49 protein-coding genes, 1 pseudogene and 1 riboswitch (1 of these 51 cut by a window edge) are annotated in these 57,139 nt (G+C 63.6%); of the genes and pseudogenes, 24 read left to right on the top strand and 26 right to left on the bottom strand.

From position 1 onward, the window contains the following. The 6 genes from ACIPW4_RS21345 to ACIPW4_RS21320 form a co-directional block, all read left to right on the top strand. Nucleotides 1-1,229, top strand: the 3' portion of a protein-coding gene (locus tag ACIPW4_RS21345; protein ID WP_400661258.1) for a DUF1329 domain-containing protein. 130 nt of this gene lie to the left of the window's left edge; only the last 1,229 of its 1,359 coding nucleotides appear in the window; the start codon falls outside the window, past its left edge; it ends in the stop codon at nt 1,227-1,229. 22 nt (nt 1,230-1,251) lie between these two features. Next, a complete protein-coding gene (locus tag ACIPW4_RS21340; RefSeq protein ID WP_400661256.1) occupies nt 1,252-2,229 on the top strand; it encodes a WD40/YVTN/BNR-like repeat-containing protein in 978 nt (325 codons plus the stop codon). Continuing rightward, nucleotides 2,229-4,694, top strand: coding sequence for an RND family transporter (locus ACIPW4_RS21335; protein WP_400661254.1), 2,466 nt, complete (start codon nt 2,229-2,231; stop codon nt 4,692-4,694). The genes ACIPW4_RS21340 and ACIPW4_RS21335 overlap by 1 nt, the downstream gene beginning before the upstream one ends. After that, a complete protein-coding gene (locus ACIPW4_RS21330) occupies nt 4,687-6,456 on the top strand; it encodes an acyl-CoA dehydrogenase C-terminal domain-containing protein (protein WP_400661252.1) in 1,770 nt (589 codons plus the stop codon). The genes ACIPW4_RS21335 and ACIPW4_RS21330 overlap by 8 nt, the downstream gene beginning before the upstream one ends. A gap of 11 nt (nt 6,457-6,467) precedes the next feature. Beyond that, entirely contained in the window at nt 6,468-8,114 is a 1,647-nt protein-coding gene (locus ACIPW4_RS21325) for a fatty acid--CoA ligase (RefSeq protein WP_400661250.1), read from the top strand. Between the two features lie 78 nt (nt 8,115-8,192). Beyond that, complete coding sequence (locus ACIPW4_RS21320) at nt 8,193-8,693, top strand: methylated-DNA--[protein]-cysteine S-methyltransferase (protein WP_400661248.1); 501 nt, start codon at nt 8,193-8,195, stop codon at nt 8,691-8,693. A gap of 29 nt (nt 8,694-8,722) precedes the next feature. Here ACIPW4_RS21320 and ACIPW4_RS21315 read toward each other — a convergent pair whose 3' ends face one another. The 3 genes from ACIPW4_RS21315 to ACIPW4_RS21305 all read right to left on the bottom strand — a co-directional run bounded on the left by ACIPW4_RS21315 (nt 8,723) and on the right by ACIPW4_RS21305 (nt 10,300). Beyond that, entirely contained in the window at nt 8,723-8,965 is a 243-nt protein-coding gene (locus ACIPW4_RS21315) for a hypothetical protein (RefSeq protein WP_400661246.1), read from the bottom strand. Further along, the gene (locus tag ACIPW4_RS21310) at nt 8,962-9,705 is read right to left on the bottom strand and encodes a carbon-nitrogen hydrolase family protein (RefSeq protein WP_400661244.1); all 744 of its coding nucleotides are present in this window, start codon (nt 9,703-9,705) and stop codon (nt 8,962-8,964) included. Before ACIPW4_RS21310 ends, ACIPW4_RS21315 begins: the two co-directional genes overlap by 4 nt. A gap of 79 nt (nt 9,706-9,784) precedes the next feature. Next, on the bottom strand, nt 9,785-10,300 hold the full coding sequence (locus tag ACIPW4_RS21305; RefSeq protein ID WP_400661242.1) for a DUF3016 domain-containing protein: 516 nt from the start codon (nt 10,298-10,300) through the stop codon (nt 9,785-9,787). Nucleotides 10,301-10,375: 75 nt separating this feature from the next. Between ACIPW4_RS21305 and ACIPW4_RS21300 the strand changes: the two genes are divergently transcribed. Beyond that, entirely contained in the window at nt 10,376-11,062 is a 687-nt protein-coding gene (locus ACIPW4_RS21300) for a metallophosphoesterase (protein WP_400661240.1), read from the top strand. A gap of 69 nt (nt 11,063-11,131) precedes the next feature. Here ACIPW4_RS21300 and ACIPW4_RS21295 read toward each other — a convergent pair whose 3' ends face one another. Beyond that, a complete protein-coding gene (locus ACIPW4_RS21295; protein WP_400661238.1) occupies nt 11,132-11,863 on the bottom strand; it encodes a hypothetical protein in 732 nt (243 codons plus the stop codon). Between the two features lie 294 nt (nt 11,864-12,157). Between ACIPW4_RS21295 and ACIPW4_RS21290 the strand changes: the two genes are divergently transcribed. After that, on the top strand, nt 12,158-12,781 hold the full coding sequence (locus tag ACIPW4_RS21290) for a LysE family translocator (RefSeq protein ID WP_400661236.1): 624 nt from the start codon (nt 12,158-12,160) through the stop codon (nt 12,779-12,781). Here ACIPW4_RS21290 and ACIPW4_RS21285 read toward each other — a convergent pair. From ACIPW4_RS21285 to ACIPW4_RS21250, 8 genes are all read right to left on the bottom strand, one after another. Further along, nucleotides 12,778-15,114: an autotransporter outer membrane beta-barrel domain-containing protein gene (locus ACIPW4_RS21285; RefSeq protein WP_400661234.1), complete on the bottom strand. Its 2,337-nt coding sequence runs from the start codon at nt 15,112-15,114 to the stop codon at nt 12,778-12,780. The two genes, ACIPW4_RS21290 and ACIPW4_RS21285, sit on opposite strands and share 4 nt — an antisense overlap. 133 nt (nt 15,115-15,247) lie before the next feature. Next, complete coding sequence (locus ACIPW4_RS21280; RefSeq protein WP_008095636.1) at nt 15,248-15,523, bottom strand: peptidylprolyl isomerase; 276 nt, start codon at nt 15,521-15,523, stop codon at nt 15,248-15,250. Between the two features lie 88 nt (nt 15,524-15,611). After that, nucleotides 15,612-16,382: a 3-hydroxybutyrate dehydrogenase gene (gene hbdH, locus ACIPW4_RS21275; protein ID WP_400661232.1), complete on the bottom strand. Its 771-nt coding sequence runs from the start codon at nt 16,380-16,382 to the stop codon at nt 15,612-15,614. Between the two features lie 35 nt (nt 16,383-16,417). Next, nucleotides 16,418-17,434, bottom strand: coding sequence for an ABC transporter permease (locus ACIPW4_RS21270; RefSeq protein ID WP_400661230.1), 1,017 nt, complete (start codon nt 17,432-17,434; stop codon nt 16,418-16,420). Beyond that, entirely contained in the window at nt 17,434-18,492 is a 1,059-nt protein-coding gene (locus ACIPW4_RS21265) for a microcin C ABC transporter permease YejB (RefSeq protein WP_400661228.1), read from the bottom strand. The genes ACIPW4_RS21270 and ACIPW4_RS21265 overlap by 1 nt, the downstream gene beginning before the upstream one ends. Beyond that, nucleotides 18,489-20,414, bottom strand: coding sequence for an extracellular solute-binding protein (locus ACIPW4_RS21260; RefSeq protein ID WP_400661226.1), 1,926 nt, complete (start codon nt 20,412-20,414; stop codon nt 18,489-18,491). The genes ACIPW4_RS21265 and ACIPW4_RS21260 overlap by 4 nt, the downstream gene beginning before the upstream one ends. A 13-nt stretch (nt 20,415-20,427) precedes the next feature. Further along, a complete protein-coding gene (locus ACIPW4_RS21255) occupies nt 20,428-20,709 on the bottom strand; it encodes a peptidylprolyl isomerase (RefSeq protein WP_009686645.1) in 282 nt (93 codons plus the stop codon). A 79-nt stretch (nt 20,710-20,788) separates the two neighbouring features. Next, nucleotides 20,789-21,850, bottom strand: a complete 1,062-nt coding sequence (locus ACIPW4_RS21250; protein WP_400661225.1) for a 3-deoxy-7-phosphoheptulonate synthase — start codon at nt 21,848-21,850, stop codon at nt 20,789-20,791. Between the two features lie 633 nt (nt 21,851-22,483). Here ACIPW4_RS21250 and benA point away from each other — a divergent pair. From benA to ACIPW4_RS21200, 10 genes are all read left to right on the top strand, one after another. Then, nucleotides 22,484-23,842 (top strand): benzoate 1,2-dioxygenase large subunit, encoded by a 1,359-nt coding sequence (benA, locus tag ACIPW4_RS21245; RefSeq protein ID WP_400661223.1) that lies wholly within the window; start codon nt 22,484-22,486, stop codon nt 23,840-23,842. After that, the gene (gene benB / locus ACIPW4_RS21240; RefSeq protein ID WP_400661221.1) at nt 23,839-24,324 is read left to right on the top strand and encodes a benzoate 1,2-dioxygenase small subunit; all 486 of its coding nucleotides are present in this window, start codon (nt 23,839-23,841) and stop codon (nt 24,322-24,324) included. The genes benA and benB overlap by 4 nt, the downstream gene beginning before the upstream one ends. 70 nt (nt 24,325-24,394) lie before the next feature. Next, complete coding sequence (gene benC, locus ACIPW4_RS21235) at nt 24,395-25,408, top strand: benzoate 1,2-dioxygenase electron transfer component BenC (protein WP_400661219.1); 1,014 nt, start codon at nt 24,395-24,397, stop codon at nt 25,406-25,408. Between the two features lie 196 nt (nt 25,409-25,604). Beyond that, nucleotides 25,605-26,366 carry a 1,6-dihydroxycyclohexa-2,4-diene-1-carboxylate dehydrogenase gene (locus tag ACIPW4_RS21230; RefSeq protein WP_400661217.1) on the top strand — a complete coding sequence of 254 codons (762 nt, stop codon included), beginning with the start codon at nt 25,605-25,607 and terminating at the stop codon, nt 26,364-26,366. Nucleotides 26,367-26,474: 108 nt separating this feature from the next. Continuing rightward, nucleotides 26,475-27,560: a metal-dependent hydrolase gene (locus tag ACIPW4_RS21225; RefSeq protein ID WP_400661215.1), complete on the top strand. Its 1,086-nt coding sequence runs from the start codon at nt 26,475-26,477 to the stop codon at nt 27,558-27,560. 3 nt (nt 27,561-27,563) lie between these two features. Continuing rightward, the gene (locus ACIPW4_RS21220; protein ID WP_400661213.1) at nt 27,564-28,238 is read left to right on the top strand and encodes a TraX family protein; all 675 of its coding nucleotides are present in this window, start codon (nt 27,564-27,566) and stop codon (nt 28,236-28,238) included. A gap of 63 nt (nt 28,239-28,301) precedes the next feature. Continuing rightward, nucleotides 28,302-29,213 (top strand): LysR substrate-binding domain-containing protein, encoded by a 912-nt coding sequence (locus ACIPW4_RS21215; protein WP_400661212.1) that lies wholly within the window; start codon nt 28,302-28,304, stop codon nt 29,211-29,213. A gap of 99 nt (nt 29,214-29,312) precedes the next feature. After that, nucleotides 29,313-30,293, top strand: coding sequence for an LLM class flavin-dependent oxidoreductase (locus ACIPW4_RS21210; protein WP_400661210.1), 981 nt, complete (start codon nt 29,313-29,315; stop codon nt 30,291-30,293). Nucleotides 30,294-30,447: 154 nt separating this feature from the next. After that, complete coding sequence (locus tag ACIPW4_RS21205) at nt 30,448-30,660, top strand: cold-shock protein (RefSeq protein WP_400661208.1); 213 nt, start codon at nt 30,448-30,450, stop codon at nt 30,658-30,660. Nucleotides 30,661-30,733: 73 nt separating this feature from the next. Beyond that, nucleotides 30,734-30,940 (top strand): hypothetical protein, encoded by a 207-nt coding sequence (locus tag ACIPW4_RS21200; RefSeq protein WP_400661206.1) that lies wholly within the window; start codon nt 30,734-30,736, stop codon nt 30,938-30,940. A gap of 51 nt (nt 30,941-30,991) precedes the next feature. Here ACIPW4_RS21200 and ACIPW4_RS21195 read toward each other — a convergent pair whose 3' ends face one another. The 3 genes from ACIPW4_RS21195 to ACIPW4_RS21185 all read right to left on the bottom strand — a co-directional run bounded on the left by ACIPW4_RS21195 (nt 30,992) and on the right by ACIPW4_RS21185 (nt 35,219). Next, nucleotides 30,992-32,089 (bottom strand): alkene reductase, encoded by a 1,098-nt coding sequence (locus ACIPW4_RS21195; RefSeq protein WP_400661204.1) that lies wholly within the window; start codon nt 32,087-32,089, stop codon nt 30,992-30,994. Nucleotides 32,090-32,185: 96 nt separating this feature from the next. Then, complete coding sequence (locus ACIPW4_RS21190) at nt 32,186-33,706, bottom strand: FAD-dependent oxidoreductase (protein WP_400661202.1); 1,521 nt, start codon at nt 33,704-33,706, stop codon at nt 32,186-32,188. 184 nt (nt 33,707-33,890) lie between these two features. Next, nucleotides 33,891-35,219 (bottom strand): MFS transporter, encoded by a 1,329-nt coding sequence (locus tag ACIPW4_RS21185; protein WP_400661200.1) that lies wholly within the window; start codon nt 35,217-35,219, stop codon nt 33,891-33,893. Between the two features lie 163 nt (nt 35,220-35,382). Between ACIPW4_RS21185 and ACIPW4_RS21180 the strand changes: the two genes are divergently transcribed. Next, a complete protein-coding gene (locus tag ACIPW4_RS21180; RefSeq protein WP_400661198.1) occupies nt 35,383-36,480 on the top strand; it encodes a sugar diacid recognition domain-containing protein in 1,098 nt (365 codons plus the stop codon). A gap of 112 nt (nt 36,481-36,592) precedes the next feature. Further along, nucleotides 36,593-37,735, top strand: coding sequence for a glycerate kinase (locus ACIPW4_RS21175; RefSeq protein WP_400661197.1), 1,143 nt, complete (start codon nt 36,593-36,595; stop codon nt 37,733-37,735). Here the strand turns inward: ACIPW4_RS21175 and ACIPW4_RS21170 are convergent. After that, nucleotides 37,673-38,689: a LysR family transcriptional regulator gene (locus ACIPW4_RS21170; protein ID WP_400661195.1), complete on the bottom strand. Its 1,017-nt coding sequence runs from the start codon at nt 38,687-38,689 to the stop codon at nt 37,673-37,675. The genes ACIPW4_RS21175 and ACIPW4_RS21170 overlap by 63 nt on opposite strands. Nucleotides 38,690-38,826: 137 nt before the next feature. On the opposite strand from ACIPW4_RS21170, the pseudogene ACIPW4_RS21165 reads away from it, so the two are divergent. Then, nucleotides 38,827-39,474: pseudogene (locus ACIPW4_RS21165) on the top strand (SDR family NAD(P)-dependent oxidoreductase); the annotation flags it as partial. 12 nt (nt 39,475-39,486) lie between these two features. After that, the gene (locus tag ACIPW4_RS21160; RefSeq protein ID WP_400661363.1) at nt 39,487-40,551 is read left to right on the top strand and encodes an SMP-30/gluconolactonase/LRE family protein; all 1,065 of its coding nucleotides are present in this window, start codon (nt 39,487-39,489) and stop codon (nt 40,549-40,551) included. Here the strand turns inward: ACIPW4_RS21160 and ACIPW4_RS21155 are convergent. From ACIPW4_RS21155 to ACIPW4_RS21135, 5 genes are all read right to left on the bottom strand, one after another. Next, a complete protein-coding gene (locus ACIPW4_RS21155) occupies nt 40,541-41,491 on the bottom strand; it encodes a site-specific integrase (protein WP_400661193.1) in 951 nt (316 codons plus the stop codon). The two genes, ACIPW4_RS21160 and ACIPW4_RS21155, sit on opposite strands and share 11 nt — an antisense overlap. Before the next feature lie 150 nt (nt 41,492-41,641). Next, nucleotides 41,642-42,514, bottom strand: coding sequence for a phosphate/phosphite/phosphonate ABC transporter substrate-binding protein (locus ACIPW4_RS21150; RefSeq protein ID WP_400661191.1), 873 nt, complete (start codon nt 42,512-42,514; stop codon nt 41,642-41,644). Further along, entirely contained in the window at nt 42,502-44,829 is a 2,328-nt protein-coding gene (locus tag ACIPW4_RS21145) for a putative bifunctional diguanylate cyclase/phosphodiesterase (protein ID WP_400661189.1), read from the bottom strand. Before ACIPW4_RS21145 ends, ACIPW4_RS21150 begins: the two co-directional genes overlap by 13 nt. A gap of 80 nt (nt 44,830-44,909) precedes the next feature. Then, entirely contained in the window at nt 44,910-45,905 is a 996-nt protein-coding gene (locus tag ACIPW4_RS21140; RefSeq protein WP_400661187.1) for an SCO family protein, read from the bottom strand. An 84-nt stretch (nt 45,906-45,989) separates the two neighbouring features. Then, on the bottom strand, nt 45,990-49,385 hold the full coding sequence (locus ACIPW4_RS21135) for an Ig-like domain-containing protein (RefSeq protein WP_400661185.1): 3,396 nt from the start codon (nt 49,383-49,385) through the stop codon (nt 45,990-45,992). 251 nt (nt 49,386-49,636) lie between these two features. Further along, nucleotides 49,637-49,751, top strand: a riboswitch (TPP riboswitch). Between the two features lie 75 nt (nt 49,752-49,826). Here ACIPW4_RS21135 and ACIPW4_RS21130 point away from each other — a divergent pair. Continuing rightward, the gene (locus tag ACIPW4_RS21130) at nt 49,827-50,474 is read left to right on the top strand and encodes a TenA family protein (RefSeq protein WP_400661184.1); all 648 of its coding nucleotides are present in this window, start codon (nt 49,827-49,829) and stop codon (nt 50,472-50,474) included. Between the two features lie 2 nt (nt 50,475-50,476). After that, nucleotides 50,477-51,136, top strand: coding sequence for a thiaminase II (gene tenA / locus ACIPW4_RS21125; protein ID WP_400661182.1), 660 nt, complete (start codon nt 50,477-50,479; stop codon nt 51,134-51,136). Between the two features lie 15 nt (nt 51,137-51,151). On the opposite strand, the gene ACIPW4_RS21120 is transcribed toward tenA, so the two are convergent. The 5 genes from ACIPW4_RS21120 to ACIPW4_RS21100 form a co-directional block, all read right to left on the bottom strand. Beyond that, nucleotides 51,152-51,346 (bottom strand): hypothetical protein, encoded by a 195-nt coding sequence (locus ACIPW4_RS21120; RefSeq protein WP_400661181.1) that lies wholly within the window; start codon nt 51,344-51,346, stop codon nt 51,152-51,154. A 142-nt stretch (nt 51,347-51,488) separates the two neighbouring features. Beyond that, on the bottom strand, nt 51,489-52,382 hold the full coding sequence (locus ACIPW4_RS21115; protein ID WP_400661179.1) for a DUF6708 domain-containing protein: 894 nt from the start codon (nt 52,380-52,382) through the stop codon (nt 51,489-51,491). Nucleotides 52,383-52,386: 4 nt separating this feature from the next. Continuing rightward, nucleotides 52,387-55,368, bottom strand: a complete 2,982-nt coding sequence (locus ACIPW4_RS21110) for a T6SS effector BTH_I2691 family protein (protein WP_400661178.1) — start codon at nt 55,366-55,368, stop codon at nt 52,387-52,389. Then, complete coding sequence (locus ACIPW4_RS21105; RefSeq protein ID WP_400661176.1) at nt 55,361-56,290, bottom strand: DUF4123 domain-containing protein; 930 nt, start codon at nt 56,288-56,290, stop codon at nt 55,361-55,363. The genes ACIPW4_RS21110 and ACIPW4_RS21105 overlap by 8 nt, the downstream gene beginning before the upstream one ends. Beyond that, nucleotides 56,287-57,139 (bottom strand): type VI secretion system Vgr family protein (locus ACIPW4_RS21100; protein ID WP_400661175.1); only part of this gene is annotated, 853 nt, incomplete at its 5' end. The genes ACIPW4_RS21100 and ACIPW4_RS21105, both read right to left, overlap by 4 nt.

The following is a 57,139-nucleotide window of genomic DNA, read 5'->3' as shown; positions in this document are numbered from 1 at the left end:
CCGCCAATGCCGATGGTTCGATCCCGGCCTACCAAGGTGGCCTGCTGACGCCTCCTGCGAGCTACCAGAGCGGCGCCAGCATGCGCCCCGACCCGTTCGCCAGCGAAAAACCGCTGCTGGTCATCGATGGCAAGACCGCCGAACAGTACAAAGGCCAGCTGACGGCCACCACTCTTGAACTGCTCAAGCGCTTCCCGACCATGCGTGTCGATGTCTACCCGACCCACCGCAGCGTGGCACTGCCCCAGGCGGTGCTGGACAACACCCTGAAGAACGCCACCAGCGCCAGGAGCCAGGAGGGCGGCACTGCCGTGGACAACGTGCTGCCCGGCATCCCGTTCCCGATCCCGCAAAACGGCGCAGAGGCCATGTGGAACTTCCTGCTGCGCTACCAGGGCGTGAGCATGACCGCCAAGTACGACTCGTGGAATGTCGACGCCGCTGGCAAGGCCTCGTTGTCGACCACCGGCCAGGCCAACATCAGCTATCCGATCTACGAAGACATGAGCAAGCCGATCGGCGCCAAGGACACTTACTACCAGATGAAGCTGGTGTACACCGGCCCCGCCCGCCGCGCCGGCGAAGCGATGATGTTGCGCGATGCCGCCAACCCGCTGGTGCAGCCGCGCAGCGCCTGGCAGTACCTGCCTGGACAGCGGCGGGTCAAGCTGGCGCCGAACCTGGCCTACGACACGCCCAACCCCGGTACTTCGGGCTCCGGCACCTACGATGACGTGTTCGTCTTCAACGGTGCCCTCGACCGCTACGAATGGACCCTGGTCGGCAAGCAGGAAATGTACGTGCCGTACAACACCTATCAGCTGACCTACAACACCGATGTCAAGCAGCTCACCACACCCAACCACCTCGCCCCGCAGTTCGTGCGCTGGGAGAAACACCGCGTGTGGGTGGTGGAAGGCAAGCTCAAGGACGGTGCGCGGCACATCTACCAGAAGCGCCGCTTCTACCTCGACGAGGACAGCTGGGTTGCCCTGGCGTCCGACCAGTATGACGCCCGTGGCCAGCTGTACCGCGGCTCGTTCGCCTTCCTGACTCAGAGCTACGACAAGCAGACCCCGGATGCCACGCCGTTCATGATCTACGACCTGGTCGGCGGCACCTACAACCTCAACGGCGTGGTCGGCGCCTATGGCGGCATCCGCTACATCGACCCGCTGTCCAAGGCCCAGTGGTCGCCTGAATCGTTGGCCGGCAATGGCATTCGCTGAACGCATGGCGCAGGGGTTCGCAATGTCTGTCTTCAAACGCTGCAGCGTGGCAATGCTGCTTTGGGCTGCACTGCACGGTGCAGCCCAGGCGGGGCCCTTCACCGATGTGCTGGATCTGCCGGCCATGCCCAGTGCACTGGCTGCCACCAGTGCACTGCGTGATGTGACCCGGGCCGGTGAGCGCCTGGTGGCGGTGGGCCCTCGTGGGCACATCGTGTATTCCGACGACCATGGCGCGCACTGGCTGCAGGCCCAGGTGCCGGTCAGCGCCGACCTCAATGCCGTCAGCTTCCCCACTGCAAGGCATGGCTGGGCGGTGGGCAATGACGGTGTGGTATTGCATAGCCACGATGGTGGCTTGCACTGGGAGAAGCAGGCCGATGGCCGAGCACTGGCTGAAGGCACCGACAGCACCTTGCTCGATGTGTGGTTCAGCGATGAACAGCACGGCTATGCCGTGGGCCTGTTCAACCTGTTGCTGCGCACCGAGGACGGTGGCCAGCACTGGCTGGCGTGGCAGGCGCACAGCGACAACCCGCAAGGCCTGCACCTGACCAGCCTGGCGCCGGTCGGTGATGCGCTGTACATCACCGGGGAGCAGGGGCTGCTGCTCAAGCTGGACGCCGCAAGTGAACGCTTCGAGCAGGTGCCGACGCCCTATGCCGGCACCTTGTTCGGTGCCGTCGGCAAACCCGGCCTGCTGCTGATCTACGGCCTGCGCGGCAATGCCTACCGCAGCACAGACAACGGCCAGCATTGGCAACCGGTCGACAGCGGCGTGAGGGTCAGCCTGACCGCCGCCGGCATTGGCGCCGATGGCGTTGTGTGGCTGGCCAGCCAGGCCGGCGACCTGCTGCTCAGCCGCGACAGCGGCGCCAGTTTCAGCCCGCAACCACAAGCCACACGCGGCCCGGTGACCGCGCTTGCCGACGACGCCGGTCGCGGCGTGGTGCTGGTGGGCGAGCGCGGCGTGCGCACCTTCGACGAGAGAAGACCCTGATGGCCGATATCCGCCAAGATCCACTGCCGGTGATCCAGTCGCTCGCCGACTTCGACCCGCGTTCGGGCAATCGCCTCGAGCGCCTGGTGTTCAACCACCGCCTGGCCTTCGTGCTGTGCATGCTGCTGACCACCGTGGTGCTCGGCTACATGGCGCTGACCCGCCTGGAGCTGCGTCCCAGCTTCGAAAAAATGCTGCCGCAGAGCCACCCCTACATTCAGAACTACCTCGCCAACCGCCAGTCGCTGCGCGGCCTGGGTAACTCGGTGCGGGTGGTGGTGGAGAACATCCACGGTGACATCTTCGACCCCGACTACCTGCAGACCCTGCGCCAGATCAACGACGAGCTGTTTCTCAGTGACGGTGTCGACCGCGCCTGGATGAAGTCGCTGTGGAGCCCGGCCGTGCGCTGGACCGAGGTGACTGAAGAAGGCTTCCAGGGTGGCCCGGTGATGCCCGACGGTTACCAGGGTGCGGCCGCCGAGATCGAGCAGCTGCGGCAGAACATCGAGCGCGCCAATATCGTCGGCAGCCTGGTAGCCCGCGACTTCAAGTCGAGCATGCTGATCGTGCCGCTGCTGGACCAGGATTCGGCCACCGGCAAAGGCATCGACTACCACGCCTTCTCGCAAAAGCTCGAACACCTGCGCAGCCACTACCAGGCCAGCGGCCATTACCAGATCCATGTGATCGGCTTCGCCAAGCTGATGGGCGACCTGATCGACGGGCTGATTCAGGTGATGGCGTTCTTCGCCCTGGCCGTGGTCACCAGCCTGGTGATCATCTACCTGTACACCCGCTGCGTGCGCAGCACCTTGCTGGTGGTGCTGTGTTCGCTGACCGCAGTGGTCTGGCAGCTGGGCATCGTCGCCTGGCTGGGCTATGCCATCGACCCATACTCGATCCTGGTGCCGTTCCTGATCTTCGCCATCGGCGTGTCCCACGCCGCGCAGAAGATGAACGGCATCCTTCAGGACATCGGCCGCGGCACCCACCGGCAGATCGCAGCACGCTACACCTTCCGCCGCCTGTTCGTGGCCGGGGTCACCGCGCTGCTGGCGGACGCGGTGGGCTTTGCCGTGCTGATGCTGATCGATATCCCGGTGATCCAGGACCTGGCCAGCACCGCCAGCATCGGCGTGGCGGTGCTGATCTTTACCTCGCTGCTGTTGATGCCGGTGGCGCTGTCGTATGTCGGCGTGGGCCGCAAGGCCGCCGAGCGCGCCTTGTACATCGATGCCCGTGCGGCGCAGCACCGTGGCTTTGGCCGCTTGTGGGACCTGCTCGACCGCTTCACCGAACGCAAGTGGGCCACGGGCGCCTTGCTGGTGGCCGTGGCCCTGACCGCCGTCGGTGTGTGGGGCAGCCTGCAGCTGAAGATCGGCGACCTCGACAGCGGTGCCCCGGAGCTGCGCGCCGACTCGCGCTACAACCGCGACAACGCCTTCATCACCAGGCACTACGCGCTGAGCAGCGATACCTTCGCGGTGATGGTCAAGACGCCCCCTGAAGGCTGCCTGCGCTACCAGACGCTGGTGCTGGCCGACCGCCTGGCCTGGGAGCTGCAACAGTTGCCCGGGGTGCAGACCACGCTGTCGCTGGCCAATGCGGTGCGCCAGATCACCGCCGGCACCTACGAGGGCAACCCGCGCCTGAACAGCCTGCAGCGCAACCAGGACGTGCTCAACTATGCGGCCCAGCAGGCCTCGGTCAACACGCCGGAGCTGTTCAACAACGACTGCTCGCTGATGCCGGTGATCGCCTACCTCAAGGACCACCGCGCCGACACCCTGGCGCAGGTTGCCGCTACCGCCGAGCGTTTCGCCCAGGCCAACAGTGGCGACGATCGCCAGTTCCTGCTGGCCGCCGGCAGCGCCGGTATCGAGGCCGCCACCAATATCGTCGTGCGCGAGGCCAACCACCGCATGCTGTTGCTGGTGTACCTGGCCGTTACCGTGTTCTGCCTGTTCACCTTCCGCAGCTGGCGCGCCACCCTGGTGGCGGTCCTGCCGTTGATGCTCACTTCGCTGCTGTGCGAAGCGCTGATGGTGGCCATGGGCATCGGCGTCAAGGTTGCCACCTTGCCGGTGATCGCCCTGGGCGTGGGCATTGGCGTCGACTACGCCTTGTACCTGCTCAGTGTGCAGCTGCATCACCAGCGTGCCGGCCTGCCGCTGGCCCAGGCCTACCAGAAGGCCGTGGCCTTCACCGGGCGCGTGGTCGGCCTGGTGGGCATCACCCTGGCCGCCGGCGTGGTCGGCTGGGCCTGGTCGCCGATCAAGTTCCAGGCCGACATGGGCCTGCTGCTGACCTTCATGTTCCTCTGGAACATGCTCGGCGCACTGGTGCTGATCCCGGCGCTGTCGCATTTCCTCCTGCGCGGCCATGGCGCCCCGGCGGCCAGCCGGGCCTGTGCCGCGTCACGTTCGTCAACCCAAGAAACAGAGTGTTCGCCTCATGTCTGATTACCTTCCGCCCCTGCGCGACATGGATTTCCTGTTCAACGAAGTGTTCGATATCCCGGCCTGGTGGGCGCAGACCCCGGCGCTGGCCGAGCAGGTCGACGCCGACACCGCGCGGGCCGTGCTCGAACAGGCCGGCAAGCTGATTGCCGACGTGGTGGCGCCGCTCAACCGCAGTGGTGACGAACAAGGCTGCCGCTGGGAGGATGGCCGGGTCATGACCCCTGACGGTTTTGCCGAAGCCTACCGGGCGTTCGCCGACGATGGCTGGGTGGGCGTGGCCGGCGCGCCGGAATATGGCGGCATGGGCATGCCGAAAGTGCTCGGCGCCCAGCTCGAAGAGATGCTCAACGCCGCCAACCTGTCGTTCGGCCTGTACCCGATGCTCACTGCGGGCGCTTGCCTGTCATTGCTCAACCACGCCAGCGAGCCGCTCAAGGCCCTCTACCTGCCACCGATGTATCAAGGGCGCTGGACCGGCTCGATGTGCCTGACAGAGCCGCACTGCGGCACCGACCTCGGCCTGCTGCGCACCCGCGCCGAACCTTCGGCCGATGGCCGCTACCGGGTCAGCGGCACGAAGATCTTCATCACCGGCGGCGAACAGGACCTGAGCGAGAACATCATCCACCTGGTGTTGGCCCGTCTGCCCGACGCCCCTGCCGGCGCCAAAGGCATTTCCCTGTTCCTGATACCGAAAGTGCTGGTCGACGACGATGGCGCGCTGGGCGAGGCCAATGCCGTCAGTTGCGGTTCCATCGAGCACAAGATGGGCATCAAGGCCTCGGCCACCTGCGTGATGAACTTCGACGGTGCCATCGGCTACCTGGTCGGCGAGCCGAACAAGGGCCTCAACGCCATGTTCACCATGATGAACTACGAGCGCCTGGGCGTCGGTATCCAGGGCCTGGCCCTGGGCGAGCGCTCCTACCAGAACGCCATCGCCTATGCCCGCGACCGCCAGCAGGGGCGGGCCCCGACCGGCACCGAGGCGCCGGCGCAGGCGGCCGACCCGATTGTCGTGCACCCGGATGTGCGGCGCATGCTGCTGACCATGAAGGCGCTGAACGAAGGCGGGCGGGCATTCTCCACCTATGTGGCGCTGCAACTGGACGTGGCCAAGTACAGCGAGGATGCCGGCGAGCGCCGCCTGGCCGAGGCCAAGGTGGCTTTGCTGACTCCGGTGGCCAAGGCGTTCCTTACCGATATGGGCCTGGAAACCACCGTGCATGGGCAGCAGGTGTTCGGCGGCCATGGCTATATCCGTGAATGGGGCCAGGAGCAGCTGATTCGTGATTGCCGCATCACCCAGATCTACGAAGGCGCCAACGGCATCCAGGCCCTCGACCTGGTCGGGCGCAAACTGCTGGGCGACGGTGGCCAGGCATACCGCACATTGTCAACCGAGATCAATGCAAGCGCCGAGGCATTGCCAGCCGAATTCGGCGCGCCATTGCTGGCGGCCATGCACAACCTCGACGCGCTCACAGCCTGGGTGCTCGACCGTGGCCAAGGCGCGCCGCGGGAGATAGGCGCCGCGGCGGTGGAGTACCTGCACGTGTTCGGTTACACGCTGTATGCCTACCTGTGGGCGCGCATGGCCGAAGTTGCCCTGAACACGGCGCAACCTGAGCCGTTCCACCAGCGCAAGCTGGCCACTGCGCGGTTCTATTTCGCGCGCCTGCTACCGCGCATCCACTCGCTGACTGCCAGCGTCAAGGCGGGTAGCCACAGCCTGTACCTGCTCGATGCCGACCAGCTGTGAAGGATGACGCGATGACCACCACCCGTATCATGCCGGCCGCCGAACAGGCCTATGGCTACCCGCTGCTGATCAAGCGCCTGTTGATGTCTGGCGTGCGCTACCAGCCGAACCAGGAAATCGTCTACGCCGACACGCTGCGCTACAGCTACACGACGCTGGTCGAACGCATCCAGCGCCTGGCCAATGTGCTGACCGAAGCCGGGGTCAGGCCTGGCGACACGGTCGCCTTGCTCGACTGGGACAGCCACCGCGCCCTGGAGTGCTTCTTCACCGTGCCGATGCTCGGTGCGGTGTTGCACACGGTGAACGTGCGGCTGTCTGCCGAGCAGGTCCGTTACACCATGAATCATGCCGAAGACCGGCTGGTGCTGGTGCATGACGACTTCCTGCCGCTGATGGCGCAACTGCGTGATGAGCTGCCAACCGTGCAAGGCTTCATCCGCCTCAGCGATGGCGCCTGCGAGCAGCCGGCCCTGCCCACGCTGGGCGAGTATGAGACGTTGCTGGGCGCGGCGGGTGCCAGCTTCGACTTCCCTGACTTCGACGAGCATTCCCTGGCGACGCTGTTCTATACCACCGGTACCACCGGCCACCCCAAGGGTGTGTACTTCAGCCATCGCCAGCTGGTGCTGCACACCCTGGCCGAGCAGGCGACCCTGGCGGCCTGCGGCGCTGAGCCGCTGTTGCGCGAAGGCGACGTGTACATGCCGATCACGCCGATGTTCCATGTGCATGCCTGGGGCGTGCCTTACGTGGCCACGGCACTGGGCATCAAGCAGGTATACCCGGGGCGCTACGAGCCGAACCGGCTGGTGCGGCTGTACCGGGAGGAGGGCGTGACCTTCTCGCATTGTGTGCCTACCGTGCTGCAGATGATGCTCGACAGCGACGAGGGCCGGCGCACCGACCTGGTCGGCTGGAAGATGCTGCTCGGCGGCAGCGCGCTGACTGTGGGGCTGGCGCAACGGGCCAGCCAGCGCGGCATTCGCGTGCACTGCGGCTACGGCATGTCGGAAAGCTGCCCGCTGCTCAGCGTCACCCGGCTGAGCGCGCAGGACCTGGCGCTGCCCGTGACCGAGCAGGTGCCGCTGCGCATCAACGCCGGCGTGCCGATCGTGATGGTGGACCTGCGCATTGTCGATGACGCAGGCGATGACGTGCCTCACGACGGCGAACGGCTGGGTGAGGTGGTGGTACGCGCGCCGTGGTTGACCCTGGGTTACCTGAAGGAGCCGGAGCAGGGCGCTGCGCTGTGGCACGGCGGTTGGCTGCACACCGGTGACCTTGCCTGCATCGACGCAGGCGGTGTGGTGCGCATCCGCGACCGGATCAAGGATGTGATCAAGACCGGTGGCGAGTGGATCAGCTCGGTCGAGCTGGAAAGCCTGATCAGCCAGCATCCGGCCGTCGAGGCGGTGGCAGTGATCGGCGTGCCGGACCCCCAATGGGGCGAGCAGCCGATGGCTTTGCTGGTGTGCAGCGACGGTCGGCAACTGGACGCAGCTGCCCTGGCTGCGCATCTGCAGCCCTTCGTCAACAGTGGCCAGCTGAACAAATGGGCGATTCCGCGGCAGATACGCTGTGTCGGGCAAATCCCCAAAACCAGCGTGGGCAAGGTTGACAAGAAGCTGATCCGGCAGTCGCTGCTCACGGAATAACCCGCGCAAGAAAGCGGGTGCAGCGGGGGGCGAGCGACGTTAAAGTGCGCTGAAACTGGTTTGCCATAGGGTATTCAGATGTCCAGCGCCTTTACTTTCATGTCGTCCCCGGTCGGCACCCTGACCTTGGTGGCACGCGGCGAGCGACTCGCTGCCGTGCTGTGGGAAGAGGAACGCGAGAACCGTGTTCGGCTTGGCGAACTGCACCGCGATGACCACCATCCGATGCTGTGCGAAACGGCCCGTCAGCTGGGCGAGTACTTTGCCGGCACACGCCAGCGCTTCGAGCTGGCGTTGGACTTTGCCGGTACCGAGTTCCAGCGCCAGGTGTGGGCGGCCTTGCTGACCATTCCTTTCGGCGAAACCCGCAGCTACAGCGACATTGCCCGGCAGATCGGCAACCCCAGTGCCGTGCGGGCGGTGGGCGCGGCCAACGGGCGCAACCCGATCTCGATCATCGCGCCTTGTCACCGGGTGATTGGCGCGTCCGGGAGCCTGACCGGGTTTGCCGGTGGCTTGCCGGCCAAGCAGTATCTGCTGGCGCTGGAAGGGCGGCAGAGTCTGGCCCTGGATTTGTGAGTGGCTGTACCAGCCTCTTCGCGGGCAATTCAACTGATCCAGTTCACCAGCAGGCAAATGACCAACGCCATCACCGAGCCGACGATCACTGTGTACTGGCGCCGCACACGCCGTGCATGGGGCTGTACCTCGCGCAAGTACTCCCCCGGCGTTGGTGCATCGGGCCGGTGCCGCAAGCCCTCGGCGATTTCAGCCAATTGGCCCTGAATGAACAGGCCGACCACGTAGTAGGCAATGGCATAGCTGCACAGCGTCGTAAGCAGAAACTTCATGTGCCAGACATGTCCAGTGGCACCCCAGACGCGGTATTGCTGGCGGTGTCAAGCAGGATCAGGCCTTCTGACCTGTCATCCAGCGCCGCCAGCAGGTTGCCCTGGCTGTCCCAGGCCGCCGAGCCGCCCGCACCGATGAAGGTGTCGGCCGGCCCGACGCAGTTGGCCAGCAATACCGCAAACCCCAGGGTGCGCGCTACCTCCGGGTAATGTTCGTGACCCTCGCGGATGCCTTTGGCGGTTTTGGCGACGCTCACCAGATACAGCTCGGCCCCTTGTGCGCGGGCTTGGGCGGCGTGCTCGATGAACATCGATTCATAGCAGATGGCCGGCCCCAGCTTGAGCTGGCCTGAGGCAAACACCAGCGATTGATCACCCGGGCTGAAGAACGGCAGTTCATCGCCATGCAGGCGCTGTTTGGTGTACGCCAGCGGTGGCAGGCCCGGGCGCAGGATGGGCATGCCGATACGTATGCCCTGCGCGGTTGGCAGTGGCAGCCCGGCAGCGACCGTGATGCCGAACTGGTCGCAATGCGCCTGCAACGGCTGCAGCCGGGCGGAAGTCACCGGCAGCGCAACCTGGCGCGCCAAGGTCGGTTCGTACCCTGTCAGCGACAGTTCCGGGAACACCACCAGCTCGGCGCCCAGTGCCGCAGCTTGCTCGATGCAGCGCAGATGGCGGGCGAGGTTGCGGCCCAGATCGCCTTTGCACGACGCCAGTTGCACGGCGCAGAGTTTCATGGTGATTACCTTCCCAGGTACAGGTCGAAGGGCCGAGCATACTACCGGCACCTTCGCCTGTTCCAGCAAAGGGGTTCGCTCAGGACGTCGAACGTACCCCGAAACGCTGGCGGAACCAGTCGTCGAGCATGGCTTTTTCCGCATAGAGGCGGTCGTTGTCGTGGGCTGCCCGGCCTGGGCGGCTCAGGTACATCTTGTCGCTGACCCGCTCCTGGGCCTGCTTGTCGGGCTTGCCAGGCTGGCTCAGGGTGTAGCTCAGCTCGATGGTCGGCCAGGTAATGTCGCGCATGAAGCGTAAATCGTAGGCCTGGCTGTGCCACGGCTCGTAACGGCCGGCCAGGTCGATGTCACGTATGTCGATGACCAGCTGCTGGCCAGGCTGCAGGTAGCGTTGGCCAAGCTTCTGCAGGTATTGGGTCAAGGTTTTCATCACGTATTCGTCGGCGCCACGTTCATAGCCAGGGCCGTCGAGGCTGGCGTCGCGGAATTTTTCCGGGTGGTCGAAACGTACCTCGACCTGCGCAGGCGGGGTACCTTGTGCCATGCTGTTGAATGACAGCGCCATGAGTACGGCACAGACAAGAGCGTTACGCATGATGCACCTCCGGGGCGGGCTGCGTGTCGCTCTATTTTACGCCGGCAGGGGGCGTGGTAGCAGAGGAACATTGTAATGAGCCGGTTTCGGCGAGTAGCCGCCAACAGCAAAGGGCGTGACCTGGCCGTGGGCGATATCCACGGGCATTTTCGGCGGCTTGAGCAGTACCTGGAGACAGTGGGTTTCGATCCTGCAGTGGACCGGCTGTTCAGCGTCGGCGATTTGGTCGACCGCGGGCCGCACAGCGAGACGTGCCTGTGGTGGCTGAATCAGCCCTGGTTCCACGCGGTGCAGGGCAACCACGAGGCACTGGCGATTACCTGCCTTTATGGAGGGCGGCTGGACTTGGAGATGTACCGTGCAGCGGGTGGGGGCTGGTTCATCGACCTGCCGAGGGCGCAGCAGGAGGCCTTTGTCGAACGCTTCCTGCAATTACCCATTGCCCTGGAGGTGCAGACCGATGCAGGGTTGATCGGCCTGCTGCATGCCGATTGCCCTTTCAACGACTGGAATGCATTGCGCGATAGCCTGTTGTTCGATGACGACGCCGCTGTTCGCGAGGTTTGCCAGTGGTCGCGTCAGCGCCTGAAAGACAGCAACACCGAAGTGGTGGCCGGGCTGCGCGCCTTGCTGGTAGGGCATACGCCTGTGCTGCAGGCCAAGCAGCTTGGCAATGTCTGGCACCTCGACACCGGCGGCTGGGCCAGTGGCCATTTCAGCCTGATGGACATGGCCAGCCTGCGTCTGGTCAGCCCCGCCTAGTAGCGCCGCAGCGGCCAGACGGGGGAGGCTGCAGGGCGCAACCTCCCCAAGCCTTGCGCTTACCTGCTGCTACAGGGATTGCAAGGCAATGCTGGCGGTTTTCGAGTCTTGCGGGCTATCGGCATCGATCCATACCCACTGGCTGCCATCACCTTGCAGGTTCTCGTTGATGCTCTGGGTGGAGGAGGTGGTGATGTTGACCACGCCTTGTTCCTTGGCCGTCGGCCCCATGCATTGCACCTGCCCGCTGAGCAGGCCATTGCTGGTTTCATTGACCACGAACACCACGGCCTTGTCCTGGCGGAACTGGCAGGAGATGAACTGGTTGATGGTACTGACAATGGTCAGTTTCATCCATTTGGAGGGCGGCACGGCGTAGTAACGGGTGTACTTGTTGAAGGGCACTTGCTCGCCGTTGGCCGGCAGCGGCTGATTGTTCAAACCCGCCGTATTGGTCGGCATGCTGACGCTGCCGATCCATGCTTCGACCTGGGCAATGCCGCTGTTCGGTGGCACCGACAGGGAGATCGTCTGGGTGTCCGTACCCGAGACGAAACCGATCGAAGCCAGCCCTGCGTTGGCGGTAGTGCCGGGGATGGTCATCTGGCAGGGGGGCTGGCTGTTGCTCCAGACCAGGTTGACGTCGGCATTGTTGTCGTTGCCTGCCGAGTTGTAGATGAAAACGCCGTAGAGTTGGCCGGGGCGCAGGGTGGTGCAGGTGGCCACGTCGCCGGAGCCGAGGGTAATGCGCTGGCCGCCGTTCCAGTTGATCTGTGCAGCGCTGATTCCGATGCTATCCATGTTGTAAATCCCTATACGTGTTGAAAGGACAGGTGCCTTGACTCCCGCTTCCGTTGCGCAGGGCTCCATGCACCTGGGCACTGTTTGTGCCATGGGCAGGTATAGATGGGCTTTTACCGATAGTTGATATTAATTGGCTATCAATGTGCGTGAGGTTGCAAGCGAAGCGCGATAGCCAGCAAACGAAGGCGCATGGCGCCTGGCCTGGCGCCCGTACAGTTTTTGTAGCTGGCTGTACCTTGACCGGATGACCGGTAAACGCCGAAATGAAAGGCTGATTACAAGGAGAAGAAAGTGGACCTGTCGAGCCTGTTGCTGTTCATCCCTGCCTGCTTTGCCCTGAACATGGCGCCGGGGCCGAACAACCTGTTGTCGTTGCACAATGCCAGCCGCTACGGCCTGCGCACTGCCTGCGTGGCCGGTGGCGGGCGGATCATCGCCTTCAGCGGCATGATCGCCCTGGCCGCCATGGGCCTGGCGGTGGTGCTGCATACCAGCGAGTACCTGTTCCTGGCGATCAAGGTGGTCGGCGCAGCCTACCTGTTCTACATCGCCTGGCAGCTGTGGCGCGCGCCAGTGGGTGAAGCGGTGGTGGCCAGCGATCACCCGAGTGGCACCTGGCGCCTGGCGCGTCAGGAGTTCTGGGTGGCGGCGGGCAACCCCAAAGCCATCCTGATCTTCACCGCCTTCCTGCCCCAGTTCGTCTCGGTCGGCAGTGCCACCCCGGTGAGCGAGCAATTCCTCTGGCTGGGCGTGCTGTTCCTGCTGCTGGAGTGGGCGGCAATCGCCATCTACTCGGGGCTGGGTGCCTACCTGCAACGCTGGTTCAGCCAGCCAGGGCCGCGCCGGCTGTTCAACCGGGTCAGCGCCTCGCTGCTCGGTTGCGCCGGCCTCGGCCTGCTGGCGGCGCGCCGCTAGAACTGCCAGCGCACGCCCAGGTTCACGCCGCTGGATTCCTGCTGGCGGCTGTCGAGGTTGGTGGAGTACTGCACGCCGCCGTGCAGGCTCAACGCCTCGCTTACCTGGGCAACCAGGCCGGTTTCGAGCTGCGCCGAGGTGTAGCGGTAGTCGGTTTTGATCTTGTCCACTCCATCGAACGTCAGCGTGTCGCGACCACCATCGCCGTGCCACAGGTTGAGCTGGGCGTAAGGTTGCAGCAAGCGCACGCTGCTGGCGCTGAAGGCGCCTTCCAGGCGCACGCCGAGCCGACCGGTCAGCTCGACCTGGGCATCATGGCTGACGTGCGAGACGCTGTCGTTGGCGCTGTCCAGTGAGACTTTCTGAGCAATCAGCTGAGCCTGGGGTTCTACCGTCCAGCGCTCGGACACGCTGATCGGGTAGCCGGACTCCAGCGAAGCGGTCCAGGCGTGGCCGTCGATGTTCAGCTTGTCACCTCGGTCGGAGCGGGCGCGACCGTCAAGCTTGGTGTATTGCACGACGCCATCGACGTACCAGCCTTGTGGCCCTACCAGGGTCCAGTAGCCACCTACACTGTCGCCGTCGAGCTTGAGGTCACCGACACTGCGGTCCTCCACGGCCAGGGCGAAGCCCTTGACGTCGGCTTCCAGGCGGCTGTGGCTCACGTACAGGCCCACGTGCTGGCGGTAGCCGTCTTCGTCGACCTTGGCATACAGGTCCTGACCCACCTTGAAACCGTACAGGTCGCCGTCCAGGCTCGGGCTGACGGTGCCGCTCCATTGCTGGCGCAACGCCCCACCGTAGGCCTGGCCCCAACTGGCGCTCAGGCCGCCTTGGCCAGCCAGCAGTTGCTGATCGCCCTGGCGCTGGTGGAAAGTGCCCAGCGCCTGGCGGGCGATGATCGCCGCGCCTCGGGGTGCGGCGGCGTAAACCGGCACTTCAGGGCGGTACAGGGGTACGCTGGTGCCGGCAACCGGGGCTGGCAGTTCCGCCTGGCCGGGGGCTGGTGCTGCCACGGGCGGCGTTACCGCAGGCTCGACCGGGGGCTGCCCTGGTTGTTCAGGCTGCCCAGGTTGCTCAGGTTCTTGGGGGGCAGGGGCTGGGCTTGCCACCAGCGTCGAGCGCAGGTACCAGCTGTTCTCGCTGCCAGCGGTCACACCGCCCTTGAACAGGCGGTAATCGTAGGCGCCCACCGACAGCGTCTGGGTCTGGACAAAGGCCGTGGCGGTGCTGGTGGCGCCATCACGGGCCTCGACGACCTGGATGCCGTTCTGGTGGGTGGCGGCGCCCGCACCCCCCAGGTTGTTGACCGTCAGGCGCGTGCTGCCACTGATGGCCCCCTGGCTGACCACCAGGCGATCGGATGCTGAGTCATCGCTGGCCAGTACGCTGTTCAGCCGCAGCTCGCCGTTGTCGCCCTCATAATTGCCGTTGATCGTCAGGCGGCCTTGGGCATCGTTGCCGCTGGAGAGGTCAATCGTACCGCTGTTGCTCAGGGTTGCGAGCTGCCCGCTGGTAAAGGGCGAAACCGAGCCCTGGCGGGAAGTCACTGCACTGCTGGCATCGATGTTCAGTTTGCCGCTGCCGCTGTCGGCGTCCCCCAGGGTAAGGGTGTCGTCCAAGGTGAGGTGACTGCTCTGCGTGAGGTCGATGGTTTCGAAATTCAGGTAGTGGGCACCGCCGACGACCTCGCTGTTGGTGAACAGCAGGGCGTCATTGCCCGCGCCCCCATCGACATCGATGGTGAGCGTCTGCGCCGTAAGGTCGCTGATAGTGGCCTGGTCGTCGCCGATACCCATGTCGACCCGCCCGCCGATGCTGCCACCGGACCAGTTGAAGACATCATTGCCGGCGCTGGCCAGGACATTGCCCTGCAGGGCCCCACCGCTGATGGTGATGTTGTCCACGCCGCCACTGGTACTGATGTTGCCGCCAATGGTGCCGCTACGCAGGATGATCGTGTCGTTGCCGAAGCCACTGACCAGGTTGCCATCGATCACGGTATCGACACCAAGGTCCTGGGACATTTCGAAGAAGTTGTCGGCCAGCTTGAGGTCTACCCGGCCGATACGCCCGCCGGCGAAGATCGCGCTGTCGCCATCCTCGAATGCGCCGGTGATCTGGCCGCCGGACATGTAGAACGTGTCGTAGCCTTGCCCTTGGTTGAGCGATTGAACCGTCCCACCCGTCATCTGGAAATCGTCGATGTCCTGGCTCTGCACGACGGCGCCCAGGTTGTCCCCGGGCGAAACGGTCAAGGCTTGGGCGTGTACGATCAGTGGCAGGGTGAGGAGGGGGAATGCAGCAGGTCGCAACAGGCGTAGGCAACGCATAGGCAGGTCTCCGAGTCCATTAGAGGGACCACTTCCTGAAGCGGCATTTCATGTGCGGCTTCGGCCCTGCCTGAGTTGTATGCAATGCGCGAAGGTGGGGCAACTGGCAAAAATGTCAGGTGGCCCGTGGCTATCAGTCGCGATAGAACGTCTGCACCAGGTGGTAGCCGAACTTGCTCTTGATCGGCCCGTGCACCACGCGCAGGGGCTTCTTGAAGATCACCTGGTCGATCGCGCCCACCAACTGGCCAGGGCGCACTTCGCCCAGGTCGCCGCCGCGCTTGCCCGAAGGGCAGGTGGAGAACTTCTTCGCCAGCACGTCGAAGGCCTCGCCGTTGGCGATGCGCTGCTTGAGCTTTTCGGCTTCGTCAGCGGTCTTGACCAGGATATGGCGGGCTTGAGCTTTCATGGGGCACCTGTGCTTCGGGCAAAAAAGGGCGACATTATGCCTGATCACGCAGCTACGTGCGGTCACGAAACCGCGTTCTGGCAACCCGTCACTGGGCCAACCAGCCTCCGTCGACGTTCCAGGCGGCGCCGCGAACCTGGCTCCCAGCCTCGCTGCACAGGAAGAGTACCAGCTCACCGAGGTGTTCGGGGGTGACGAACGCCAGTGAAGGCTGCTTCTCGGCCAGCAGGTCGTGTTGCGCTTGCTGGGGATCGACACCCTTGGCAGCACGATCGTCGATCTGCTTCTGCACCAGCGGGGTCAGCACCCACCCCGGGCAGATGGCATTGCAGGTGACGTTGCTGACGGCGGTTTCCAGCCCAACCACTTTGGTCAGGCCGACCACGCCGTGCTTGGCCGCCACATAGGCCGCTTTGCCACTGGAACCTACCAGCCCGTGCACCGAAGCGATATTGATGATCCGCCCCCAGTTGCGTGCGCGCATGCAGGGCAGCGCCAGGCGGGTGCCATGGAACACTGCAGACAGGTTGAGGGCGATGATCTTGTCCCAGCTTTCCACCGGGAACTGCTCAACCGGTGCCACGTGCTGGATGCCGGCGTTGTTGACCAGGATATCGACGCCGCCGAAGGTGTGCTCGGCCTGGGCGAACAGCGCTTCGATCTGCGCCACATCGGACAGGTCCGCCGGGTGGTGGACCACCCTCACGCCATGGCTGGCGATCTGCGCCAGTGCCGCCGTCGGGTCGCCGAACCCATTGAGCACGATGTTGGCTCCGGCGCGGGCCAGTACCTGAGCGATGCCCAGCCCGATGCCGCTGGTAGAGCCGGTGACGAGTGCAGTCTTGCCTTTCAAAGTCATGCAGAAACTCCTTGGCGATGTCGGTGGCCTGAACACTATTTTCTGGGGTCGAACGCCTCACGCAGGGCGTCGCCGATGAACACCAGCAGCGACAAGATCACCGCCAGTACAAAGAACGCGGTAAAGCCCAGCCACGGCGCTTCAAGGTGCTGCTTGCCCTGGGTCACCAGTTCACCCAGCGAGGCGCTGCCAGCGGGCATGCCGAAGCCGAGGAAGTCCAGCGCCGTCAGCGTGGTGATCGCCCCGGTGAGCATGAACGGCACATAGGTCAGCGTGGCATTCATCGCGTTGGGCAGCACATGGCGCAGCATCACCTGTGTATCCGGCAACCCCAGTGCGCGTGCGGCCTTGACGTATTCGAGGTTGCGCCCACGGAGAAATTCGGCGCGCACCACATCGACCAGGGTCAGCCAAGAAAACAGCGCCATGATGCCCAGCAACCACCAGAAATCCGGTTCGACGAAACCACTGAGGATGATCAGCAGATACAGCACTGGCAGGCCCGACCAGACTTCCAGCAGGCGTTGCCCGAACAGGTCCACCCAGCCGCCGTAATAGCCCTGCAGCGCGCCCGCGCCGACGCCGATGAGCACGCTGATCACCGTCAGGGCAAAGGCGAACAACAGCGAGGTGCGGGTGCCGTACAGCACCCGTGCCAGTACGTCGCGGCCCTGGTCGTCGGTACCCAGCCAGTTGCTTGCGCTCGGCGGGCTGGGGGTTGGCACCTGCAGGTCGTAGTTGGGTGTGTCGGCGCTGAACGGGATGGGCGTGAACAGCATCCAGCCACCCTGACCCTCGATCAGCTGGCGAACGTAGGCACTGCGGTAGTCTGGCTGGAACGGCAGTTGTCCACCGAACTGCTGCTCGCTGTAGCGTTTGAGTGCAGGCATGTACAAATCGCCTTTGTAGCTCAGCAGCAGCGGCTTGTCGTTGGCCACCAGCTCGGCGCACAGGCTCAGCACCAGCAGGCCGGCAAACAGCCACAGCGACACCCAGCCCAGGCGGTTGCGGCGAAAGCGCAGCAGGCGACGACGCGAAACCGGCGACAGCATCAGTGCGCCCTCGAGTCGAAGTCGATGCGTGGATCGAGTACGGTGAAGGCCAGGTCACCGATCAGGCGGAACAGCAGGCCGGCCAAGGTGAAGATGAACAGCGTGCCGAACACCACCGGGTAGTCGCGCGACACGGCCGCTTCGTAACTCATGCGGCCGAGGCCATCAAGGGAAAAGATCACCTCGATCAGCAGCGAACCGGCAAAGAACACCGTGATCAGCGCCTGCGGCAGCCCGGCCAGCACCAGCAGCATGGCGTTGCGCAACACGTGCCCATAAAGCACACGGCGTTCGCTGAGGCCCTTGGCGCGGGCGGTAACCACGTACTGGCGGGAGATTTCATCGAGGAAAGCATTCTTGGTCAGCAGGGTGAGGGTGGCAAAGCCGCCGATCACCAGGGCGCCGACCGGCAGCACCAGGTGCCAGAAGTAATCGGCCAGCTTGCCCAGCAGGCTGAGCTGGTCGAAGTCATCCGATACCAGGCCACGTACCGGGAACCAGTTCAGCGACGTGCCGCCCGCGAACAGCACGATCAGCAGCAGGGCGAACAGGAACGAGGGCAGGGCGTAGCCGACCACGATCAGCGCGCTGCTCCAGGCATCGAAGCGGCTGCCATGGTGCACGGCTTTGCGGATGCCCAGTGGGATCGACACAAGGTAGGTGATCAGCGTGGCCCAGAAGCCCAACGACAGGGTCACCGGCAGCTTGTCGAGGATCAGGTCGGTGACCTTGGCGCCGCGGAAGAAACTCTGGCCGAAGTCCAGCCGGGCGTACTGGCCGAGCATCAGCCATAGACGTTCCGGCGCAGTCTTGTCAAAACCGTACTGGCGCTTGATCTCCTCGATCAGCTTAGGGTCCAGGCCGCGGGTGGCGCGAGATTCGCCGTGGACCACCTCGACCCGCGAGCCAGGGGCACCACCGCCCAGGCCCTGCAGGCGCGCAACCGCCTGTTCGACCGGGCCACCGGGCGCGGCCTGGACAATGGCAAAGTTGACCAGCAGGATCGCCAGCAAGGTCGGGATGATCAGCAGCAGGCGCCGCAGGATGTAGCTGGTCATGGCTTGGCCTTCTGCCGTGCGGCCATCTGCGCGTTGGTCAGCGCCGTCGGGCTGATTTCCCACCAGCTGTCCAGGCCTTCGTCATAGGCGGGCTGGATGTTCGGCAGGCCGAAGCGGTTCCACCAGACTGTCGAGCTGCCGGGCGGGTAATAGTTGGGGATCCAGTAGTAGTTCCATTGCAGCACCCGGTCCAGGGCGTGGGCGTGGTGCAGCATGTCGGCCTGGGTGTCGGCGCGCACCAGGCCATCGATCAGCTGGTCGACCACCGGGTCCTTGAGCACCATCAGGTTGTTCGAGCCCGGGTCGTTGGCGGCGGCCGAGCCGAAGTAGTTGTAGAGTTCGGCGCCCGGCGACAGGGTGACTGCATAGCCGGTGACGATCATGTCGTAGTCGCGGGCCATCAGCCGGTTCACGTACTGCGCCGAGTCGACGTTGCGAATGTTCAGGGTGATGCCGATCTGCGCCAGGTTGCGCTTCCATGGCAGCAGCAGGCGTTCCAGGCCGGACTGGCCGTTGAGGAAGGTGAATGCCAGCGGCTCGCCCTGGGCGTTGACCAGCCGATCACCTTCGGGGTGCCAGCCGGCCTGTTGCAACAAGGCCAGTGCCTGCAATTGTTGTGGGCGAATGATGCCCGAGCCATCGGTGACCGGGGCGGCGAATACCTGGCTGAACACTTCGTCCGGCACCCGGCCACGCAGCGGTTCGAGCAGCTTGAGCTCGCCGGCATCCGGCAGCTCACGTGCCGCCAGCGGGGTATTGGAGAACAGGCTCTGCTGGCGGATGTACATATTGCGCATCATCTGCCGGTTGCTCCACTCGAAGTCCCAGAGCATGGCCAGTGCCTGGCGCACGCGGCGGTCCTTGAACTGTGGCTTGTCCAGGTTGAACACGAAGCCTTGGGCCGCCTGCGGCTTGGCCGGGCCCAGGTGCGCGCGCTGCAGGCGGCCATCGTCCAGCTGCGCGCCGTTGTAGCCCAGGGTGTAGGCAGTGGCGGAAAATTCGCGGTTGTAGTCGTAGCCACCGCCCTTGAGCACTTGGCGTGCCACTTCGGTATCGCCGAAATATTCGATGCGGATGTGTTCGAAATTGTAGCGTCCACGATTGACTGGCAAGTCTTTCGCCCACCAGTGCGGGTCGCGTTCGAAGGTGATGCTGCGGCCGTTGTCGATGCGCCCGATGCGATACGGGCCGCTGCCGACCGGCTTGTCGAAGCCTGCGCCGTTGGCGAAGTCGCGGTTCGCCCAGTCGTGCTCGGGCAGCACCGGCAGGCTGGCCAGGTCCAGGGCCAGGGTACGGCCGTGGGGTTGCTTGAGGTCGAAGCGCACCAGCAGCGGGCCTTCGACCGTGACCCCGGCGACGTCGGCGAACTGGGTGCGGTACTTGAGGCTGCCTTCGGCCATGAGCTTCTCGAAGCTGAAACGTACGTCTTCGGCGCGTACCGGTTTGCCATCGGCGAAGGTCGCCTTGGGGTCGATCTCGAAGCGCAGCCAGGCGTCGGCCGGCCCGCGTTCCATGCGCCGGGCGATCAGGCCATAGACGGTATAGGGCTCGTCGAACGAGCGTTGTGCCAGGGGCGCATACAGCCAGCCATCGACCTCGCTGACGCCGATGCCTTTGTCGATGTAGGGGAGGATATGGTCGAACTGGCCGATCTCGATGGCCGAGCGGCGCATCAGGCCACCTTTGGGCGCGGCTGGGTTGGCGTAGTCGAAGTGGCGGAAGGTTTCGCTGTAGCGGGGGGCTTCGCCGTAGACGGTGAGAGCGTGGGTGGGCGCAGCCTGCACCATCCAGCTCATGCAGAAGATCCACACCCCGAGAGCGACCTGTGGGAGCGGGTTCACCCGCGAATGCATCCGATCAGGCAATGTAGCTGCCTGACCGGACGCATTCGCGGGTGAACCCGCTCCCACAGGGATGGTCATCGGATGCGATGACTTAATCCTGGCGGCTGGTCACTTCCAGCAGGTGATAGCCGAACTGGGTCTTGACCGGGCCCTGTACGGTGTTGACCGGGGCGCTGAACACCACGGTGTCGAATTCCTTGACCATCTGGCCTGGGCCGAACGAGCCCAGGTCACCGCCCTGGCGGCTGGACGGGCAGGTGGAGTTGGCTTTGGCGATTTCAGCGAAGTCGGCACCGGCTTCGATCTGGGCTTTCAGTTCGTTGCACTTGTCTTCAGAGGCGACGAGGATGTGACGGGCGGTGGCGCGTGCCATGGATACTGCTCCTTGGGGGTAAAACCGCAAGCCTAGCGCACTTGAACGGGTCATGTCTCGCCGGGCTTGCAGAGGTCTGTCACAGACGCGCTGCGGCCACGCGCAGCAGGGTTTCGGTCGCGCTCCAGCCCAGGCAGCCGTCGGTGATCGACACGCCGTATTTCAGTGCCCCTTTACCCAGGGCCTGGCAACCGTCGAACAGGTGGCCTTCGAGCATCACCCCGACAATCGAGCTGTCGCCGGCCAGGCGCTGGGCCAGCACGTCCTCGAACACGGATGGCTGGCGCGCAGGGTCCTTGCCGCTGTTGGCATGGCTGCAGTCGACCACGATGCGTGCCTGCAAACCGGCCTTGGCCAGGCCCTGGCGAGCCTGGGCGATGCTGCCGGCATCGTAGTTCGGGCCTTTGTGCCCGCCGCGCAGCACCAGGTGGGTGTCCGGGTTGCCCAGGGTCTCGATGGTCGCCGGGTAGCCCTGCGCGTCCATGCCGAAGTGCCGGTGCGGCGCTGCGGCGCTGCGCATGGCGTCGCAGGCAATGCCGACGCCACCGTCGGTGCCGTTCTTGAAGCCGACCGGCAGCTCCAGGCCGCTGACCATTTCCCGGTGGATCTGCGACTCGGTGGTGCGCGCGCCAATCGCTGCCCAGCCCAGCAGGTCGTCGAAGTAGCCGGCGGCCATCGGTTGCAGCAACTCGGTGGCGATCGGCAGACCGCGTTCGATCATGCTCAGCATCAAGCCGCGGGACAGGGCGATGCCGGCATGCATGTCGTCGCTACCATCGAGGTGCGGGTCGTAGGCCAGGCCCTTCCAGCCAACCGTGGTTCGGGGTTTTTCCACGTAGGCACGCATCACCAGCAGCAGCTTGTCATCGACTTCACGGCTGAGCGCGGCCAGGCGGTCGGCGTATTCCAGGGCCGAGCGGGGGTCGTGGATCGAGCACGGGCCGACGATCACCAGCAGGCGCTGGTCGCGGCCTTCGAGGATGGCGCGGATGGCCTGGCGGTGGCCGTGGACTTGCTGGGCGAGTTCGGTAGACAGCGGCATTTGCTGCTTGAGCAGGTGCGGGCTGGGCAGGCGCTGGCTGACAGTGGTGTTGGCAGCGTGCGGTTGAGTCAGGGGCAGAGCGAGGTTCGAGGCTTGCATGGCGTATGTTCCCTGGGCGGACGGCGGGTTCTGGCCCGCGCGGTCGGCCCTATCGAGGTGTTCGACTATTCGTTGATTGATTGTCTGCAGCGTTGCCACCGGAGCGTGACCGATCGGAGGCGGCAGGCTGGCCCGAACGGGATTGGCTAAATCGCCAGGCATAGGTGCTTGCGTAGTAATAAGTGGCGTAGTTCATGAATCTGTCCTCAGTTCGAATCGGTAAACGTGCAATGGCCTGAAAAGCAAAACCCCCGGTCGGGGAGCCGACCGGGGGTTTGAGTATTCTCATGTTCGGCGGCCCCTCGAAGGTGGGCGCCGTGTGGGTATCGGCGCCTAGTGGCTAAACCAATACCCAAAGTAATAGCTGGCAGCAGCCTGGCAGCCGGCAACGGCCAGCACAGGGCGCAGGTTGCGACCAGTGTGGTTGGCGTGGTTGCGGGTGTGTTTCGGCATGTTGCTCTCCAATGAATGAGCCCGAGCTTACTTCAGGCGCAGCGCACTGATCAATGGATAAATGCTATCGAAACGATATTTGCACAAATCGGATAGCACTCTGCACGCGATGGATATTGCCCCCCCAGGGCAACCCCTAACCTGACCCGGCCTGAACAATAACAATTGGAGACCCTGGCCATGTCCCTGGGATTCGACTACCTCAATGCCATGCTCGAGGACGATCGCGAAACGGGCGTCTACCGCTGCAAACGCGAGATGTTCACCGACCCGCGCCTGTTCGACCTGGAAATGAAGCACATCTTCGAGGGCAACTGGATCTACCTGGCCCATGAAAGCCAGATCCCCGAGAAGAACGACTTCCTCACCCTGACCATGGGGCGCCAGCCGGTCTTCATCGCGCGCAACAAGGACGGAGAGCTCAATGCCTTCCTCAATGCCTGCAGTCACCGCGGCGCCATGCTGTGCCGGCACAAGCGCGGCAACCGCGCCAGCTACACCTGCCCGTTCCACGGCTGGACCTTCAACAACAGCGGCAAACTGCTCAAGGTTAAAGACCCAAGCAACGCCGGTTACCCCGCAAGCTTCAACTGTGACGGCTCCCATGACCTGACCAAGGTCGCCCGCTTCGAGTCGTACCGGGGCTTCCTGTTCGGTAGCCTCAATGCTGACGTCAAGCCGCTGATCGAGCACCTGGGCGAGTCGGCGAAGATCATCGACATGATCGTCGACCAGTCCCCTGAAGGGCTGGAGGTGCTGCGCGGTGCCAGTTCGTACATCTACGAGGGCAACTGGAAGCTCACCGCCGAAAACGGTGCCGACGGCTACCACGTCAGCTCCGTGCACTGGAACTACGCCGCCACCCAGAACCAACGCAAGCAGCGCGAGGCCGGTGACGAGATCAAGACCATGAGCGCAGGTTCTTGGGCCAAGCAGGGTGGTGGTTTCTACTCCTTCGACCACGGCCACCTGTTGCTGTGGACCCGCTGGGCCAACCCCGAAGACCGCCCGGCCTTCGAGCGCCGCGACCAGCTGGCTGCCGATTTCGGTCAGGCCCGCGCCGACTGGATGATCGAGAACTCGCGCAACCTGTGCCTGTACCCGAATGTGTACCTGATGGACCAGTTCAGTTCGCAGATCCGCATTGCCCGGCCAATTTCGGTGAACAAGACCGAAATCACCATCTACTGCATCGCGCCCAGGGGCGAAAGCGCCGATGCACGGGCCAAGCGCATCCGCCAATACGAAGACTTCTTCAACGTCAGTGGCATGGCCACCCCGGATGACCTGGAAGAGTTCCGCTCCTGCCAGACCGGCTACGGCGGCGGCACTGGCTGGAACGACATGTCCCGTGGTGCACAACACTGGGTGGAAGGCGCCGATGACGCGGCGAAGGAAATCGAGCTCGAGCCGCTGCTGTCGGGCGTGCGTACCGAGGACGAAGGCCTGTTCGTGCTGCAGCACAAGTACTGGCAGGACACCATGATCAAAGCCCTCGCACAGGAACCCCAACTGATCCCCGCGGAGGCCGTGCAATGAGCCTGCATGACTGCGTGCGCGACTTCCTCTACCGCGAAGCGCGCTATCTGGATGACGCCCGGTGGGACCAGTGGCTGGAGCTGTACGCCAGCGACGCGACCTTCTGGATGCCGGCCTGGGACGATGACGACAGCCTGACCGAGGACCCGCAGAGCGAAATCTCCCTGATCTGGTACGGCAACCGTGGCGGCCTCGAAGACCGCGTGTTCCGCATCAAGACCGAGCGCTCCAGTGCGACCGTGCCGGATACCCGCACCTCGCACAACATCAGCAACATCGAGATCGTCGAACAGGGCGAGGGCAGCTGCCAGGTGCGTTTCAACTGGCACACCCTGAGCTTTCGCTACAAGACCACCGACAGTTACTTCGGCACCAGTTACTACACCCTCGACCTGCGCGGCGAACAGCCGCTGATCAAGGCCAAGAAGGTGGTGCTGAAGAATGACTACGTGCGTCAGGTCATCGACATCTACCACATCTGATCCGAGGTAACGCGAGCCATCCGGTGTGCCACATGGCGCACCGCAGCCAGGCTCGCCCGCGAGGTGCAACATGAGCTTCCAGATCGCGCTTAATTTCGAAGACGGGGTGACCCGCTTCATCGAGGCCAGCGGCCATGAAACCGTGGCCGATGCCGCCTACCGCCAGGGCATCAACATCCCGCTGGACTGCCGCGACGGTGCCTGCGGCACCTGCAAGTGCAAGGCCGAGTCCGGGCGTTATGACTTGGGTGACAACTTCATCGAAGACGCCCTGAGCGAGGACGAAATCGCCGCAGGCTACGTGCTCACCTGCCAGATGCGCGCCGAAAGCGATTGCGTGGTGCGCATCCCGGCGTCGTCGCAGCTGTGCAAGACCGAGCAGGCCAGCTTCGAGGCCGCCATCAGCGATGTGCGTCAGCTGTCGGCCAGCACCATTGCCTTGTCGATCAAGGGCGAGGCACTGAGCCGCCTGGCGTTTCTGCCGGGGCAATACGTCAACCTCAAGGTGCCGGGCAGCGACCAGAGCCGTGCCTATTCCTTCAGCTCGCTGCAGAAGGACGGCGAGGTCAGCTTCTTGATCCGCAACGTACCGGGTGGGCTGATGAGCAGCTTCCTGACCAGCCTGGCCAAGGCCGGCGACAGCATGAGCCTGGCAGGCCCGTTGGGCAGCTTCTACCTGCGGCCGATCCAGCGTCCGCTGTTGCTGCTGGCCGGTGGCACAGGCCTTGCGCCGTTCACGGCGATGCTGGAGAAGATCGCCGAGCAGGGCAGCGAGTATCCCGTGCACCTGATCTACGGCGTGACCAACGATTTCGACCTGGTCGAGCTGGACCGCCTGCAGGCGCTGGCTGCGTGCATCCCGAACTTCACCTTCAGTGCCTGCGTGGCCAACCCCGACAGCCAGCACCCGCAAAAAGGCTACGTGACCCAGCACATTGCGCCGCAGCACCTCAATGACGGCGACGTCGATGTGTACCTGTGCGGGCCACCGCCGATGGTCGAGGCGGTAAGCCAGTTCCTGCGCGAGCAGGACATCAACCCGGCGAACTTCTACTACGAGAAGTTTGCGGCGGCTGCGGCCTGAGTTTACTTGCGGCCGCCGGCATCGTGCGGGTGACGGTGGCCTCCTTTTATTTGGCTGCCGGATTGCGGGGCCGCGTTGCGGCCCTTTCGCGACACAAGGCCGCTCCCACATGTACCGCGTTCCCTTGTGGGAGCGGCCTTGCGTCGCGATGGAGGGCGCAGCCCTCCCGGCAATTTCGGATTGGAAGGAGATCGACATGAACAACCGATTCCACAACAAAGTCGCCCTGGTCACCGGCGCCGCCCAGGGCATCGGCCGCGGCGTGTGCTGGCGGCTCAAGGCCGAAGGTGCGCAAGTGGTGGCCGTGGACCGTTCCGAGCTGGTCCACGAACTGACCGGGGAGGGCATGCTGACCCTCACCGCCGACCTCGAACTGCATGCCGATTGCGCCCGGGTCATGGCCACGGCGGTGGAAACCTTCGGCCGCCTCGACATCCTGGTCAACAACGTCGGCGGCACCCTCTGGGCCAAGCCCTTCGAGCACTATGAAGTGGACCAGATCGAGGCCGAAGTGCGCCGTTCGCTGTTCCCGACCCTGTGGTGCTGCCATGCGGCACTGCCGTACATGCTCGAACGCGGCAGCGGCGCCATCGTCAACGTCTCGTCGATCGCCACCCGTGGGGTCAACCGCGTGCCGTACGGCGCGGCCAAGGGCGGCGTCAACGCACTCACCGCGTGCCTGGCCTTCGAAACCGCTGGCCGCGGCATCCGGGTCAACGCCACCGCGCCTGGCGGTACCGAGGCGCCCCCGCGCCGGGTGCCGCGCAACAGCAGCGAGCAGAGCGAGCAGGACAAGGCCTGGTACCAGCAGATCGTCGACCAGACCCTCGACAGCAGCCTGATGCACCGCTACGGCAGCATCGACGAGCAGGTCGGCGCGATCCTCTTCCTGGCTTCGGATGAGGCCTCCTATATCACCGGCGTGACCCTGCCGGTGGGGGGCGGTGACCTCGGCTGATCCCTCCCGGCAAAGCGTTCCGCACCACGAATATTGTCACACAGCGGCGATTGCGCCAGCCGGGTGTAGAAGGTTAGGTTTCCTCATTGCCACTGAGGAAGCCTCACCTTGGACTCCATTACCCAAGCCGTACTCGGCGCAGCGCTGCAAGGTACGGTACTCGGCCGCATCCAGGGCCGGCGCTCACTTGTCTACGGCGCTGCGCTGGGCACCGTGCCGGACCTTGACGTGGTCATCCGCTACGCAGACCCGGTGTCGCAGATGACTTACCACCGCGGCTTCTCCCACTCGATCTTCGTTCTCACCGGCGTGGCCCTGTTGCTGGCCTGGCTGGTCGACCGGCTCGGCCGAACGCGCTGGCCCGCCAAGGGATATACGCTGCCCCGGTTGTTTTTGGCGTTCTGGCTGGTGCTGGTAACCCACCCGGTCCTCGATGCGTTCACCGTCTACGGCACCCAGCTGTTCTGGCCGCTGCCGTTCACCCCACTGAGCTGGGCAGCGGTGTTCATCATCGACCCGGTGTATACCGTGCCGCTGTTGGCGGCCGTGATCTACGCGGCGTTCAAGGGCCTGAAGGGCAGGGCGGTGCCGCTGTTGAGCCTGGCATTGGCATTCAGCACGGCCTACCTGGGGTTCGGCCTGGCCGGGCGCATGGCCGCCGAACAGCGCATGCAGGCAGCGCTCGATGCCCAGGGCATCGCGGTGAACGAAGTCCGCGCCGTGCCAATCGCGTTCAACAGCCTGGTCTGGCGCGTGCTGGCGAAGACCCCGGATGGCCATTACTACGAAGGTATCAGCAGCACGTTCGACCGCGAACCGCCAGAAATGCAGCGCCTGCCGCTGAACCTGGAGGCGGCGCAGGCACTGAACGGTTCAACGTTACTGCAGCGCCTGCGCTGGTTCACCGACGACTGGCTGCGCTATGACCAGGTCGGGAATACGCTGGTGGTCACCGACCTGCGCATGGGCATCCCGGGCAATTACACTTTCCGCTTCAACATGGCCCATCGTGACAGCCAGGGCCACTGGATCGTCGACCGGCCCAGCAGCTACCGGGGCGCCGGGGCGGCCTCGATGTTCGACCGCGAGGACCTGGCGCTGATCTGGCGGCGCATTCTCGCCCAGCAACCGCCGTTGCCACTGGCGGCCTGGACCAACAAGTACCTGGGGCCGGCCAGCGAGCCAGGGGGCTAGAGCGTGCGTTCGGCGGGGCTCGACCTGGTCAAGTGGGTGGCGATGCTGACCATGGTCGCCGACCATGTGCGCTTCATCTGGCCCGAGGCGCAAGGCCTGTTCATCATCGGCAGGTTCGCGTTTCCTTTGTTCTGCCTGGCCATGGCGGTGAATGTGGCGCGGGCAGGCAGTATCAACCTGCGCTACCTCGGCTGGATGCTCGCGTTCGCCGTACTGTCCGAGCCTCCCTATCGCTGGTTGGACCCTGACTCGCAGACCTTCAGCATCATCCCCACGCTGACCTTGGGGCTGCTGGTTGCCTGGGGCGTGCAACATCAGCAGCTAGAGGTTCGTCTGCTCGGGCTTGCTGCAGCGCTGCTCGGTGCGGTCTTCAGCGAACACTTGATGTACGGCCTGCCTGGCGTGTTGCTACCTGCCGGCTGGGTACTGGCGCGCCGGCAGGGTGGGCTGACCTGGCTGTTGCCTTGCCTGCTGGCCATGGCCGGCAACCTGACCAACAGCTGGTTGCGCGGGCACCTCGCGGCCCCGGTGACCCTGCTTACCCTGGCCGCCGCAGCGCTGGCGATTGCCATCGGTTGCCTGCTGTTGCGTATCGACCATTGGCCGGTGCCTGCCGTGCGGCGCTGGGCCTACCTGTTCTACCCTGTGCACCTGTTGCTCATCAAAGTCCTTGTGTGAGCCCTTGCAATGGTGCCAAACGCACCCATTTAAGCGGGTCTTCCGTATCCGCAGGAACCCGCCATGGAACCCAACCGCTTCGGCGATATCGCCGCCTTCGTCAGTGCCGTGAAGGCCGGCAGCTTCACCGCCGCTGCGGCCAGCCTGGGCCCGACCCGCTCGGCAGTGGGCAAGAGCATCGCCCGGCTGGAAGCGCGCATGGCGGTGCGCCTGCTCAACCGCACTACGCGCAAGCTGAGCCTGACCGACGAGGGCCTGGTGGCGTTTGAGCGCTGGCGGCAGATTCTGGACGACCTGGACGAAGTGGAAAGCACCATGGCCCAGCGCCGGGGCAAACCTACCGGCACCCTGCGCCTCACCGCGCCGTTGTCGCTCGGCCAGCGTCACGTGCTGCCGATCCTCGACCAGTACCTCAAGCAATGGCCCGAACTTCGTGCAGACATCCGCTTCACCGACCGCTTCGTCGACCTGGTCGAGGAGGGAGTCGACGTTGCCGTGCGCATCGGTGCGCCCAAGGAGGATTCGCAACTGCTGACCCGCACCGTGGCCTGGCAACAATTTGTCACCTGTGCTTCACCCGCGTACCTCGAAGCCCGTGGCATGCCGCAGGTTCCTGGCGACCTCTATGGCCATGACAAGATCGCCTTTCTCGCGGGCGAGAAAGCCATGCCCTGGCGCTTTCATACCGACGCGGGCCTGCACCTGTGCGAAGACCCCGGGCGGCTCAACATCGACAGTTCCGAGGCCATGCTCGACGGTGCCAGGGCAGGTTTCGGGCTGATTCACCTGCCGACCTACATTACCGGTGACGACCTGCGCGCTGGCACACTGGTGGAGGTGTTGCACGACTACCGGCCCCCGGCCGATCCGATCCGCATTGTTTACCCGAGCAAGCGACATCTGTCGCCTAGGGTGCGGGGATTCATCGACCTTTTAGTAGCGAGCTGGGAGCTGGGCGTTCCCTGGGAGGACTGATTGGGGATTGTCAGGCCCGTATATAGGGCCTGAGTTCGGGTTTATCCCTGGCGCCACAGCGAAGACACTGGCGTCACTGATAATCCCTCTGGAGACCCCATGACTGCCTTGTCCGTACTGGATCTGGTCATGATTGGCGAAGGCAAGACCTTCGCCGACGCGATCGAAGAATCCCGCCAGCTGGCTCGCCACGTCGAGCCGCATGATTACCGCCGCTACTGGATTGCCGAGCACCACGACATGCCCGGCATCGGTTCGGCTGCCACCGCGCTGGTGATCAATGAGATCGCCAATGCCACGCAGCACATTCGCGTCGGTGCCGGCGGCATCATGCTGCCCAACCATGCGCCGCTGGTAGTCGCCGAGCAGTTCGGCACCCTCGACACACTGCATCCGGGCCGCATCGACCTGGGCCTGGGGCGTGCGCCCGGTACCTCGGGCCCCAGCGTTCGCGCCTTGCGCGGTGCCGCGCAGGAGCGCGACTTCAGCCAGGACATCGCCGAACTGCGCGACTACCTGGCTGACAACGGCAAGCGCCAGGTCCGTGGCGTGCCGGGCAAGCACGAACTGCCGGTGTGGATCCTCGGCTCCAGCCTGTTCGGTGCCGATCTGGCGGCCAAGCTGGGGTTGCCATATGCCTTCGCTTCGCACTTCGCACCGCGTTACCTGCTGCAAGCGATTGCCCATTACCGGGCGAACTTCCAGCCTTCCGCGCAACTGGCCAAGCCGTATGTGATGGTGGGCGTGAACCTGTTTGCCGCCGACAGCGATGCCGAGGCGGATTACCAGGCCAGTTCACACCGTAAGTGGATGCTCGACCTGCACGTCGGGCGCTTCGGCTTGCTCCCCAAACCGCAGGAAGGCTATGTGCAGAGCTTGCCGGCCCACGAGCGGGCGGTATTGCAACAGGTGATGGCCTGCAGCATTGCTGGTGGGCCGGAGCGGGTGCGGGAAGGGCTGCGCTCGCTGATCGAACAGACCGGGGCTGATGAGCTGATGATCGATTGCCGAATTCATGATCCGTTGGCGCGGCTGCGCTCCCATGCCTATGCGGCGCGGGCTTTGGCAGATCTCGGATAATGCCCAGAATGCTTTCGTATATAAAAAACGAAAAGACCTGATAAAACTGCCAGTAGATATTCTTGCTGAATCGTTCGAAGATACAGCTGCGCTGGACATCACTGTTACATCGGTTGCCCAGTAAAACGAAATTCAGAGATCAAAGGTGAAGAACATGTCTGAAGAAAAAACGGGCACGGTGAAATGGTTCAACGATGAAAAAGGATTTGGATTCATCACCCCTGATGGTGGTGGCGATGATCTTTTCGTCCATTTTAAATCCATTGCATCGGACGGTTTCAAAAGTTTGAAAGAAGGCCAAAAGGTTACCTTTGTAGCTGAAAGGGGCCAGAAAGGTATGCAGGCAGCGAACGTACGTCCTGCGTAGCAAGCCTTTACCTTGCGCTCGTTCGTTTGTTGCCTGAATGAGCGCAAGGCTTGTCCGCACGGAGGTGTTGATCATGTCCAGTAGCGATCGCAAGACAAATCCCTTATCCGTATCTGCTGATCCCGAGATTGAGACAGCAGAACAAGACATGTATTTTCTGCAAGAACCCGGCAAACAGTTTCGAGAAGGCCAGGCGGTTTCCTACGAGGTGGGGATTGATGAGAAAGGCCGCCTATACGCTTTCAATGTGCGGGTTGAAGTCGATCCCCCTTTGCATTAGCGAGACTGACGATTGAAAGATGGGAGCCTTTCAGCTCCCTGTTTTTCAGAATCAGGCCTGCTTGAGGAACGGATAATCCGTATATCCCTCAGGCCCGTTGGCATAGTCGAACTGCGCGCGATGCTCGTTCAAAGGCGCCTGCACCCGCAGCCGCTCAACCAGGTCCGGGTTGGCGATGTAGCTGCGCCCAAAGGCCACGGCATCGATCAGGCCACGACCAATCAGATCTTCGCCTTTCTCGGCGGTATAGGCGCCCGCAGCGATGATCACGCCCGGGTACGCTGCACGAATCTGCTCACGGAACTCGTCACGCAGGGGCTTGCCGCCTGCCCAGTCCGGCTCGGACAGGTGCAGGTAGGCGAGGTTGCGCTTGGCCAGTTCCTTGATCAGGTACAGGCCGGCAGCTTCCTGGTCCTCGCCATTGTCCACGCCGTTGAAGCCGCCCAGCGGGAACACGCGGATGCCAACGCGCTCGGCGCTCCAGTTGGCGATGGCGGCGTCCACGGCCTCGAGGACGATGCGCGCACGGTTCTCGACGCTGCCGCCGTAACGGTCATCACGCTGGTTGGCGCTCGGGGTGAGGAACTGGTGCAGCAGGTAGCCGTGGGCAGCGTGCAGCTCGATGAAATCGAAACCAGCCTCGCGGGCGTTGGCGGCGGCCTGGCCGAAATCGGCAACGATCGCGGCAATCTCGTCTTCGCTCAGGGCACGGGGTGCAGAAGTTTCCACCCGCACCAGGTTGCCTTGGTCGTCACGCAGGGTGGTGCGGGCGTTGGCCGGTAGCGCCGACGGTGCGACCGGCGCCTCGCCGTCGGGTTGCAGCGAGGTGTGCGAAACGCGGCCGGTGTGCCAGACCTGCACGGCGCTGTGGCCGCCTTCAGCGTGAATACCGTCGTTCACCGCTTTCCAGGCGGCGACCTGCTCGGCGCTGTGGATGCCTGGCGAGCCGGAGTAACCCTTGGCCTGGAAGGAGATCTGCGTGGCTTCGGTAATGATCAGCCCGGCGCTGGCGCGCTGGCGGTAGTACTCGGCCATCATCGGTGTCGGCACATCGCCAGGTTCCAGGCTGCGCAGGCGGGTGAGCGGGGCCATGAACACGCGGTTGGGCAGGGTCAGGGGGCCGATCTGCAAGGGTTGCAAGAGTTTCATCATTGCTCCAGAGGTGGGAAACCAATGGCGCGAACGATACCGGGATGATTGGGGAAAGGGGGGACCGAGACCCCGGCGCAGAGCTCCCCAATGCGCTCAACCAATCAGCTCCAGGGCTTCAGCCAGGGTCAAGGGCCGCTTCATCCGTTGTGACAGCGTCGCCATGGCGTCCGAATAGCCCTTGGCAATTACCGCCTCGACCTGCTCCCCGGCACACTGCAAGGCGATGAAGTCGCCTTTCTCCGGCTCCCCGACAAACTCGATGCGGTCCCAGTCCCGGGCATGCCCCAGCACCTCGTAGGTGCGCCCGTGCTGGTAGGTCCAGAAGAATGGCACATCGTTATACCGGCGTTGCTCACCCAGCATGTTGGCTGCAGCGATCACGCCATGCTGCTGAGCCAGCCGCCAGTGCTCGATGCGCACCGGTCGGCCTGCGTGGGGGAAGGTGGCGATATCGCCAGCGGCCCATAAGCCGTCTGCGGCATGCAGTTCGGCGTCGACCGACAATGACTGGTCTTTGGCCAACTGCACCCCTTGCACGAACGCTGTGGCCGGTTTTACACCCGTTCCGAGCAGTACCAGTGCGGCACTTATCTTTTCGCCATTGGCCAGTTGCACGGCTTCGACCTTGTCTTCGCCCAAAAAACGCTCGACTTCGGTCGGACCATGGAACACCACACCCTTGCGTTCGTGCAGTTCGCGGATACAGCGGCCGATGCGCTCACCGAGCTGTTTGGCCAGAGGCAGTGGGTGACGCGTGACCACATGGACCTGCGCACCGTATTTGCGCAGCGCAGCGGCGGCTTCCAGGCCAATGAAGCCGTCACCGACGATCACCACGGGCTGCCCAGGTTCGGCAGCATCGAGCAGGCGCGCGGCATCCTCGCGCGAGCGCAGGGTCATGATGCCGGGCAGATCGACACCGGGCAGCTGCGGGCGCAACGGCTTGCCGCCCGTGGCCAGCAGGGCGGCGTCGTAATTGATGTGCTGGCCGTCGGCGAGAATGATCTGGCGTTTTTTTACATCCAGTGCACGTACTTTGCCGAAGCGCCGATCCAGATGGCCTTTGCGCAACTGGTCGGGCTCCAGCAAGGCGGACACCTCGTCGGGTGCCATCTCCCCGGCGATGACGAATTTGCTCAAGGCGGTGCGGTCGTATGCCGGCTGTCGCTCCTGGTCGAGCCAGATCAGATGTCCGCCGAAGCCGTGGTCGAGCAGTGTGGCGACTGCCGCCGAGCCTGCGGCACCGGCACCGATCACCACGAAAGTGCGCGCATCGCTGTGGCGAGGCGGCTCGCTCTTGGGCAACGGTTGGTCGTCGACCCACACTTCTCCATCCTTGACCCAGGCCCGGTACCTGCGCAAGTCGTTCAGAGCTGGTGGTTCACACACCGCACCGTCATCTGCGGCAAACGCGGCCTTGTGCCAGGGGCAGACCAGCAGGCCACCGCAGATCACGCCTTCTTCCAGCGGCGCACCTTCGTGTGGGCAGTTGCCTTGGTAGGCATGAACCTGATCGCCCTGGCGGACGAGGATCATTTCTTCGTTGCCGGCCTGCACGCGCAAGGGGCGCTTGGGATCGAGCTGTTCGAGGCGGGCCACGGCGTGTTGGGGCATGGGGCTTCTCCAAAGGGGGCCTTTGGAACCATTTGACGCCTGGGGTAGGAGGGGGGATGCGTTGACCTGACGACCGGCGGGGGATTGTGCCGGCCTCTTAGCGGGTGAACCCGCTCCCACAGGTGCTTCATAGGCCTCAAGGGCCATGCAGTACCTGTTGGAGCGGGCTCACTCACCAATGGTGTCAATTGGACCGGACAGTACTCAATGCGCCTGCCCGGGTAACTCGCAAGGCCACCAGGCTACCCAGCACGATCAACGCGGCCAGCGAATACAGTGCGGCGTCGGTCGAACCGGTCTGGTCCTTGATGAACCCGACCAGATAAGGGCTGAGGAAGCCGGCCATCTGCCCCACCGAGTTGATGATCGCCAGGCCTGCCACGGCGGCGCCGGCGCTGAGCAGTGCGGTGGGCATCGGCCAGAACATCGGCAGGCCGGTGAGGGCGCCCATGGTGGCGATCGACAGGCCAAGAATGGCGACAGGCGGGTTGCCAGCAAAGTTGACCGCGATCAGCAGGCCGACTGCGCCCATCAACATCGGCACCACAAGGTGCCAGCGTCGTTCGTTGCGCAGGTCCGCCGAGCGGCCGCAGAGGATCATGAACACACCGGCCAGCAGGTACGGGATCGCGCTGAGCCAGCCGATCAGCAGCGGGTTGTCGAAGCCCATGTTCTTGATGATCGACGGCAGCCAGAAGTTGATCGCATACACGCCACTCTGGATGCAGAAATAGACGAAGCCGAAGGTCCAGATCAACGGGTTGGTCAACACCGCCATGACGCTGTCGCCGGTGGTGTTCGGCTTGCTGGCGGCGTCGGCTTCGAGGTCGGCGGCGATCAGCTGGCGTTCGGCAGGGCTCAGCCAGGTGGCTTTCTGGTAGCCATCGCTGAGCAACTTGATGGCCAGCACGCCGAGGGCGATGGTTGGCAGGCCCTGGATCAGGAACATCCACTGCCAGCCGGCCAGGCCATGCTGGCCGGTGGCGAAGTGCTCGAGGATCCAGCCGGAGAACGGCCCGCCGAGCAGGCCCGACACCGGGATCGCCGACATGAACAGGGCCATGATGCGGCCGCGGCGGTCTGCCGGGAACCAGCGCGAAAGGTACAGCACCACGCCGGGGAAGAAGCCCGCCTCGGCAGCGCCGGTCAGCAGGCGCAGGGTGTAGAACTCGGTGGGGGTAGTGACGAACAGCAGACAGGTCGACAGGCTGCCCCAGGCGATCATCATCGCTGCAATCCAGCGCCGCGGGCCGAAGCGGTTGAGCGCCAGGTTGCTCGGCAGGCCGCAGAGCACGTAGCCGATGAAGAAGATGCCAGCGCCGAGGCCGTACACGGTTTCGCTGAACTTCAGTGCATCGAGCATCTGCAGCTTGGCGAAACCTACGTTGACGCGGTCCAGATAGTTGAACAGGTAGCAGATGAAAATGAACGGTATCAGCCGCAGGGTGATGCGCCGGTACAGCGCGTTGCGGTTGCTATCGGTGCCTTGGTCAGGGGCAGGGCTGTGTGCCATGATCGTGATCTCTGTTGTTATGGTTGTCACTGCGTCGCCTGTGCCGGCGCTCGCCCTGACGAGTCTCGGGGAGTGCGACGCGCCTGTCTTTGTGCTTATGCACAGCGTATCGTGCATGGCGCTGTGCCGCTGTACAAAAGCTGACACGTTTAAGGATCGCTGAATGTTCGAACTGGACCATGACCTGGCGCAGGATATCGTTGATCGGGCGATGGCCATTCTGCCCTGCAACGTCAACGTCATGGACAGCCAGGGGCTGATCCTCGGCAGTGGCGAGCCGGAGCGCATCAATACCCGTCACGAAGGCGCGCAGCTGGTGTTGGCCAATGGCCGGGTGGTCGAACTGGATGTGGACGCGGCCAGGTGCCTGAAGGGCGTGCAGCCTGGGGTCAACCTGCCGTTGATGCTCGACGGGCGCTTGATCGGCGTGCTTGGCCTGACCGGCGACCCGCAGCAACTGCGCACTTATGGCGAGCTGGTGCGGATGACCGCCGAGATGCTTCTGGCGCAACGGCACCTGCAGGTCGAACAGCAGTGGCGGCGCCAGCGTTGCGACGACTTGCTGGCGTTGCTGCTCGGTGGCAGTGGTGATTCACCGCGGCTGTTGGACGAGGCGCAGCAGTTGGGCCTGAAACCTCAATTGCCGAGGGTGCCGTGCCTGTTCGAACTGCTATCCGGGGCGCCTGCCGAAACGCTGTCGGCCTGGTTGATGAGCCGATACCCGGACAGCTGGTGCGTGAGCCCTTCGCGTGAGTCGCTGCTGTGGTGCCGGCCGGCGGGGCTGGTACTGGACGAAACACGCCTGATCGAACGTTTGCAGCGCCACGGCTGGGAGGTCGAACGCCTGGCACTGGGCAGCGCGGCGCAGAGCCTGGAACAATTGCGCCGCGGCTACCGACGGGTGCGCGACTTGCTGGCCTACGGCCGTGAGGTGCTGCCCAGGGAACAGCTGCTGAGCCTGAGCCGCTACCGCTTGCCGGCCTTGCTCTGGCGCCACCGCAACGAAGACGCGCTGGATGAACTGCTCGAGCCGTTGCAGCGCATTCGCGCCCGGGATGCCAGCGGCCAGTTGCTGACCACGCTGCGCGCCTGGTGCGCGCATGATGGCCAGAGCCAGGCCTGTGCCGATGCCTTGGGGATCCACCGCAACAGCCTGCGCTATCGCCTTGAGCGCATCGCCGAACTGGGCGAAGTAGACCCGCTGCGCCTGGAAGGCATGCTGAGTCTGTACCTGGCGCTGCAACTGCTGCGGGCCGATTGAGCGCCTGCAGAGGCATTTGCCCAAACAACGCTGCCGGCCTTTTGTGCATCCGACCGAGGCCGCCGTGGCAGACAGCTGTCAGCATGCCCGTCATCAGGACAGGAGAATCCCCATGAAAATCGTCATCGCCCCCGACTCGTTCAAGGACAGCCTCGATGCTGCCGGCGTCGCCCGCGCCATCGCCCTTGGCCTGGGCGAGGCATTGCCCGGTGCCGAACTGGTCGAGTGCCCGATGGCCGATGGCGGCGAGGGCACCCTGGAGGCGATCGTGGCGGCCAGCCATGGCGAACTGCGCCGCCTGACCGTGCGCGGGCCGCTGGGGCGGCGTGTGGAAGCCGGCTGGGGCTGGTTGGCGGAAACCCGCACGGCGGTGATCGAGATGGCCCAGGCCAGCGGTATTCAGCTGCTGCCCAGCGGCCAGCGCGATGCCTGCCGCAGCAGCACCTGGGGCACCGGCGAGCTTTTTGCCGCAGCACTGGCAGCCGGGGCGCAGCGTATCGTCCTGGCCATTGGCGGCAGCGCCACCAACGATGGCGGCAGCGGCATGCTGCGTGCCCTGGGCCTGCGCTTGCTGGATGCCGACGGGCAGGCACTGGAAGAGGGCGGCCTGGCCCTGGCCCGGTTGGCACGTATCGATGCCAGTGACCTGGACCCGCGCCTGGCCGAGGTGCAGGTCGAGGTGGCGGCCGATGTCGATAACCCGCTGTGCGGCGCCAATGGCGCTTCGGCGATCTTCGGCCCGCAGAAGGGCGCCAACCCCGAGCAGGTGCAGGCGCTGGACCAGGCCCTCGGCCATTTTGCCGACCACTGTGCGCAGTTGCTGGGTGAAGACGTCCGTGACTTCCCAGGTTGCGGTGCCGCAGGCGGCATGGGCTTCGCAGCCAAAGCCTTCATGGGTGCACGCTTCCGCCCGGGTGTGGAAGTGGTCGCCGAGCTTGCTGGCCTCGATGCGCTGGTGCAAGGCGCCGACCTGGTGATTACCGGTGAAGGCCGCTTCGACGCCCAGACCCTGCGCGGCAAGACGCCCATGGGTGTCGCTCGGGTAGCCAAGCGTCACGGGGTGCCGGTGGTGGTGCTGGCAGGGACCTTGGGCGAGGGTTACCAACAGCTGTATGCCCACGGTATCGACGCGGCCTTTGCCCTGGGCAACGGCCCGATGACCCTGGAACAGGCCTGCGCGAATGCTGCGCAGCTATTGCAGGATCGTGCCTGTGATATTGCCCGTGTCTGGCAGTGCGCCAGGCAGCATCGCTGATACGCTGCAACCTTCCAGCGTCAACGGGCGCTGCAGGGTATCGGCATAGTGCCGAGGCGCGCCCTGTTCGAGCATGGCAATGAAACTGCCCAAGGCCGGGGAGGTATTGTCGGTGTTCCAGTTCATGTACAGGCCCATGGTCGGTGTGGGCTGGCCTTTGATCGGCCGCAGCGGGCGGAACTGCACACGCTCGCGCAGGCTGGAGTGGGCAATCGATTCCGGTACCAGGGCGACGCCGAAGCCGCAGGCCACCAGCCCGACCTGGGTGTGGATCTGCGCAGCTTCCTGAACAATCCTGGGGTAGAAGCCGGCCGACTCGCACAAGGCGATCAGCTGGCCGTGGTAACCGCTGCCCAGCGCCTGTGGGGTGAAGACGAAATCCGCATCGGCAAAATCGCGCAGGTCGACCGCTGGCTGTCGTGCACTGGGGTGGTTGGCTGGCAAGGCCATGACGATCTGCTCGCTGAGCATCAGACGTGATTCGAGATTGTCTGACGCCATCGGCAGCTTGCGCATGAAGCCGACGTCCGCTTCACCCGCCAGCAATGCGTTGGCCTGGGAGGCTGAAGGCATTTCGCGAATGGTCAGGCGCACATCGGGGTAGACCTCACGGAATTGCTTCAGGGCAGTGAGCAGCGATTGGTAGTAGGCAATGGAAATGGCGGTGATGGTCAGCTTGCCGCAGATGCCTTGCGAGACGTTGCGCGCGTATTCGATGCCTTGCTCCAGTTCCTTCAGCGTGCGGTAGGCCGTTTCCAGAAATGCCATGCCGGCGGCCGTGAGTTTGACCGCCCGTTTGTTGCGCAGGAACAGGCTGAAGCCGAGCTTTTCTTCGAGGCGGCTGATCGCCTGGCTCAGGGGCGGCTGCGCCATGTGCAGGCGCTGGGCTGCCTTGTGAAAATGCAGCTCCTCGGCAACGGCAATGAACTGCCTGAGCAAGCGTGTCTCGATCATTCCCTGTTCCTTCGTCGACGCGGACTGGTGCCAGCTGGGTGGTGATATCCCCGAGATATCAAAGTTGCATGCTTTTAATATTAAGTCATTGATTTTTTTGTTGTTATCGTAAAAAGGAGAATTGGAAGGGCTTTACAATGCCATTTACAGACCCATTCGTGGGCAAAGTCGCCATCGTTACCGGTGCCGCCCAAGGCCTTGGCCTGGACTACGCCACGGCACTTGCAGCCCGTGGCGCGCGGGTCGTCATCAGTGACCTGGGAACTGATCGGTCTGGTGAAGGGCAGGATCCGACGGCTGTCAGCGCTGCGTTCGAAACCCTGCGCGGCAGGGGCTTGGAGGTGGTTGCGCACATTGGCCAGCTGGAAAATGAACAGGAATGCCAGCAGCTGGTGGAACTGGCCATCGAGCACTTCGGCGCACTGGACATCCTCATCCACAACGCGGGCTGGGTCGACTATCAGGGCATCGAGTTGCAGCAGCGGGCATTTCTAGACCGAGCACTGGGCATCAGCGTGCATGCGCCGGTGTGGCTGGCCAAACATGCCTGGAAGCACCTGAAACGCTCGACGGCACCCCGCATCGTGCTGACCACTTCCGACCGTGCCCTGTATCAACGTTATGCCCAACCGGGCCTGGTCGCCTATGCGGCGGGCAAGATGGCCCAGGTCGGCATCATGAACGCACTGAGCATGGAAGGGCAGGAGCATGGCATCCTCGTCAATGCCATATCGCCCGTGGCCAAGACCCGCATGTGGGGCGTCAGCCAGGCACCGGAGGAGCTCAAAGCCGAATGGGTGACCCCAGGGGTGCTGTACCTTGCCAGCAGCCTGTGCCACGACACTGGCTATATCCTCAGGGCCAGCAATGGCCAGTTCACCGCCACGCGTTTTTGTGAGAACAGCGGGGTCAGTTACCCTCGTGACCTGGCGCGGGTGCAGGCTGCCAACCTGGCCGAGGTGGCCGCACGCTGGAGCCGCATCAAGGAATGCCAGCATGTGCCGGTGAAGGTCGCCAATACCCGTGCCGACCTTGGCGAGAGCCCGGTCTGGGACGCGCAGACCGGGGCGTTGTACTTCGTCGATATCACCGGCGGGCGCATCAGCCGGCTGATGCCCGATGGCGAGGTGGAACGGCTGTACGAGTCAGCCGCACGCATTGGCGCACTGGCGCTGACCGACCGTGGAAACCTGATTTTCACCGAAGACGCCAGCACTGTACTGTTCGACCTCGCTTCAGGGCGGATACGCCAGTACTCGGTACCCGTGCATCCGCGCCCGACTTATCGCTTCAACGATGGCGCCTGTGACCCGCAGGGGCGATTTGTGACCGGTCTGATGGACGAGGCCTCGAGTGACCACACCGGGGCGCTGTTCCGCTTCGACGGCCAGCTCAGTGACGAGGTGATCCATTGCGGCCTGGCGATGCCCAATGGCATGGCCTGGTCGGCCGACGGCCAGACGCTGTTCTTCGTCGACTCCGTCGAATGCAAGATCTATCGCGCCGAATACCTTGCCCAAGGGCGTCTGGAAGAGGTCAGCCTGTTCGCCGAGACGCCTGCCGGGCTGGGCCGGCCAGACGGTATCGCACTGGACCGGGAAGGTGGTCTGTGGGTTTGCCAGTTCAATGGCAGCTGCCTGTTGCATTACGACCGCAATGGTCACCTGATGGATCAGGTGCTGATGCCGGTACCGCGCCCGACCAGTTGCTGCTTTGGTGGCGAGAACCTGGATACCTTGTATATCACCACCGCACGTGTGGGCATGGCGCCGGCGCAGTTGCGCCATTACCCGGATGCCGGCGACCTTTACGCGATCCGCCCGGAGGTAGGCGGCATCGCCCGGTATGCGTTCAAGGAATGAGCGCCTGCACCTGGCTGGCCGGTAATATGGCCAGTTCGCCAAAGCGTTGGCCGGCATCGATGTAGCGCAATGCCGACTTGGCGTCTTTCCAGCCCACATAGCTCATCAGTGCCTTGAGCTCCCAGCCATTGGCCGTTGCCCAGGTGGCAAAGCCGCGACGCAGCGAGTGGCCGGTGTACAGGGCGGCAGGCACACCGGCACGTTCCAGCATGCGCCGCAGCAGGCCGACCAGGCTGTTGCTGTTGAGCGGCATGTCGCTGAGGTTGCCCCAGCGGTCGAGCTTGCGAAAGACCGGGCCGTGGGCGATGCCGGCCACTTCTATCCATTGCAGGTAGGCATTGACCGGGCACAGCGTCTTCAGCGCCGGGGTGCGGTGCTGCACGCCAAGTGCTTCGCGGTCGCCCTTGCTGCGCGGCAGAAACAGGGTGATACCGACGCCGGCTTCGGCCTGGATGTGCTCCACGCGCAGGCGCGCCAGTTCATCGCCGCGAAAGCCGCGCCAGAAGCCCAGCAACAGCAAGGCCGTGTCGCGCCGGGCACGGCGCAGGGCCGGCAAGTCGTGGCACGCTCGGGCCTGGGAGGCTTCTGCCTCGAAGCGTTCGACGGCCATTTGCAGGTGTTGCAGCAACAGCGGGGCGGCCTGTTTGGGCGGCGTCGGGTGCAGGGTACGGATGCCCCGCAGCACCTGGCGTACCAGCGACGCCTTGGTCGGGTCAGGGAAACCCTGGCTTATATGCCACTGGCTGAGTGCGGCCAGGCGTTGCCGCAGGGTGCTGACCGCATGCTGTTCGGCATGGTCGGCCAGGTAGCGGGCGATGCTGTCGGCGGTGGCCGGCAGGAACCCGCCCCAATGGGCCTCGAAGTGTTCGATGGCGGCCTGGTAGCTGCGCCGCGTGTTGTCGCGGGTGGCGGCGCGGACGTAGCGCTCGATATCGGTCATGGGGAAGTGCCAATTGCTGATGGCTACACCTTAACCGTTAGTGGCTTGCCTGTCCTGGCCTCTTCGCGGCTGAAGCCGCTCCTGCAGGAGTGTGTGAACCCTGTGGGAGCGGCTTCAGCCGCGAAGAGGCCAGAACAGGATGACCATGCTTCAACGGGGCAACGAGGCATCCATCAGTTGCCGCAGTGGCGCATATTCCGCCCGGCTCACCGGCACCAGCCCGCTGGCATCCTGCGACGCGACAAAGGCCGCCAGGGCTTGTGGATCGTCGAGCATCGCCGCGCGAATGCGCTGCTTCAACGCCGGGCACAGGCTGGCACTGAACACATAGGGGTCGTAGTAGATCGGCCGCGAGCGCCATTGCACCTTGAGCTTGCGGGTGCTCAGCGCATGCCGAGCCAGGTAGGCATCGGCCCGCTCGCTGGCGACGAAAGCGGCATCCACACGGCCATCGAGCAGCGCCTCCAGTGCCTTGTCGTGGGTGCCGGCGTACACCAGAGCGCCGAAGAACCGCGGCAGGGGCGAACCGACTTCGGCCGAGAACTCGACGCTTGGCACCAGGCTGCCCGATGTGCTGGCCGGGTCGCTCAGGGCCACACGTTTGCCGCGCAGTTGCTCGATGTCATCGGGCCCGTCGCCGCGGGTCAGTAGCAGGGCCTGGTAATGGCTGCCGGCCGGGGTGTAAGGGCCTGCACTGAGGGTGAAGGTGGCGAACGGCTCGATCCCGGGGGCACGACGGTTGGCCAGCACGTAGGACGCGGGGCCAAGCCGGGCGATATCTGCGCCGCCGGAGACGATGGCGTCGACCACGCTTTCGTACGAGGCGGCAATTACCAGTTCCACCGGCACGCCAGCGGCCTGGCTCAGGCGCTGCAGCAGCGGCTGGTGTTCGCGGAGCATGTCCTCGCTGCCCTTGATCGGGATCACCGCCAGGCGCAGGCTGCGTGGCGTGCAATCGGCCAATGCGGTGTTGGCCAGTAGCGTGGCCAGCAACAGCCCGGCCAGGGATTTCACAGCACGCATGGCTTTTCCTCGATACCGTTGAAGGGCGGATACTCAAGCAACTGCGCCGGTGATAGCGGCCGGCTGAAGTGATAACCCTGGGCGATATCGCAACCGGCGAGCTTCAGGCACACCACCTGCTCGCGGGTCTCGACGCCTTCTGCCACCACCTCCAGGCCCAGGCGTTTGGCCAGGATGATGGTCGAGGATACGATCGGGCTGTCGTCGTAGCTGTTGGACAAGGGTGCGATCAGCGAGCGGTCGATCTTCAGCTTGCTCAGCGGCAGCGACTGCAGGTGGGCGAAGCCCGCATAGCCGCGACCGAAATCGTCCAGGCTGATGCCCAGGCCAGCTGCGCGCAGGCGATGCAAGTGATCGACGGCGGTGCCTTCCGGGTCGAGGATGGTGGTTTCGGTGATCTCCAGCTCCAGGCGCTGTGGGTTGATGCCGTACAGCTGCAGCTTGGCCAGCAGGCGGGTGCTGAAGTCGGCCTGGCGCAGCTGCATGGCCGAGACATTGACCGCCAGACGCGCCTCACGGCCCTGGGCGTCCCAGCGGGCTAGCTCCTCGCAGGCCAGGCGCAGCACTTCCCAACCCAGTTCGATGATGAAACCGCTGCGTTCGGCCAAGCCGATGAAGCGGTCGGGGTAGAGCAGCCCGAATTCGGGGTGATCCCAGCGCACCAGGGCTTCGTAGCCGAGTACACGGTGACTGTCCAGGCGGATCTGCGGTTGGTAGTGCAGCACGAACTGGCGCTCGGTCAGCGCGGAGCCAAAGGCCTGTTCGAGGGTGAAGGCCTGGATGTCGGAAAGGTTCAGCGACGGGTCGAAGAAGCGGTACTGGGCACGGCCGGCCTGTTTGGCCGAGTACATGGCGGCATCGGCGCAGCGGATCAGGCTGTCGATGTCCTGGCCATCACGCGGGCAGATGCTGACGCCGACACTGGGGCTGGTGTTGACCTCCTGGCCATCCAGGGCATAGGTGGCCGAGAGCTTCTGCACCAGCGTGCGCACCCAACTGTTGATCTGCTCCTCGCTGCGCTCGCCTGCCAGCAACACCACGAATTCGTCGCCGCCAAAGCGCGAAGCTTCGTCGCCAGGCTCGAGCAGGCGCTGGATGCGCCCGGCCACGGCTTGCAGCAGCAGGTCGCCGATCTTGTGCCCGAGCGAGTCGTTGATCGATTTGAAACGGTCCATGTCAATGAACAGGATCGCCATCAGGCGGCGCTTGCCGCGTTGTCGGGTAAGTGCCTGCCCGGCGACTTCGACGAACTGGCGGCGGTTGTGCAGGCCGCTGAGATGGTCGGTGGCAGCGGCGTGGCTGCTGCGCCGGTGTTCGTCTTCCAGGCGGCCGATCAGTTGCTGGTTGACCTGCTGCGCGTGTTCCAGGGCGCTGAAGGCTTCCTGGCGCTTGCGCAGCAGGCGCAGGGTCCAGGCCAGGCTGGCGAGGATCATCAAGGTCATGCTCAGGTTCAACCAGAACTGCCGCGAGTAGGCCAACTGTGAAGCGGCCAGGATCTCGTCGTAGCGCTGGCTCACCAGCACGCTGAAGCCGCGCTCGGGCACCCGCCGGTACAGGCTCTGGTAGGGCACCCCGGACGCGAACTGGGTCAACTGCCCGGACATTGCCTCGGCATTGGCCATGTCAGGCTCGAAGCTGTCACCGGCCACCACCACGCCACTGGTGTCGATGCGCAGCCGTTCCTCGCCATCGTCCTGAAGCAGGCGCATCAATCCGCTCCGGCCGAGGTCGATGTGCTGGAACAGCACCGCCAGGTAACCAATGTCGAGTTGCACCACGAGTATGTTGTCGATCTCGCGGCCTGGCAGGTCGGTCAGCGGCAGCAGGAAGGGCAAGCGCCAGTTGGGCATGGTCGGTGTGGAGGCGTCTGGGCTGACCTTGGGCAGGAAGGGTTTGAAACCGTAATGGGCGACATGCACCTTCAGTTGCTGCAGCCAGTCAGCCGGCAGCTGCGCGGCTTCATCACTGTGGCTGGCGGACAGCAGGTGGCCCTGGCGGTCGTACAGGCTCATGCGCTTGAACACCGGGTCTTCGGCCAACAGCCTGGCCAGGCTCAGGCTGCCCTGACGCAGGGTTTTCATGTCGTCCTGGGTTACCCGGCCCACGGCCTGGGCGCGGTCGACCAGCTGGCGCAGGCTCTCGGCGACGATGCTGGCCAGGTTCAGGTGCTCGGCCGCCTTGGCCGTCAGCGCATCCTGGCGCGAGGCGGCCTTCTGGGTGAAGTGCAGCCCCCAGAGAAAGGTCAGGGTGGCTGCACAGAGCATCAGGATCAACAGGCGCAGAAGGCCTGCGGAGGAGAGAGAACGGCGGATCACTGCTGGTATTCCCGACCGTGGGTGATGGTCGAAAAATACGACAGACAGATGACAGCCTCATGACTGGTGGCTAAATGCCTTTAGGGTTTTCCCCGGTCAGCCAGGGGCGCCTGTATGCGCGTGGTTTCTTCCTCCAGGTAGCTGATCAGCGCGGTGACCTCGGCATCGCCCAGGCGCATGTTGGGCATGGCCAGCTGCTTGTACTGTTGGTAGAGCAAGGTGGCCAGCGGCTCTTTCTCGGCCAGCATCTGATCGGGCTCCTTCAGCCAGCGGACCAGCCAGCGGGGGTCGCGCTGCCGGGTTACACCGAGCAGGTCGGGGCCGATGCCGGGTTGGCCGGGTTCGGTGTTGCCCACGGTGTGGCAGGAGGAGCAGCGCGTGCGGAATATCTGCTCGCCGCTGCTGGGCGGGCGGATCTGCGGCGCACTGGCATAGTCGTTGGCCATGGCAGTGGCCTGTTTCCAGTTGTGCAGGCTGTTGCCCAGGCGGTCGGCAAGGATGTACGGGCTTTCGAAAGGCGAGGCCTTCATCCAGCGGCCGGTGGCCTGGTTGCCGATGATCAGGCTCAGGTTGTGGTCCTTGGAGCGGCCGTTCTCCAGGCCTTCGATGTACAGGCCCAGGCGCCGGCGCAGTTGTTCGATATCGTCAGGTTCGCCGGTGAGCAGGGTCCAGCCGGGGCCGATGCCGAACTTTTCCGCGTAGCGCTTGAGGGTGGCGGGGGTGTCGTTGTACGGGTCGATGCTGATGGAGTAGAGGAAAATGTCCTTGCCCACCCGGTCGCCGAGGATTTTCTGCACCTGGCGCAGGCGGGCGGTTTCCACCGGGCAGGAGTCGGAACAGCCGGTGAAGATGAAGTTGATCGCCACCACCTTGTCCTTGATCAGGTCGTCGAAGAACCGCACCTGCTTGCCGTCCTGGGTGACCAGCGGGGTATTGGGGAAGTAGTCCGCGCCCCATGGGGAGGCGGCTTCGGTCGGAGGTGCCAGTCGTGCCGATATTGCCGGTTTGATCGGCCAGTAGTGGGTACTGGCCGCGAACAAGGTGAGGGCAAGCAGAACACGCCATGACAGGGCCATTGGGCAATCCTCATTGTTCTGGTGGAGTAATCAGGCGCCTCATCGCCGGCTTGCCGACGATGAGGCGCAACGCGGCCCCGCTGTTTACTTCAGGCTGATCGGCACGGTCACGCTCTGGCCCAGTGCCGACTTGACGGTGATCGTCGCCGGCGTGGCCGGGCCGCTACCGGTGGTGGTCACCGACAGCCGCCAGCGCGCTCCGCTGCTTGCCGTTGTCAGCGTCGCCGCGCCGAGGTTCAGCGGGCCACTGGTGGTGGCAGCGGTCACGCTGATGCTGTTGCCGGTGGCCACCGAGGTGGTGCCGGAGATGTCCCAGGTGTAGCGGTTGTTGCTGCGCATCTGCACCACGGCGCTGCTGACCTGAATGTCATCGGCCGCCACCGCAGGGCTCACCGCGACACTGACCGTGGCCGGCGTCAGCGACTCGGCGCCCTTGGCATCACGCGCCGTGTAGTTGAAGCTGGCGGTGTACGGGGTGTCGACCGTAGCCGGCGGCGTGAAGGTCACGCGGGTACCGTCGGTGCTGACGGTGCCCTTGCCGGAATCAGGCTGGCTGAGGTCCTTGACGGTGAGTGGCAGGTTGCCTTCCGGGTCGGTGTCGTTGGCCAGCACATTGATCACGATCGGCTTGCCTGCCATGGTCGCAGCGCTGTCGTTGACCGCTGCCGGTGGTTTGTTGGCCGGGTCTTCACCGCTGTTGTTGCTGGCGGTACGGAAGGTCGGCAGGCCTACCGAAGCCATGTACTGCACGCCATCCCAGCCCGGCAGCGGTGTCGGCATCACCTGGAATTGGCCCGGGTGCTCGATGTCCCAGCGCAACAGCATCGACGAGTCCTCATGCTGGGTGTTGTGGCAGTGCTCCATGTAGGTGCCGGCGAATTCGCGGAAGCGAATGGCCATTTCCACTTCGCCCGAGGAGTCGGTCTCCGGGCCGATGCGGTAAACGTCCTTGCGTGCCCATTTTTCCCATTCTGGCGGCGCCTTGCCGTCACGGCTGAGGACAATGCCTTCCTCGAAGTGCACATGCACCGGGTGGCTCCAGCCGTTGCCGCCGTTCTTGATCTTCCACACTTCCAGGGTGCCGTCGCCGCTGAAGCCGCCCTGGGTCGCTTCGCTGGCCAGCTGTGGCGCCGCATTGATGCGCCGAGGGTCCATGCTGTAGCCGAAGCCACCGTCGGTCTTGATCGTCCAGGGGGCGGTGTCGGTACCGTCCGAGCGCCCGAAGATGAACTCGCGGTGGCGGGCGGCCTTGATCTTGGCCTGGTCAGCGACGGCGGTGCGGTCGAGGGGCAGCGGGATCATCTTCAGGCCTTCGGCCTTGCCGGGCTTGGCCGGTTCATAGGCGGTCGGGTCCATGCTGACGTCAGTGCCGCTGTAAGGTTGCACGATCAACTGCATGAACTTGCCTACCACCGGGTCGCCCTTGTCCCACTCCGGCCCCTTGCTGGTCTGCTTGATCACGGCCTTGTATTTCTCGGACAGCACGTCTGCCAGGTCGATGGCCTCTTTCGGGCCCTTGCCGGTGTCGTGCTCCATGATGTTGACGAAGTACAGCTTGTCGCCGGCCTTGATGCCGTTCTTGGCGAAGTTGATGATGATGTCGTAACGCTCGGCAATGCCTTGCAGCGGCAGGATGCCGTTGTTGTCGGCCGTCTTGCCATCGCCATTGAGGTCCATGGTGCCGTCGAAGGGTACGGCGTGTTCCATGATGTTGCCGTCGTTGGCGATCATGTGGAACGGCACCCGTGCGTAGGACACGTTGGAGCCGGAAGGACCTTTGAACTCACCCCCGTTGCCGGCGATTTCACGCACCACGGCAAACTTGAGGTAACGCGACACCGAGCCGTTGAGAATACGGAAGCGGTAGGCGCGCGCGCGCACCTTGAGCTTGGGCTGGTACTGCCAGTTGACCAGCAGCTGGTCACCGAGGAAACCGTCGGTGTTGAAAGGGTTGAACCACAGCTGGCCGTTCTGATCCCAGGCCTTGTCGGCGATCACCAGGTTGACGTCATAGTCGCGGTTGCCCCAGGGCATGGCTGAACCACTAGGGAAGCGCAGGTTCACGCCGTCCTGCAGCGCTTCGTTGCCCCGGTCGATGGCGCTGTAGTAGTTCATCATCACGGCGTTGCCCTTGTAGACGTTCTGCGCCGTGAAATCCATCATGTGATCATGGAACCAGTGGGTACTCATGGTTTCGTGCCAGTCGCCACGGATCTTGATGCTGCCGTTCTCGCAGGTTTTCAGCCCCGGGTTGGCGTCGTTGACGTACAGCGTTTCACCCGGCGAGCAGGGGAAGGCGGCGCGCGGATCTTCGGCGCGGGTGTTGATGGTGTCGTAGCCGGCCAGCTGGATCGGCCAGCGGTAATCGTAATACTGCCCAGGGAAGAAGTAGGCGTTGGCGAACCCATCGCTCTCGGCCGGTGAGTGGCCGTTGTGTTCGTGGGTGGAGATGGTGTGCAAGCCGAAGCCTGCGTTGGCCGCAGGGTCGATCGGCAGCGCGTTGTAGTGACGCATCAGCAGCGGCTGGCCGTAGCGGACCATCAGCAGTTTCGGCGGGAAGGTGCCGTCGAAGGTCCAGAGCGATTTGTGGTTCTGCAGTGGGAAGTTCGGGTGGAAGCGGGTGTCGATGCCCTTGGTGGTACCGAGGGTGGTCGGGATGTCCGAGGTCTGGTAATACAGCCCGCCCGGCGCGAACTCGCCGACAGCGTAATTGTGCATCTGTTTACGGTCACGCAGCCCCTGGTTGATGCGCGCACCCGCCTGCGCGGTCTTGAACGCAGCCTGGGGGTAGAACTCGTTCCAGCGCTGGTGCGCCCAGCCCTTTCCGGGTGGCCGGCCTTCGGCTGGCGAACCGACCGAGTTGCGGTTGAGGAACAGCTCGATCTGCGCCTTCCACGGGTTGCGGTCCAGGGTGTTGGCGTACTGGGTCGGGAACGGGTACAGGCCCGGCTGCTTGAGGAAGGCTTCCAGCGCATTGCCGTTGGGGCTGCTGCGGGCGACCACGTCAGGGTCTTGCGCCGGCGCGGCCCCCAGCGTGGGGACCGGGAAGGTGAGTGTCGGTGGCGGCAGGTTAGGGTCGAGTTTTTCCGGGCCGAACTCTTCGAACAGCAGCAACTGCTGGGTGAACGGCTGGGCGCCGAACAACGGGCTCGGTTTGCCGTTGGTAGGGTAATTGCGTGAGGTCTGCAGCGCGGGTGGCAGTACGTTGTCGACGCGGTTGGTCGAGCGGTCGCCGTATGCCCCGTCTTTGAGTTCGAGGGAACCTTCGTTCGCTTCCGGCAGGTTGAACAGGTTAAGTAGCGCAGGGCTGGGGTCGGCCGGCTGGTCATCGTAATGCGACGGGTCCGTCGGCGACGGCGGGCTTACATCATCAAGCCCGGAAGCCATGGCTGAGAGCAGCCCGAGGCTGAGCATCAGCGTGGTCACGGCGGACAATTTGAAGAGGTGGCTGTTGGGGTTGATCACGGCAGATGTTTTCATTGCCTGGTGCCTCGCTCACGGCTAAATGGCTATGGGCCATCAATGGCGTAGTGCCTCGTTTTAGAGGCCTGAGCAACGGCTGTGCCAACAGATGTTTCAGTAATACTTTGTTAAACAAATCCTTGTGGCGCCTGAGGCGCGCTAAATGACAGGGCGTCAAAGAACGGGTGAAGGCCCCCGAAACTGGGCAGCGCTGGGCCCAACTCCGGTGACGGAAGTGGTGACAATTGCTTATCAGCGCTGTATACCTGATGCCCACCAAGGGGAGCCCGGCAACGGGCTGAGAAACCGCTGGCAGCTGCAGCGCGGTGACCCTTCGAACCTGATCCGGATCATGCCGGCGAAGGGATGGGACTACCTGCCTTTTTGCCGGCCTCACTGCGAGGCCATACCATGCCCAGCCAAAACGGTCTCGCTGTCATGCCCAAGGGGGACAGCACCATGACCGAACGCTTCCATGAAACCCTGCAACGCCAGAACCAACCGACCTGGTCGGCCGCCGTCGGCCACCGCTTCGTCACCGAACTCTGCGCGGGCAGCGTGGCCGACCCGGTCATGGTTCGCTACCTGGTGCAGGACCATCGTTTTCTGGACAGCTTCCTGACCTTGCTCGGCGCCGCCATCGCCACCGCCGACACCTATGAAGCCCGCCTGCGTTTCGGCCGCTTTGCAGGGATGATCTCCAGCGATGAAAACACCTATTTCCTGCGCGCGTTCGAAGCCCTGGACGTCAGCCCGGCGCAACGTGTCGAGCCGGCGGACACCGCACCTACCGCTGGCTTCAAGGCAATCATGCGCGAGGCTGCAGCCACCCGTTCCTATGCCGCCGCACTGGCCGTGCTGAACATGGCGGAAGGCTTGTATCTGGACTGGGCCCTCAAGGCACCCAAGCCGTTGCCGGCCAACTTTGTCTACGCCGAATGGATCACCCTGCACGACAATCCGGCGTTCTGCGATTTCGTTGCCTTTCTGCAGTCCGAGCTGGACCGGGTCGGCCCTCAGGAAGCGGCGTTGGCCAGTGATTTCTACGCACGTACCGTGGCGCTGGAGCTTGCCTTCTTCGATGCTGTTTACAACGAGGAGGCGTGAGCATGGATATTTTCGAGCGTTTGAAGGCTGCGACTGCCGGGCAGTGGAGCAGCTATGTCGACCATGACTTCGTGCGGCAGATGGGCGAGGGCACCCTGTCGGAAGAAGCTTTCCGCACCTACCTGATCCAGGATTACCTGTTCCTCATCCAGTTCGCCCGCGCCTGGGCCCTGGCCGCCTACAAGAGCCGCCTGCCGGCGGATATCCGCGCGGCCCAGGCCGGCCTGGCGGCCATTCTTGACGAGACCGAGCTGCACCTGCGCCTGTGCGCGCGCTGGGGCTTGTCGCAGGCAGATATCCAGGCGGCACCGGAATACCAGGCGACCGTGGCATACACCCGCTACGTGCTCGACTGCGGCGCGGCCGGTGACCTGCTGGAGCTGCATGTGGCGTTGGCGCCGTGCGTGATCGGCTACGCCGAGATTGGCCGCACGTTGGCTGCGCGCATTGGGGACCTGAGCGATCACCCGTACCGGGAGTGGATTGGCGAGTATGCCGGGGAGGCTTACCAAAGCGTGGCAGCGGCGGCGCGCAAACACCTGGATGAACTGGCCGCGCGGAGCATGACCGAGCAGCGGTTTGTGGAACTGGCGCAGATCTTTGGCCAGGCTTCGCGGCTGGAGGCTGATTTCTGGCAGATGGGGCTGGATGGGGCGGCCTGAGGCCGGTTTGCCGTTTCAGTAGGGCTTGTCCGCTGTGGTCTTGTGAATGGCCGTGCACATATACCGCACGGCGATTCGGTCACGTTCTGCCAAGGTGCGGAAATGGTCGATGAGGACAGCCTCTTCTTTGTTGAGGCGGCGCAGGAAAATGCGTTGGTTGAATGAAGTGAAGGCACGGAGGATGCGGATCAGAACGGAATCGATTGCCATGGAATCGCCTTGCTTTGATTGTGGGCTCGTCCGTGAGATTTTCCCTACTTTGTCAGTGGATAAAGGCGAAGTCTAGCGATCTGGGTCAAGGTTTGGACTGATTGGGGTGTTGAAGGTAGCCCGGGCTTTCCTCGGACGGTGCTCATTTGCGCTTGCGCCTCGTAGTCCGTAAAGGTGTTTCTTCAAACGCCTCAAGTGGTGCAGGTGCTGCCCGCACGTTAAAGATGCGGCAAATGACGTACCAGCAGATGGCGACAGCGAGATTGTAGGGAAACAGAACGGCCCAGAACGGCAGTTGCCAGTTCTTCTTGCCCTGCAGTTCACCGGATTCACCGGTGCGCCAGGGGGCGTAATGGCGCCAGGCTTCTGCGGGGGTCAGACAGATGGCGTGTAGCGGCTTGTGCCACCAGTTGGGCTCACTGGGCGGAGGAAGTTTGTCAGGGCCGTGATCCATGAAATGGCGGAGATACTCCCAGACTTCCGCGACATATTTTATGTCTGACTCGGTGGGTTCGTTGCTATCGATCCAGAGACAGTCTTCTTGGTGAAGACTGCCGTCCTCTCGACGAGGGGCGAACGCCAGTGCGTAGCTGGCGGTGAAGGATGAGCCGCAGAATTCGGTACGTTTTAATAAGCCCGCACCGATGGATTCCCAGTCAAAAATAATAAGCCTGGTACTACGCCGGTAGTAAATTTTTTTTGTCACTCTATTAAGATATATGGTGGAGAGGTTTCGTATGTAGAAGATTCTATAGGCTAGAAATGGAGAAAAGGTAAGGGGTAGAAGCAGCAGCGCGACAATAAATATGTCTCCACCTTCCAGTGAGTAGTCAATTTCTGCGTTAGTGAGCGTTAAGTAAGAAAAAATGGCTGTGCCTAAAATCATCACCATGTAAAGTTTGCCCATAAATACAGAATCTGACACCCATGGGTTTCTCAACTGCATCACTGAACTTTCGGTTTCGATAAGCTGGCTAGAGATTCGTGGAGTGATTCCAGTTTTTTGGTTAGGGCCGAAAAGCCAAGCTACTGACATAGGATTATCGCCCAAGCTTAAATGTTGCAGTTGATTGTGTGTTGTAGGGGCCTTGGTTTCCGTAGTAATTGATGGTGAGCCAAACAGTCGATGACGGCTCGGCTTGGACCTTGTAATGAATGACTAGCCCTGCTTCCGTGAGGAAGCAGCTAGGTGGGGTGCGAAGAATTGTGGTGTTGCCATTAATATCTTTGCATTTCAATATTCCTTGCCATTCACTCGCCTCTAATATGAAATCTGGCAAAAGTATCGTGAATTCCGCGGTGGGTGCCACCTCGATGACATGGGTGTGGATAATTGTGGCCCAGTCAGGTGTTGGCCATTGGTTGTTGTCTCTCCAGGCAGTGGTAAGATTTCCAAGACCTAATTGCTGCGCACCCTTTTCTGTCAGCGATACTGGAGCGTGGGATTCAGCATGCCATAACTCAATCTCTTCTTGCATGCTGACGAATGGTGGGAGCTTCTTGTTGAAGTCTAATTTCAGGTTTTCACGTATTTCGCCGTCGTTCTCTTTTGTCCCGAAAATACTCCTGCTTGCCCATAGCTCAATTGGAGTGTGGAGTCGTTCATGCGCTTTGGAATGGAGATAAAATCCAGCGGCAATCACAGCAGCGCCCACCAGTATTACTCCTCCGGCGGCCCAGCCTGCAAATGGAATAAGCACCGTCGGCCCGGCAAGTGCGAGGCTTCCTTCAAGAACAAGTACGGATCCAGCAGCAGTAGCTACACCACCAGTGAAAGTATTCAAGCCCGAGGCGAGACTGCCATTTTGCCACTGACGCAGGCCCTTCATGGAATCAGAAAATAGGCCAAGAAATATTGCTGGATAACCTGATAGGCGTGTGGCCAGATTACTGCCTAGAAATTTGATTATGCCGTTGCCGAATGCCATGCCCGGCATTTTCGCACTCACTTTCAGCATGACTGCTTTCTGGGTAGCCCGCACGCTGACCAGCGTTGCTGAGGTTGCGCCGATCACTCCGAAGACTGAGGAGGCGAAGCCTAAGTTGTTTTCCGGTGCATCGCTCTTCTGCAGACTGTTATACGCCGCTTTAAGCGCGAAAATGTTGAACCAAAGCATTCCCGCATTCAAACCGCTCCCCGCACCTGAGGTCAGTAATCCGATCAACTTCGGTTTTGCTCGCGAAGTTGTAGTCATCTCTAGGGTCACAGTCCTGCTGCCCGTGATACGTAGCTGCTTCATTTCCTCAACCTGCGCCATCCCGGCTTTCAGATATTTCTCCACTTCCTGACTGAAGGGGTTCTCCAGGACCAGTTTGTCAGTGATGTTGTACCGCGCCGCCAGCAGCCCCAACGCCTTCTCGGCATTGGCTTCGCGTGCAGCGGCCTGCACCTGCTGACGCAGACTGTTGCTGGCATCCCATCGGGTCTGCCCGCGCATGCGCTTGAGCACCACGGTGCTCACCGATTGGGCCGTGAGGTCAGTGATGCCGGCAAAAGCTGGAAAGCGGCCGACCAGTCCTTCGATGACATTATCACTGCCACCGAGCAAGGTGCCGACCGCATCGGCCTTGTCGCGGAAGGGATTGAAGGGCGCGAGGGCCACGTACAGCGGACTATCGTGCTGGTCCAGCCAGCGCTCCAGGCGTTTGAACCGCAGGTCCTGGTCTTCGGTGCCGGGCACGGGCTGGCCCATGGGGTGAATCAACAGGGCCAGAGACATTTCCAGGCCGCGCGCAGAGCTGCGCTCGTCACGGTCATAGCAAGCCAGCGCGGCCGCCAGGCTGTACGGGTCGTCGAGATGGCCGGCCTCGGCAGTGGCCAGCCAGGCATCGTGATCGTTGCCGGCTTGCAAAGCGAGTTCGCGCATCTGGGTGATGCGGTACTCCAGTTCGTCGCGCTCCTCCAGAAACTCAAGGTACTTGGCGGTATCGAGGCGCTGCCCCAAGCGATGGCCCTGCTCGGAATAGTCGGGGTGGGTGAGCACGCGGAAGCGTTCCTCGTAAGGCGGCTTCGGTCGGCTATCCGGGCGTATCCTCAATGCAGCTGTACCGATCGAAGGGTTGTCGGCCGGGTACATGCTTTCCAGGGTCTTGTTCAGCAGCGTGGCGATCAGGTTGCGATGGTGAAAATCACGGCTCTGCGGACTGAGGCGTTCGGCATCCAGCTGGTAGCACAGCGGCACGTCGGCCTGCTCGGTGCCCTGCGCCGCCCTTGTGTGGGGCAGCTGTTCGGAAGGCATCAGGTCGCGCATCTGGTGCTGGTAGGCCGACACCGACAGGCTCAGGTCCAGGGCCAGGCCTTCGGCATCGCTGAGTACCACCACGGCGGGGATCTTCGGTTGGGTATAGGGGTAGTGGCGGGCAACGGCATGCAGGCTGCCGGCGAGCAACGCCGAGGTGCGGGGCTGGCTGCTCCAGCTCAGCGACATGCGTTGGGCGTCCGTTTTGAAGTCTTCGACCCAGGTGTGCAAGGCACTGAGCGGCAGCACATGGGCCTGGGTGGACGGCACTTTGTTGCCAGCAATCAGCTCGGCCATGTCCAACTGGCGCATGTGCCGTTTGCGCATGGCCAGTGAGCCGGTGATACGTGCAGTCACGGCATTGGTCCACAGGTGTGGGCTGTAGGCGATCCAGACTTCCTTGGCGCAGGCCTCGCCGGTGTCGGCCCAGACCCAGCCCATCGACCGGCTCGACAAGTAGCGGTCGCGCCGCTGGTAGTGTTCCAGGCAGCGGTAGCGCAGCTCCTTGTACTGGCCTTCACCATCGTATTCGTGGATGACCAGCTTTTCGCCTTGGGTCCCTTTCATGAACACGTAGACGTAGCCTGGGCGCAGGGCGCGCAAGGTGTAGGCGGAGTGCTGCAACGGGGTGAAGCTTTGTTCCAGGTTGAAACCGGAATGGGTGTAGCGAAAGGCCGGGGCATCGCCGGTACGCGGCACGATGGCATAGCGCACGGGCAGAATAGGTACGCGTGCACTGCAGGCAGGTCTGGATGCGGCGCGGCTCACGGTCGCGTCAGTCATGGCTGTTTTCCTTGCTCTGTATGAGTGCTTGCAGCTCGCGAAGGCGACCTTGTGGTGATTCTTCCAGGTTGGTGTAGATAGCCCCGGCCTGCGCATCGCTCATCAGCCACCTGTGCTCGGCAACCAGGCGAATGAAATCACCAGCGACGGTCTCGTCGCTGAAGTTGAGGGCATCCAGCTGCGGCAGCAGGGCTTCGATCCATTCACGGACCTCAGCCAGGGAGCGATCGGCATAAGCCGGCATGGTCAGCAGTTCGTGGGCGAGGCCAAGCACGAAGTGTTCGTGCAGGCCGGATTGCAGGCGGGCAAGTTCGTGCGTTTGCAGGGACAGGAGCAGGGCTGACCTCGAACGGGCCACAGTCGGACTGTGCTCAAGTGTCTTCCATTCATGAACAGGCCCCCAGTCGACTCGCCACGCCAAGCGGGATACCGGGCCAAGCCAGGCCGCTCGATTGGCGTCATCCAACGCCTCCAGCCAAGCGGTCAGGTGGTTGGGCGTGATCTGGTGGATGGCCACCCCGAGATCGGGCATCGTGTACTGCACCAGGCTGTGGAAATGATCGGAAAGCTCGTCGACGCTGACCTGTGCATCCAGAGCGATGGCGCCACCAATGGGCATCCAGGCAGTGATGGCGTGACGAAGCAGTTCTGGCGCATCACTGACGTCCACCAGCAACGGACCGAACTCGTACTCTTCATCCATGACGCTACGTTTCCAAGGCCAGGCGTGCGGGGGGCGCTGGGTCACGGCATCGATCAGCTCCAGCACCGACGGGGCATAGGGAGGTACTACTTCGCCTTGCGGTGAAATGGATATTGGGCGTACGGCCGAATGCTCCAGCACCCGACTGAGCAGCATGAGAAAGCGGTAGCCGCTGGCAAAGTGGGCGTCGGGAATCGGCCCGGAAGATGATCCCTTCATGCGCCGGGCGCTCCGATGCAGTTGCAGTCAGGCAGCGAGCACGTCCCGTCGGGACGCCGCCCGCATTTACGATCCAAGGGGTCGCCGCTCACGGGGTTGCCGTTCAGGGTGAAGGGATGTGCAGAGCCAACCGGTGTATGGTACAGCGCACCGTTGACGCGTATCGTCGGGCTGTCCAGCGTGATGCCGGACTCATCAATGCGGATGGAGCCGCCCGGCCCTTGGATGATCAGGGCTTCAGCCGCCCGCAGGTCATAAAGCCGGGTGCGTCGGCGGATCTCCGTCCGCGCTTCCAGCTCCGCATGCCCCTCGATCTGTTGCTCAAGGTTGCCACCCACCTTGATCTGATAGTTGGCGATAATCTCATCCTGGCGATGATTACCGACGGTTTCGGTACGGTCCTTGGCAATACTGACCCTCTGGTTGCGGCCAATATTGAGGTAATCGTCCTGGCCAATGGTGACGCGCTCATCGTTGCCGACGGTTTCGCTTCGGTCATGGCCGATGGTGATCGTCTCGTTATGGTCGACCTGCTCGGTGCGGTCGTGGCCGATCTGTGTGGTCTCGTCGTGCTTGACCACATTGTTCTGGTCCCGCTCGGCATGGATGAACACTTCTTGCCGGCCCAGCTCATCCTCGAAACGCAGCTCGTTGAAGCCATCGCCCTTGTGGGTCTGGCTCTTGATGGTCATTCGGGTCTTGTGTTCCGGCAGGTCGTACGGCGGCAGCTGGTTACCGCAGTAAGTACGCCCGCTGATGATCGGCTGGTCGGGGTCACCGTTGACGTACTGGACGATCACGTCCTGGCCGATGCGCGGGATGGCCATCGAGCCCCAACTGCCGCCGGCC

It is taken from the genome of Pseudomonas sp. NPDC089996, from assembly GCF_044748405.1.
In the GTDB taxonomy this organism is placed as follows: Bacteria; Pseudomonadota; Gammaproteobacteria; order Pseudomonadales; family Pseudomonadaceae; genus Aquipseudomonas.
The sequence above is the reverse complement of the archived record's forward strand: the minus strand, read 5'-3'. Positions and strand labels throughout refer to the sequence as shown.

Coding starts and splice junctions, on each gene's coding strand:
- ACIPW4_RS21190 (WP_400661202.1), bottom strand. CDS start 33,706: ATGCCCCAACACGCCGTGGCCCGCCTCGAACAGCTCGATCCCAAGCGC.
- ACIPW4_RS21250 (WP_400661225.1), bottom strand. CDS start 21,850: ATGCAAGCCTCGAACCTCGCTCTGCCCCTGACTCAACCGCACGCTGCC.
- benA (WP_400661223.1), top strand. CDS start 22,484: ATGTCCCTGGGATTCGACTACCTCAATGCCATGCTCGAGGACGATCGC.
- ACIPW4_RS21110 (WP_400661178.1), bottom strand. CDS start 55,368: ATGACTGACGCGACCGTGAGCCGCGCCGCATCCAGACCTGCCTGCAGT.
- ACIPW4_RS21300 (WP_400661240.1), top strand. CDS start 10,376: ATGAGCCGGTTTCGGCGAGTAGCCGCCAACAGCAAAGGGCGTGACCTG.
- ACIPW4_RS21150 (WP_400661191.1), bottom strand. CDS start 42,514: ATGCGTGCTGTGAAATCCCTGGCCGGGCTGTTGCTGGCCACGCTACTG.
- tenA (WP_400661182.1), top strand. CDS start 50,477: ATGGATATTTTCGAGCGTTTGAAGGCTGCGACTGCCGGGCAGTGGAGC.
- ACIPW4_RS21305 (WP_400661242.1), bottom strand. CDS start 10,300: ATGCGTAACGCTCTTGTCTGTGCCGTACTCATGGCGCTGTCATTCAAC.
- ACIPW4_RS21210 (WP_400661210.1), top strand. CDS start 29,313: ATGACTGCCTTGTCCGTACTGGATCTGGTCATGATTGGCGAAGGCAAG.
- ACIPW4_RS21120 (WP_400661181.1), bottom strand. CDS start 51,346: ATGGCAATCGATTCCGTTCTGATCCGCATCCTCCGTGCCTTCACTTCA.
- hbdH (WP_400661232.1), bottom strand. CDS start 16,382: ATGACTTTGAAAGGCAAGACTGCACTCGTCACCGGCTCTACCAGCGGC.
- ACIPW4_RS21105 (WP_400661176.1), bottom strand. CDS start 56,290: ATGAAGGGATCATCTTCCGGGCCGATTCCCGACGCCCACTTTGCCAGC.
- ACIPW4_RS21295 (WP_400661238.1), bottom strand. CDS start 11,863: ATGGATAGCATCGGAATCAGCGCTGCACAGATCAACTGGAACGGCGGC.
- ACIPW4_RS21205 (WP_400661208.1), top strand. CDS start 30,448: ATGTCTGAAGAAAAAACGGGCACGGTGAAATGGTTCAACGATGAAAAA.
- ACIPW4_RS21200 (WP_400661206.1), top strand. CDS start 30,734: ATGTCCAGTAGCGATCGCAAGACAAATCCCTTATCCGTATCTGCTGAT.
- ACIPW4_RS21130 (WP_400661184.1), top strand. CDS start 49,827: ATGACCGAACGCTTCCATGAAACCCTGCAACGCCAGAACCAACCGACC.
- ACIPW4_RS21310 (WP_400661244.1), bottom strand. CDS start 9,705: ATGAAACTCTGCGCCGTGCAACTGGCGTCGTGCAAAGGCGATCTGGGC.
- ACIPW4_RS21260 (WP_400661226.1), bottom strand. CDS start 20,414: ATGACCATCCCTGTGGGAGCGGGTTCACCCGCGAATGCGTCCGGTCAG.
- ACIPW4_RS21340 (WP_400661256.1), top strand. CDS start 1,252: ATGTCTGTCTTCAAACGCTGCAGCGTGGCAATGCTGCTTTGGGCTGCA.
- ACIPW4_RS21265 (WP_400661228.1), bottom strand. CDS start 18,492: ATGACCAGCTACATCCTGCGGCGCCTGCTGCTGATCATCCCGACCTTG.
- ACIPW4_RS21135 (WP_400661185.1), bottom strand. CDS start 49,385: ATGAAAACATCTGCCGTGATCAACCCCAACAGCCACCTCTTCAAATTG.
- ACIPW4_RS21255 (WP_009686645.1), bottom strand. CDS start 20,709: ATGGCACGCGCCACCGCCCGTCACATCCTCGTCGCCTCTGAAGACAAG.
- ACIPW4_RS21215 (WP_400661212.1), top strand. CDS start 28,302: ATGGAACCCAACCGCTTCGGCGATATCGCCGCCTTCGTCAGTGCCGTG.
- ACIPW4_RS21315 (WP_400661246.1), bottom strand. CDS start 8,965: ATGAAGTTTCTGCTTACGACGCTGTGCAGCTATGCCATTGCCTACTAC.
- ACIPW4_RS21320 (WP_400661248.1), top strand. CDS start 8,193: ATGTCCAGCGCCTTTACTTTCATGTCGTCCCCGGTCGGCACCCTGACC.
- benB (WP_400661221.1), top strand. CDS start 23,839: ATGAGCCTGCATGACTGCGTGCGCGACTTCCTCTACCGCGAAGCGCGC.
- ACIPW4_RS21185 (WP_400661200.1), bottom strand. CDS start 35,219: ATGGCACACAGCCCTGCCCCTGACCAAGGCACCGATAGCAACCGCAAC.
- ACIPW4_RS21325 (WP_400661250.1), top strand. CDS start 6,468: ATGACCACCACCCGTATCATGCCGGCCGCCGAACAGGCCTATGGCTAC.
- ACIPW4_RS21195 (WP_400661204.1), bottom strand. CDS start 32,089: ATGAAACTCTTGCAACCCTTGCAGATCGGCCCCCTGACCCTGCCCAAC.
- ACIPW4_RS21140 (WP_400661187.1), bottom strand. CDS start 45,905: ATGGCCCTGTCATGGCGTGTTCTGCTTGCCCTCACCTTGTTCGCGGCC.
- ACIPW4_RS21155 (WP_400661193.1), bottom strand. CDS start 41,491: ATGACCGATATCGAGCGCTACGTCCGCGCCGCCACCCGCGACAACACG.
- ACIPW4_RS21285 (WP_400661234.1), bottom strand. CDS start 15,114: ATGCGTTGCCTACGCCTGTTGCGACCTGCTGCATTCCCCCTCCTCACC.
- ACIPW4_RS21170 (WP_400661195.1), bottom strand. CDS start 38,689: ATGATCGAGACACGCTTGCTCAGGCAGTTCATTGCCGTTGCCGAGGAG.
- ACIPW4_RS21330 (WP_400661252.1), top strand. CDS start 4,687: ATGTCTGATTACCTTCCGCCCCTGCGCGACATGGATTTCCTGTTCAAC.
- ACIPW4_RS21175 (WP_400661197.1), top strand. CDS start 36,593: ATGAAAATCGTCATCGCCCCCGACTCGTTCAAGGACAGCCTCGATGCT.
- benC (WP_400661219.1), top strand. CDS start 24,395: ATGAGCTTCCAGATCGCGCTTAATTTCGAAGACGGGGTGACCCGCTTC.
- ACIPW4_RS21180 (WP_400661198.1), top strand. CDS start 35,383: ATGTTCGAACTGGACCATGACCTGGCGCAGGATATCGTTGATCGGGCG.
- ACIPW4_RS21280 (WP_008095636.1), bottom strand. CDS start 15,523: ATGAAAGCTCAAGCCCGCCATATCCTGGTCAAGACCGCTGACGAAGCC.
- ACIPW4_RS21335 (WP_400661254.1), top strand. CDS start 2,229: ATGGCCGATATCCGCCAAGATCCACTGCCGGTGATCCAGTCGCTCGCC.
- ACIPW4_RS21270 (WP_400661230.1), bottom strand. CDS start 17,434: ATGCTGTCGCCGGTTTCGCGTCGTCGCCTGCTGCGCTTTCGCCGCAAC.
- ACIPW4_RS21115 (WP_400661179.1), bottom strand. CDS start 52,382: ATGTCAGTAGCTTGGCTTTTCGGCCCTAACCAAAAAACTGGAATCACT.
- ACIPW4_RS21230 (WP_400661217.1), top strand. CDS start 25,605: ATGAACAACCGATTCCACAACAAAGTCGCCCTGGTCACCGGCGCCGCC.